Annotated in this window: 35 protein-coding genes; 16 read left to right on the top strand and 19 right to left on the bottom strand. The window is 58.9% G+C overall.

Annotated elements, in window-relative coordinates; all coding sequences use genetic code 11:
• The first annotated feature begins 412 nt into the window (after nt 1-412).
• The 6 genes from GBC55_RS24140 (at nt 413) to GBC55_RS24115 (ending at nt 10,503) form a co-directional block, all read left to right on the top strand.
• Nucleotides 413-1,039, top strand: a complete 627-nt coding sequence (locus tag GBC55_RS24140; protein WP_162440412.1) for a response regulator transcription factor — start codon at nt 413-415, stop codon at nt 1,037-1,039.
• Nucleotides 1,040-1,045: 6 nt separating this feature from the next.
• Entirely contained in the window at nt 1,046-4,663 is a 3,618-nt protein-coding gene (locus GBC55_RS24135) for a transporter substrate-binding domain-containing protein (RefSeq protein ID WP_247266987.1), read from the top strand.
• Between the two features lie 132 nt (nt 4,664-4,795).
• Nucleotides 4,796-6,001: an EAL domain-containing response regulator gene (locus GBC55_RS24130; RefSeq protein ID WP_162440410.1), complete on the top strand. Its 1,206-nt coding sequence runs from the start codon at nt 4,796-4,798 to the stop codon at nt 5,999-6,001.
• A 118-nt stretch (nt 6,002-6,119) separates the two neighbouring features.
• The gene (locus GBC55_RS24125; RefSeq protein WP_162440409.1) at nt 6,120-6,533 is read left to right on the top strand and encodes a response regulator; all 414 of its coding nucleotides are present in this window, start codon (nt 6,120-6,122) and stop codon (nt 6,531-6,533) included.
• Between the two features lie 106 nt (nt 6,534-6,639).
• A complete protein-coding gene (locus tag GBC55_RS24120; protein ID WP_162440408.1) occupies nt 6,640-7,266 on the top strand; it encodes a response regulator transcription factor in 627 nt (208 codons plus the stop codon).
• Nucleotides 7,267-10,503, top strand: coding sequence for a transporter substrate-binding domain-containing protein (locus GBC55_RS24115; protein WP_162440407.1), 3,237 nt, complete (start codon nt 7,267-7,269; stop codon nt 10,501-10,503).
• A 3-nt stretch (nt 10,504-10,506) separates the two neighbouring features.
• Here the strand turns inward: GBC55_RS24115 and dkgB are convergent, their stop codons facing one another.
• Together dkgB and GBC55_RS24105 are read right to left on the bottom strand one after the other, a co-directional pair.
• Entirely contained in the window at nt 10,507-11,310 is an 804-nt protein-coding gene (gene dkgB / locus GBC55_RS24110) for a 2,5-didehydrogluconate reductase DkgB (RefSeq protein WP_162440406.1), read from the bottom strand.
• A 218-nt stretch (nt 11,311-11,528) separates the two neighbouring features.
• A complete protein-coding gene (locus GBC55_RS24105; protein WP_162440405.1) occupies nt 11,529-12,437 on the bottom strand; it encodes a LysR family transcriptional regulator in 909 nt (302 codons plus the stop codon).
• Nucleotides 12,438-12,541: 104 nt separating this feature from the next.
• On the opposite strand from GBC55_RS24105, the gene GBC55_RS24100 reads away from it, so the two are divergent.
• The 4 genes from GBC55_RS24100 (at nt 12,542) to GBC55_RS24085 (ending at nt 16,499) form a co-directional block, all read left to right on the top strand.
• Nucleotides 12,542-13,408, top strand: a complete 867-nt coding sequence (locus GBC55_RS24100) for a pirin family protein (protein ID WP_162440404.1) — start codon at nt 12,542-12,544, stop codon at nt 13,406-13,408.
• A 127-nt stretch (nt 13,409-13,535) separates the two neighbouring features.
• Entirely contained in the window at nt 13,536-14,162 is a 627-nt protein-coding gene (gene ycaC, locus GBC55_RS24095; RefSeq protein ID WP_162440403.1) for an isochorismate family cysteine hydrolase YcaC, read from the top strand.
• A 183-nt stretch (nt 14,163-14,345) separates the two neighbouring features.
• Nucleotides 14,346-15,794 (top strand): mechanosensitive ion channel domain-containing protein, encoded by a 1,449-nt coding sequence (locus GBC55_RS24090; protein ID WP_162440402.1) that lies wholly within the window; start codon nt 14,346-14,348, stop codon nt 15,792-15,794.
• A gap of 264 nt (nt 15,795-16,058) precedes the next feature.
• Nucleotides 16,059-16,499 (top strand): carboxymuconolactone decarboxylase family protein, encoded by a 441-nt coding sequence (locus GBC55_RS24085; protein WP_162440401.1) that lies wholly within the window; start codon nt 16,059-16,061, stop codon nt 16,497-16,499.
• Here the strand turns inward: GBC55_RS24085 and GBC55_RS24080 are convergent, their stop codons facing one another.
• Together GBC55_RS24080 and GBC55_RS24075 are read right to left on the bottom strand one after the other, a co-directional pair.
• Nucleotides 16,500-18,092 (bottom strand): DHA2 family efflux MFS transporter permease subunit, encoded by a 1,593-nt coding sequence (locus GBC55_RS24080; protein WP_162440400.1) that lies wholly within the window; start codon nt 18,090-18,092, stop codon nt 16,500-16,502.
• A complete protein-coding gene (locus GBC55_RS24075) occupies nt 18,089-19,207 on the bottom strand; it encodes an HlyD family secretion protein (protein WP_162440399.1) in 1,119 nt (372 codons plus the stop codon). Before GBC55_RS24075 ends, GBC55_RS24080 begins: the two co-directional genes overlap by 4 nt.
• Before the next feature lie 1,071 nt (nt 19,208-20,278).
• Here GBC55_RS24075 and queC point away from each other — a divergent pair.
• On the top strand, nt 20,279-20,968 hold the full coding sequence (queC, locus tag GBC55_RS24070; protein WP_162440398.1) for a 7-cyano-7-deazaguanine synthase QueC: 690 nt from the start codon (nt 20,279-20,281) through the stop codon (nt 20,966-20,968).
• A gap of 49 nt (nt 20,969-21,017) precedes the next feature.
• Here the strand turns inward: queC and GBC55_RS24065 are convergent, their stop codons facing one another.
• Together GBC55_RS24065 and GBC55_RS24060 are read right to left on the bottom strand one after the other, a co-directional pair.
• Nucleotides 21,018-21,899 (bottom strand): queuosine precursor transporter, encoded by an 882-nt coding sequence (locus tag GBC55_RS24065; protein ID WP_162440397.1) that lies wholly within the window; start codon nt 21,897-21,899, stop codon nt 21,018-21,020.
• Nucleotides 21,886-22,485 (bottom strand): helix-turn-helix transcriptional regulator, encoded by a 600-nt coding sequence (locus GBC55_RS24060; protein WP_162440396.1) that lies wholly within the window; start codon nt 22,483-22,485, stop codon nt 21,886-21,888. The genes GBC55_RS24065 and GBC55_RS24060 overlap by 14 nt, the downstream gene beginning before the upstream one ends.
• A 438-nt stretch (nt 22,486-22,923) precedes the next feature.
• Here GBC55_RS24060 and GBC55_RS24055 point away from each other — a divergent pair, with 438 nt between their 5' ends.
• Nucleotides 22,924-23,301, top strand: coding sequence for a DUF6124 family protein (locus GBC55_RS24055; protein WP_178114341.1), 378 nt, complete (start codon nt 22,924-22,926; stop codon nt 23,299-23,301).
• A gap of 37 nt (nt 23,302-23,338) precedes the next feature.
• Nucleotides 23,339-23,587, top strand: a complete 249-nt coding sequence (locus GBC55_RS24050) for a hypothetical protein (RefSeq protein WP_162440395.1) — start codon at nt 23,339-23,341, stop codon at nt 23,585-23,587.
• A 269-nt stretch (nt 23,588-23,856) separates the two neighbouring features.
• On the opposite strand, the gene GBC55_RS24045 is transcribed toward GBC55_RS24050, so the two are convergent.
• Nucleotides 23,857-25,038: an acetyl-CoA C-acyltransferase family protein gene (locus GBC55_RS24045; RefSeq protein ID WP_162440394.1), complete on the bottom strand. Its 1,182-nt coding sequence runs from the start codon at nt 25,036-25,038 to the stop codon at nt 23,857-23,859.
• Nucleotides 25,035-25,817, bottom strand: a complete 783-nt coding sequence (locus GBC55_RS24040) for an enoyl-CoA hydratase (RefSeq protein ID WP_162440393.1) — start codon at nt 25,815-25,817, stop codon at nt 25,035-25,037. The genes GBC55_RS24045 and GBC55_RS24040 overlap by 4 nt, the downstream gene beginning before the upstream one ends.
• A gap of 218 nt (nt 25,818-26,035) precedes the next feature.
• Between GBC55_RS24040 and GBC55_RS24035 the strand changes: the two genes are divergently transcribed.
• The 3 genes from GBC55_RS24035 to GBC55_RS24025 are packed head-to-tail and all read left to right on the top strand — an operon-like array spanning nt 26,036 to nt 29,493.
• Nucleotides 26,036-27,139 carry a polyamine ABC transporter substrate-binding protein gene (locus tag GBC55_RS24035; protein ID WP_162440392.1) on the top strand — a complete coding sequence of 368 codons (1,104 nt, stop codon included), beginning with the start codon at nt 26,036-26,038 and terminating at the stop codon, nt 27,137-27,139.
• Nucleotides 27,140-27,169: 30 nt separating this feature from the next.
• Complete coding sequence (locus GBC55_RS24030) at nt 27,170-28,588, top strand: aminotransferase (RefSeq protein ID WP_162440391.1); 1,419 nt, start codon at nt 27,170-27,172, stop codon at nt 28,586-28,588.
• Complete coding sequence (locus tag GBC55_RS24025; protein WP_162440390.1) at nt 28,585-29,493, top strand: helix-turn-helix transcriptional regulator; 909 nt, start codon at nt 28,585-28,587, stop codon at nt 29,491-29,493. The genes GBC55_RS24030 and GBC55_RS24025 overlap by 4 nt, the downstream gene beginning before the upstream one ends.
• Before the next feature lie 158 nt (nt 29,494-29,651).
• Here the strand turns inward: GBC55_RS24025 and paaZ are convergent, their stop codons facing one another.
• From paaZ to GBC55_RS23970, 11 genes are all read right to left on the bottom strand, one after another.
• Nucleotides 29,652-31,721: a phenylacetic acid degradation bifunctional protein PaaZ gene (gene paaZ, locus GBC55_RS24020; protein WP_247266986.1), complete on the bottom strand. Its 2,070-nt coding sequence runs from the start codon at nt 31,719-31,721 to the stop codon at nt 29,652-29,654.
• 61 nt (nt 31,722-31,782) lie between these two features.
• Entirely contained in the window at nt 31,783-33,036 is a 1,254-nt protein-coding gene (locus GBC55_RS24015; RefSeq protein WP_162440986.1) for an OprD family porin, read from the bottom strand.
• A 31-nt stretch (nt 33,037-33,067) separates the two neighbouring features.
• On the bottom strand, nt 33,068-34,714 hold the full coding sequence (locus tag GBC55_RS24010) for a cation acetate symporter (protein WP_162440987.1): 1,647 nt from the start codon (nt 34,712-34,714) through the stop codon (nt 33,068-33,070).
• Complete coding sequence (locus tag GBC55_RS24005) at nt 34,711-35,019, bottom strand: DUF485 domain-containing protein (RefSeq protein ID WP_162440988.1); 309 nt, start codon at nt 35,017-35,019, stop codon at nt 34,711-34,713. Before GBC55_RS24005 ends, GBC55_RS24010 begins: the two co-directional genes overlap by 4 nt.
• A gap of 179 nt (nt 35,020-35,198) precedes the next feature.
• Nucleotides 35,199-36,275: a 1,2-phenylacetyl-CoA epoxidase subunit PaaE gene (gene paaE, locus GBC55_RS24000; protein ID WP_162440989.1), complete on the bottom strand. Its 1,077-nt coding sequence runs from the start codon at nt 36,273-36,275 to the stop codon at nt 35,199-35,201.
• A 33-nt stretch (nt 36,276-36,308) separates the two neighbouring features.
• On the bottom strand, nt 36,309-36,842 hold the full coding sequence (paaD, locus tag GBC55_RS23995; RefSeq protein WP_162440990.1) for a 1,2-phenylacetyl-CoA epoxidase subunit PaaD: 534 nt from the start codon (nt 36,840-36,842) through the stop codon (nt 36,309-36,311).
• The gene (gene paaC / locus GBC55_RS23990; protein ID WP_162440991.1) at nt 36,829-37,590 is read right to left on the bottom strand and encodes a 1,2-phenylacetyl-CoA epoxidase subunit PaaC; all 762 of its coding nucleotides are present in this window, start codon (nt 37,588-37,590) and stop codon (nt 36,829-36,831) included. Before paaC ends, paaD begins: the two co-directional genes overlap by 14 nt.
• A gap of 8 nt (nt 37,591-37,598) precedes the next feature.
• Entirely contained in the window at nt 37,599-37,880 is a 282-nt protein-coding gene (paaB, locus tag GBC55_RS23985; RefSeq protein ID WP_003208899.1) for a 1,2-phenylacetyl-CoA epoxidase subunit PaaB, read from the bottom strand.
• Between the two features lie 28 nt (nt 37,881-37,908).
• Nucleotides 37,909-38,898 (bottom strand): 1,2-phenylacetyl-CoA epoxidase subunit PaaA, encoded by a 990-nt coding sequence (gene paaA / locus GBC55_RS23980; RefSeq protein ID WP_162440992.1) that lies wholly within the window; start codon nt 38,896-38,898, stop codon nt 37,909-37,911.
• 1,427 nt (nt 38,899-40,325) lie between these two features.
• Nucleotides 40,326-41,651 (bottom strand): phenylacetate--CoA ligase PaaK, encoded by a 1,326-nt coding sequence (gene paaK, locus GBC55_RS23975; RefSeq protein ID WP_162440993.1) that lies wholly within the window; start codon nt 41,649-41,651, stop codon nt 40,326-40,328.
• 99 nt (nt 41,652-41,750) lie between these two features.
• Nucleotides 41,751-42,355: acetyl-CoA C-acyltransferase (locus GBC55_RS23970; protein WP_247266985.1), on the bottom strand; the 605-nt coding region annotated here is incomplete at its 5' end.

Genomic DNA, 42,355 nt, shown 5'->3' with positions numbered 1-42,355 from the left:
AGGGATGGCCGATCGCGGCGGGCCCACGGAGCAGGACCGGAGCGAGGGTATGCCGAGCCCAGGCGAGGCACCGGACGAAAGGGGCAAGAGCCTTTGGTTACTTGGGGCTTTTCCAAGTGACTCGCTGTAAAAGCGAAACCAATAGCCGCCGTGACCGCAGGAATGGATATGTACACCAGCAACAGTCTCACCGCCAATGAAGCCGCCATCGCGAGCAGGCTCACTCCTACAGTTTGATCCGGTTGCATCAGGGAAATACTCGTCGGCTGGCAGGGCGCCATCGCGAGCAAGCGTTGCTCCTGCAATTGATCTGAGGCCTCCCCACCAATCATCGCGTCACAGCCCAAGAACGCCACGCGCCGGCAGGAAGTCGCCCTTGCTACAATGCCCGCCATGTCTTGCAGAGGTTCCTATGGTCAAAGCGATGGTGGTAGACGATCACCCGTTCATTCGGGCATCGGTCAAGATGCTCCTGCAACAGGAAAACATCGAGGTTGTCGCCGAGGCGGACAACGGTGCTGATGCTGTGCAAATGGCGCGCGAACACACACCGGACTTGATCATGCTGGACATCGCCATGCCCAGGCTTGACGGGCTCGAAGTCATCAGCCGGATCATGACACTGAAAAAGCACACCAGGATCATCGTACTCACCTCGCAGCCGGCGATTTTCTACGCCATGCGCTGCATGAAAGCCGGAGCCGCCGGCTATGTCTCCAAAACCGATGACCTCAACGAACTGGTCAAGGCGATCAAGGCCGTGATGACCGGCTATACCTTTTTTCCCTACCTGCCAGCCAGTTCCGTGCGCAGCAGTGATACCCGGGCCACTGACGTGGAACTGATCCAGAGCCTGTCCGACCGGGAGCTGATGATCTTGCAGCAACTGTCCAACGGCATGAGTAACAAGGAAATCAGCGAGGCCATGTTCCTGAGTACTAAAACCATCAGCACCTACAAGACGCGCCTGATCGAAAAACTCAACGTGAAGTCCGTGGTCTACCTCGCCGATTTTGCCAAACGCAACCAGTTGATCTGAATGCACATGACCTTTGGAAAATGGCTGGTCGTGCTTCTGCTGTCTGGCGCGTTGAATGCGGTGGCGAACGCGACCATGCCAGCGCAAACGTTGCAGGTACTGGGGCGGTCGCAGGTCGATGGTTACAGCGTGGTGCTCGACGAGGGCGACAGGGAGTGGTTGCGCGCCAAGGGCACGTTGCTGTTGGGCGCGTCGGCGCCGGATTACCCGCCGTTTGGCATCACGGGCACCGGGCGGGACTATGAAGGCCTGACCGCCGATTACGCCGCGTTGCTGGCCGGGTTACTGCAGGTACGCGTCGAGGTCCGTCGCTACGATTCGCGCGCTGATGTGGTTCGTGCAACCAAGCTCGGTGAAGTGGACTTGCTCGGCACGTCCAACGATTTCGAGGCGGCCGACCCTGAGCTGATGATGTCCAGCGCCTACGCCGACGACCAGCCGACGCTGGTGACCCGGACAGAGGACAACCAGACGCTGACACCTGACCTGGCTGGCAAGCAGGTGGCGATGCTGTATCACTACCTGCCGCCTGAAGCCGTCAAGGCGCACTTCCCCCATGCCCGTTTGCAACTGTACCCCTCGACCTTGAGCGCGATTGGCGCCGTGGCCTTCGGCACGGCCGATGTCTATCTGGGCGACTCCATCAGTGCCAACTACCTGATCAACAAAAACTACCTGAACAACGTCCAACTGGCGGGCTTTCTCGATACGCAGGTGCACGATTTCGCTTTCTCCATGCACCGGGACAACCAGCGTCTGCTGCGGATCGTCAATGCCGCCCTGGCGGTTATTCCGGCCAGTGAACACTTGACCATCCTGCGTCGCTGGAGCGCTGGCGGTGCGGACATGACTGGCCTCCATGCGTTGAAATTCAGTACCGCCGAACAGCGTTGGATGGACCAGCATCCGCGCATCAGAGTGGCCATCGATGAAAGTTTCCTGCCCCTGTCGTTCTACGGCCAGGATGGCAAGTTTCGCGGTCTCGGCGCCGATGTCCTGGCGAAGGTGTCGCTGCGCACCGGGCTGAAATTCGATATCCAGCGGCTGCAGACGGTCCCTGAGCTGATCAAGCAGGTCGAGACCGGTCAGGCCGACCTGTTGATCAGCCTGACCCCCAGTGCCGAGCGCGAGAAGTCGCTGCGGTTTACTCGCCCCTACCTAAGCACGCCCCATGTGCTGGTCACCCGCATGGGCACTGGCAGTCCCGCGACGCTCGACGAGATGAACGGCAAACGCCTGGCGGTGATTCGCGGCACACCGGTACGAAGCCTGTTGATGGAGCAGTATCCGGCGATCCGGTTGATCGATGCCGACAACGCCGAGCAGGCCATGACCATGGTCGCCAACGATAAGGCGGATGGCGCAGTCAATGCGCTGATCACCGCGCGCTACATGATTTCCCGGCAGTTTCGCGATCGGCTGCACGTCACCAGCACGGTCGGCACCGGTTCGGCCCGCATCGGTTTCGCCATGGCCCGCAATGCCCCTGAGCTGTACTCGATTCTCGACAAGACGCTGCTGAGCATTCCCCCGGAGGAGCTGGACGAGCTGTCCAATCGCTGGCGCAGCGAGGTGGTGGTCGATGACAGTTATTGGCTGCGTCACCGCGCAGCAATCATTCAGGGCTTTGCGTTGGCGGCCGTGTTGCTGTTGTTGGCGCTGGGCTGGATTGCTTACCTGCGACAGCTGATCGCCAAGCGTCGACAGGCAGAAGTCGCACTCAGCGATCAGCTGGAATTCATGCGCGTCCTGATCGACGGTACGCCCCATCCGATTTATGTGCGGGATCGTGAAGGTCGGTTGTTGATCTGCAATACGGGCTATCTGGAGGTGTTCGGGATCGAGCGGGATGTCGTCGTTGGCAAGACCGTTATCGAGGGCATGTTCAAAAGCGTGCAAGAGGCTGCGGTTTATCACGAGGACTATCTGCAGGTCATGAAGGACGGCCTGCCTCGGGTACAGGACCGCCAGCTGACCTTGGGCGCAAACGTGCTGACCATCTACCACTGGATGCTGCCGTATCGCGCCAGCAATGGCGAAGTGAGCGGGTTGATCGGCGGCTGGATTGACATCAGTGAACGTCAGCGCCTGGTGCAGGCGCTGCATGAAGCCAAGGATGAGGCCGATGATGCCAATCGCGCGAAGACCACGTTCCTGGCGACCATGAGCCATGAAATCCGCACGCCGATGAATGCAGTGATCGGCATGCTTGAGCTGGCGATGAAAAAGGCTGACGAAGGTGTGACGGACCGCTTTGCAATTGAAGTCGCGTCTGGCGCGGCGCGGAGTTTGCTCGATCTGATTGGCGATATTCTTGACGTGTCGCGCATCGAGTCCGACCATCTGTCCCTGACACCCGAGCGCGCCAACCTGGGTGAGCTGGTGACTTCGGTGGCGCGTATTTTCGAAGGACTGGCGCGGCAAAAACAGTTGCGTCTGATACTTGAACTGGACCTCGGGGCCCATCGCGATGTGCTGATCGATCCGCTGCGGTTCAAGCAGATTGTCTCCAACCTGTTAAGCAACGCCATCAAGTTTACCGAGCGAGGCGAGGTCCGGCTGCGGGTCAAGGTTCAAACCGGGGCGGACGCGCAGCGCCTGACCGTGTGCCTGCAAGTCGCCGACACCGGCATCGGCATTTCCGACGACGATCAGCAACGCTTGTTCAGCCCGTTCACCCAGGCCAGCAACAATCCTCAATCGGCCCGCAGCGGCTCCGGACTGGGACTGGTCATCAGTCGCACGCTGTGCGAGATGATGGGTGGCCAATTGACCCTGTCGAGCGTGGTGGGGCAGGGGACGCAGGTCGACATTGTGCTCGACGTACCGATGCTGATGCCCTCGAATGAGCCCGCGGCGGCGCCGGTCGAGCCCGCAACGTCCAGCCGTGCGCTGCACATCCTGGTGGTCGACGATTACCCGGCCAATCGGTTGGTGCTGTCCCAGCAATTGAGTTACCTCGGCCATCGGGTCAGGGACGCCGAAGACGGTGTCCAGGGATTGCGCGCCTGGCGCAGTGAATCCTTCGACGTGGTCATCACCGATTGCAACATGCCGATCATGAGCGGGTATGAGCTGACCCGGACAATCCGTGCCGAAGAAGTTGCACGCGGCCTGGCGCCGGGTTTGATTCTCGGCTTTACCGCCAATGCGCAACCCGAGGAAAAGCAGCGCTGCCAGTTGGCGGGAATGGATGACTGCCTGTTCAAGCCAATCAGTCTGGAAGACCTCAGGGATCGGCTGGCCAGCCTGATCCCGATCAATACCGGTGCGTCCATCGGGACCGCGTCCTGCGAGCTGTCGGATGAAATTGACCTGAGTGGTCTTCATCAGCTGACCCGGGGTGACGATGCGTCGATCAAGCGCCTGCTGGATGACTTGTCTGCCAGCAACGACGAGGACATGGCGCGGTTGATGCGACTGTTCACCCAGCACGATGTGCCGGGTCTGGCGAATCTGGCCCATCGGGTCAAAGGCGGGGCGCGGATCATCAAGGCTCATGCCTTGATTGACGCCTGCGAATCCCTGGAGGCCGCTTGCGACGGGGTGAACCCCGGGCAATTGACTGAAGCGGTTGACGCGTTGCATCAGGCGATGGACCGATTGGCCCAGCGCCTGGCGTGATCGCAAGGCATCTGAAGAATGTTCACTCCTGTAATTTAGGAAATTTCCTACACGATTTGGGATATTTCCTAAATAACGCCTTCGTTCATTTCCGGATAATCGTCGCTCCCTCCCAAGACGAGCCGAGATGTCATGACCCGCCTGCCCCTCCGTGTTCTGGTACTCGAAGACCATAGCTTTCAGCGCTCCGTGGCGGTGAACATGCTCAAGCAAGCTGGCTGTCGCGAGGTCTTCGAGGCCAGCGATGGAGCCCAGGCGCTGGCTGTTTTAAAGGACGTCGGCCCAGTGGACATTGCCCTGTGCGATCTGCAGTTGGAGGGCATGGACGGTTTGGAGTTCTTTCGGCGGCTGGGGGCGTCGGGACAGGTCAAGTCGATCATCATCAGCAGTTCGCTGTCGGCAGACTTGCGCCGTGCCGTGCACCAGATCGTTTCCCTCCTGGGTTTGAAACTGCTCGGGGACGTTGGCAAACCCCTGCATCCGCACTTGTTGGAGCAGTTGCTGAACAAGCACCTGGGGAGCCCGATGGTCGAGCCAGTCCCGGTAAGTCTTGTGCAATCGGCCAGCGAAGAGGAGGTGTGCGCCGCGCTTGCGGAGGGTCAGATTCAGTCCTGGTACCAGCCAAAATTTAATCTGCACACGGGGCAGGTGTGTGGGGTTGAGGTGCTCAGTCGATGGTTGCATCCGGTTCGCGGTGTGCTGTCACCGGCAGTGTTTTTGCCGATTCTGGAGGGGCAGGGGCTGATGGATTCGCTGCTGTTTACCCAACTGGACCAGGCGCTGAGCCTTCAGAAAGAAGCGGCAAGTCGGGGCTTCTGTTTGAACATGGCCTTCAATCTTCAGGCCGCACAACTGGCCCGCAGCGAGCTGACCGCCAGCATTCGCGAGATTCTGGCCAGGCATTCGGCGTTTGGCTCCGGACTGACCTTCGAACTGACCGAGAGCGGTCTGCTGGCGGCGCCCGCTATCAGCATGGAAAATCTGGTACGGCTGCGCATGATGGGCTGTCGTTTGTCCATTGACGACTTCGGCGCCGGGTTTTCCTCGTTGCAACGGCTGTGTCAGCTGCCCTTCAGCGAGATCAAGCTCGATGCCGAGTTCGTCCGCACGCTGGACCTGGAACCCCGATGCCGGGCGGTCATCAGCAGCACCCTGGCCCTGGGGGAAACCCTGGGCATGTCGGTGGTGATCGAGGGCATCGAGACCGACGCGCAACGCCTGCAATTGATGTCGTTGGGATGCACCCAAGGACAAGGCTACTGGTACGCAAAGCCGATGAGTGGCGAAGCGTTGCTTGGATGGCTGCAGTTGCACGGCGAATCACCGATGCGTCGTTGATCTCCTACCTATGGCCGGATAAATGGAGGGGCCATTTAGGAAAAATCCTACATCAAGGACTTGCGCTCATGCGTAGCCTTGCGCCATCTCGAATCTGACACCCTGCTGGGGGCCCACGTTGTCCAACAAAGCCTTACGTATCCTGATTGCCGACGCGCAGCATTTTCAGCGGATGAGAATCGAGCGACTGTTAAATCAACTCAATTACTACTGCATCGCGCCGGTGCATGACCTCGAGGAATTGCTGACGCTGATCGAATACGGCTGCGAGCCTTTCGATCTGGTCGTGATCAATGCCTCACTGGCCAATGGCGCGCTGAATCTGCTCGATTTCTTCCGCGACAACCCTCAGGTTCGTCACGCCTTCATCTATGACGGCCAGCGTGCGGCGTTGCCGCCGATCCCGGCGCGCGATCAACAAAAAATCCAGGTCAGCCTGGCGGTATTGCCTGATCTTTCGTCGATCCAGCGATGCATGGCACTCGTAGATCCACGCTTACCGTCCGTCGGAACTGTCATTTCTGTCAGGTAGTTTCGTTGCCTTGCACATGCCAGAATTTTCGCGCAGCTGTTGCGTTGATCCGGGACCTGCTTCGTGGACATTCATTGCATATCGTCATTTATTACAGGGAGACGCCATGAAGTCAGTGCTGATTGTGGACGATCATCCGGTGGTTCGCGCCGCAGTCAAACTTGTGCTTCGCCAGGAGGGCTTTCAAAGCATCCACGAGGCAAGCAGCGGTAACGAAGTCATGCCGATGATCCGTGAACACCAACCGGAGCTGGTGGTTCTAGATCTTTCAATGCCTTCGCTCGATGGTCTGGAAGTACTGCGGCGCATCCATGACGGTGCGGAGCGATGCCGGGTGCTGGTCTTTACGTCCCAGGAACCGACGTTTTTTCAGGACCGCTGTATTCACGCCGGTGCTTCGGCGTACGTTGCCAAGTCAAACGACTTGCAGCATTTGCACAAAGCCGTGCACGCGGTGATGGCCGGCTACAGCTATTTCGCCCAGTTGCCGTCCAATACGGTGGCGTTGAGCGCGTTGCAACGCAGTGAAAAGGAGCGCATCGATCAGCTCTCGGATCGTGAGATGACGATTTTCCTGCACCTGGCCCAAGGGACCACCAACAAGGCGATTGCCGAGGCAATGCACCTGAGCCACAAGACCGTCAGCACCTACAAAACGCGTTTGATTGAAAAACTCAATGTGGATTCGCTGGTCCACCTGAGGGATTTCGCCCAGCGCAATCATCTGATCTGAATGAAGACCTTCCTGAGCCGCTGCCTGACCGCGTTACTGCTGCTGAGCCAGTGCCTCTGGATCACGGTCGCCCAGGCGCAGCCACAAGCACTGACCTTGCTGTGCCGATCAAGCGTCGCTGGCTATAGTGCGATGCTGTTGGCAAGAGATGCTCAATGGCTGGGAAAAAAAGGCCGTCTGGTGCTCGCCGTTTCGGCGCCGGATTACCCGCCTTTCGATATCACCACCACCGGTACGGCATTCGAGGGCCTGACGGCAGACTATGCCGGGTTGCTCAAGCAACTGTTAAACGTGGAGATTGAGGTTCAACGTTACCCTTCCCGCGAAGAAGCGCTGGCCGCCATCAAGCAAGGCACGGCGGACTTGCTGGGAACATCCAATCGTTTTGAAGCCCAGGACCCGCAGTTACTGATGTCCAGTGCCTATGCCGTCGATCAACCGGTACTGGTGACGCAGGCCGGTTCGTCGCAGCCGCTGGACCCTGAGCTGGCCGGCAAACGGCTGGCGATGCTCTATCACTATTTGCCACGGCAGGAAGTAGAGGCTTTCTATCCACAAGCGCGGGTCGAGTTATTCCCTTCAACGTTGGGAGGCGTGGGGGCCGTGGCGTTTCGTCAGGCAGATGTGTATCTGGGCGATGCCATCAGTACCCATTATCTGATCAGCAAAAACTACATCAACAATGTACAACTGGCGGATTTTTCGCGGATGGAGTCCGGTCGTTTTGCGTTTGCGATGAGCAGCGATAACGGGCAATTACAGCGCATCGTCAATCGGGCGCTGGCGGTGATTCCGATTGATGAGCGCTTGAATATCCTGCGTCGCTGGGGCGCTGGCGGACCGAGCATTGCGGGAAATCTACCGCTCAATTTCAGCGTGGCGGAACAGCGCTGGCTCGATGAACATCCGCGCTTGAACGTAGCGATCAACGAAAACATCATGCCGATTTCCTTCATCGACGGCGAAGGAACGTTCCGGGGTATCAGTGCGGATGTACTCGCAAAAATCAGTGTGCGCACCGGGCTCAAGTTCGACGTCAAGCCCTTGAAGTCGGTGGTCGAAATGATCGACCAGATCAAGTCCGGCCAGGTCGACCTGATTGCGGGCATGAGCCCCAGCACTGAGCGCGAAGCCGATCTGCTGTTCACCCGGCCTTTCCTGACCAGCCCCAACGTGCTGGTCGTTCGAGCAGCCCCTCAGAGCCCCTCGACCCTGGACGAAATGGCCGGAAAAACCCTGGCCGTGACCCAAGGCAACAGTACGGCGCAATACCTTCGCCAGCATCACCCGCAGATCAAGCTGATCGCCGCGCCGTTGACGGCACAAGCCATGGAAATGGTCGACCGGGGCGAGGCGCAGGGAGCCATCAATTCGTTGATCGGCGCTCGCTACATGATTCCCCGCCAGTTCCAGGGACGTCTGAAAGTCACCAGCACCGTGGGCACAGACCCGGCCCGTAGCACCCTGGCGACAGGTCTGGGTTCACCGGAGCTGCATTCGATACTCGACAAGGCACTGCTGAGTATTTCACCCGAAGAAATCGATGAAATGACCCAATACTGGCGCAACGACCTGATGGTCGAACCCAGCTATTGGCTGCGGCATCGACAAGACATTCTCCGGGCCTTTGCCGCCGCCGGGGCGCTGTTGTTACTTGCCCTGGCGTGGATCGTCTGGCAGCGTCGCCAGATTCGTCAGCGCCAGGTGCTGCTGCAGCAATTGCAGGAAGCCAAGGACGCCGCCGACGATGCCAATCGCGCGAAAACAACCTTTCTGGCGACCATGAGCCATGAAATCCGCACGCCGATGAACGCTATGATCGGCATGCTCGAACTGGCGCTCAAGCAGGCTGAGCAGGGCATTCCAGACCACTCGGCGATCGAGGTGGCTTCCAGTTCGGCACAGCAACTTCTGGCGCTGATCGGCGACATCCTGGACATCGCGCGCATCGAGTCCGGGCATCTGTCGCTGGCACCCGAGCGGGCGAACCTGCGCAAGTTGGTGGAGTCGGTCTGCCGGATTTTCGAAGGGTTGGCACGCCAGAAAAATCTCTATTGGCGCGTGGAGCTGGATGCACAAAGCGATTGCGATGTGATGATCGATCCCACGCGTTTCAAGCAGGTGCTGTCCAATCTGCTGAGCAACGCCGTGAAGTTCACAGAGGTCGGGGAAGTCAGCCTGACGTTGCGGGTTGAGCCGAAACGGGCCAGTCATCTGGCGGTGAGTGTGCTGATAAACGACAACGGTATTGGCATCAGCGAGTTCGATCAGAAGCGTCTGTTCAGTCCGTTCGTTCAGGCCGGCAATAACCCGCAGTCGGGGCGTCAGGGTTCCGGGTTGGGGCTGGTGATCAGCCGTACCTTGTGCGAGATGATGGGCGGGCGATTGCAGCTCGACAGCGCCTTGGGGCAGGGCACGAAGATCGACGTTCAGCTTGATCTGATGGTATTGCCACCGTTGTCGTCAAGTGAGGTCCACGTGACTGACGTTGCCCCGTTAAACGTGCGCTCGCTGACGATTCTGGTGGTCGACGATTACCCGGCCAATCGCTTGCTGCTTTCGCGGCAATTAAGCTTTCTGGGGCATCACGTGCGGGTGGCCGAGGATGGCGCACAAGGATTACTGCAATGGCGTGAACACGAATTCGATGTGCTGATTACTGACTGCAACATGCCGGTGCTCAGTGGTTACGAACTGGCAGGGGCGATACGTGATGAAGAGCGTGCCAATGGTTTGCAGCCCACCCTGATCCTGGGGTTTACCGCCAATGCGCAGCCCGAGGAAAAGGCGCGTTGTCTGGAAGCCGGTATGGATGACTGCCTGTTCAAGCCCATTCGGTTGGCAGACTTGAACCAATGGCTGGCATTGAAGTTCAGTGCAGCGGTTGCCGACAGCGACGCGCCCGCCAATACCGAAATCGACTTGAGTGGACTGGAACAGTTTGTGGGGGCGGACCGCGAGTTGATTGATCAGTTGCTGCGCGATGTGGCCGTGACCAATCGCAGCGATCGGGCAGAACTGCTCCAGGCCCATGCCCGTGGCGATCATCACGCCTTGAAAGTGCTGTCGCACCGGATCAAGGGCGGGGCGTTGATGGTCCGTGCGGGCAGTCTGGTGGAGTGTTGCGAACGTCTTGAACGAGCCTGCGGCGAGGGCGACAAGGCACTGATCGACGCATCCGTCGATCAGTTGCAACAGGCCATGGCGCGACTGGAGCTTAGCCTTGAGCAGGATTGACGCTTAGTCCCACTGCGGCGCAATGCCCTTGGGACTGGTCAGCCGGTGACCACGATCCAGACCCGCAATCAAGGCCATGTCGGCGTCGCTCAGGGTCAGGTTGCAGGCCAGCAGGTTGCTTTCCAGGTTGGCGCGCTGGGTCGACGAGGGAATGACCGCGTAACCCAGCTGCATCGCCCAGGCCAGGGTGACTTGTGCCGGCGTGGCCTGCAGGCGTTCGGCGATCTGCTGGATCACCGGGTCCTTGAGCACTTCCCCGTAGGCCAGGGTCATGTACGAAGTAATCCCGATCCCCTGACTTTTCGCGAACCCGGCAACGGCGCGGTTTTGCAGGTATGGGTGGAGTTCGATCTGGTTGGTGGCGATGTGTTCGGCACCGATTGCGGCAATGGCCTGTTTCATCAGGTCGACGGTGAAGTTGGAAACACCGATCTGTCGGGTGAGGCCAAGGTGTTTGGCTTCCAGCAAAGCGCTCATGAATTCTTCCACAGGCACCTGATCTTCAGGCGATGGCCAATGGATCAGAGTCAGGTCCAGATAGTCGGTCTGCAGTTTGCTCAGGCTCTCTTTGAGGCTGTCGATCAGACGGTCTTTGGCAAAGTTTGCGACCCAGATCTTGCTGGTAATGAACAGCTCTTCACGGGCAATGCCGCTGGCCGCGATGGCCTCGCCGACTTCGGCTTCATTTTCGTAGATTTGCGCAGTATCGATTGCCCGATAACCCAGTTCCAGACCAGTGCGCACCGAGTTGATGACCACCTGACCTTGCAGGCGAAACGTACCAAGACCGAATGCGGGAATAGACATCAAATGACTCCAGGGTTGCAGTGGGTATGGGCATCAGTATCCGCGTGTGCATCCCAGGGAAAAACCGCTGGTGGGACAAAGCAGTGTTGACTGCAAGTCATGAATCCCAAAAAAAAGCTGTGAAAAGAGCAGCGTAGGTACGGTGTAGGAGCTGTCGAGTGAAACGAGGCTGCGATCTTTTGATCTTCAACAACTACCCACCCAGTCCGAAACAACATCTACGCAATGTCGGCGTGACTGAATTCCTCGCCCAAAAAGTCGATCAACGCTCGCACCGAGGGCAACAGTCCGCGACGTGAGGGGAAGATCGCATGGACGATCCCGCATTTCGGCGCCCATCCCGGCACCAACTCCACCAATCGGCCGGCGGCGATGTCCTCACGCACCACCACGGTTGGCAGATGCGCGATGCCGATCCCCTCAAGCACCGCGTGGCGCAGGGCTAACAGATCATCGGTCACCATGCGCGGCGAGTGGCGGATCACCGCGCTGGCGCCGTCTGCACCCAAAAGCTCCCACTGATATTCCCGTTGCGCCGCGCCCCAATGCAGGCTGGGCAGACCGCTGAGGTCGGCCGGGGAGGCCGGCGTCGACAGGTGTTCGACAAACGCCGGGCTGCCCACCAGGCATTGGGTGCTGTTGGCCAGCACCTTCATGACCATGTCGGTGTTTTCCAGCGGCGGAAAACGCACACGCAGGGCGATGTCGAACCCCTCATGAATCAGGTCGACCCGGCGGTTGGTGCTCTCGATGAACAACTCCACCAGCGGGTACTTGAGCATGTACCGGCTCAGCATCGGTCCGACCCAGGAATTGAGCAGCGCAGTCGGGCAGCTGATGCGCACCAGGCCCTGGGGTTCGGAGCGATTGCGTTCGATCAGTTCCGCGGCGCTTTCCGCTTCGACCCGCATGGCCAGGCAACGCTGGTAATAGGCCTGGCCGATCTCGGTCAGCGAACACTGGCGGCTGGTGCGATGGAGCAGGCGTACGCCCAGGCGTTCCTCCAGCTCGGCAATGCGTCGGCTGAGCTTGGATTTGGGCATGTCCAGTGCGCGTCCGGCCGCGGCGAAACCACCGTGTTCGACCACCTGGGTGAAGTAATAGAGGGTGTTGAGGTCTTCCACCATCGTTCTCCAAATAGAACGCTATGAGTGATTTTTGCAGTCTAGCGCATCAAAGGGTTCGGTTTTAAGCTTTGTCCATCGCTTCAAACCCCATTTTCGGAGGCACCATGAAAAACATCATTGGTATCTACACCAGTCCACGCAGCCATTGGGTCGGCGATGGTTTCCCGGTTCGTACGTTGTTTTCCTACGACAACCTGGGCAAACACATCAGCCCGTTTCTGCTGCTCGATCACGCCGGTCCCGCTGAATTCACTCCGACCACGGCACGTCGCGGCGTTGGTGAGCATCCGCACCGCGGGTTCGAAACAGTGACTATCGTTTACAAGGGCGAAGTGGAGCACCGCGACTCCACCGGCAGCGGCGGCAAGATTGGTCCGGGTGACGTGCAATGGATGACCGCCGCCTCGGGAATCCTGCACGAAGAGTTTCACTCTGAAGCCTTCGCCAAAAGCGGCGGCACCCTGGAAATGGTGCAGCTGTGGGTCAACCTCCCGGCCAAGGACAAAATGGCCGACGCCGGTTACCAGACGATTCTCGACAGCGACATCCCGAGCATCCCGCTCAAGGACAACGCCGGCAGCCTGCGCTTGATCGCCGGCGAGTTCGACGGTCACACCGGTCCGTCCCGTACGTTCACCCCGATTGACGTCTGGGACCTGCGACTCAACGGCGGCAAGCTGTTGACGCTGGATCTGCACGAAGGCCGTAACACTGCGCTCGTAGTCTTGCGTGGCACGGTGCAGGTCAACGGCCTGGAACTGGTCCGCGAAGGGCAACTGGCGTTGTTCGAACGCAATGGCCATCAGCTCACCCTGGAAGCCAACAACGACGCCGTGGTGTTGCTGCTCAGCGGCGAGCCGATCGACGAACCGATCGTCGGCCACGGCCCGTTCGTGATGAACAGCGAGCAAGAGATCCAGCAGGCGTTCACCGACTTCCAGTCGGGTCGTTTTGGCCGGATGAGCGGTTGAATGGATTGCAGTAACGCAGTTGTGTGACGGGCCTGGATAACTACGCTTGTCAGGCCCCGGTTGAACGAGAAAACGAAAACCTTACCGCCGGCCTGGTCGGCATCGATAAAATAGCGAGGATTACCCCATGACTACTTCTTACAAACGTCTCGACAAGGATAACGCCGCCGTTCTGTTGGTAGATCACCAGGCGGGCCTGCTGTCGCTGGTGCGCGACATCGAACCGGATCGTTTCAAGAACAACGTGCTGGCGCTGGCCGACCTGGCCAAGTACTTCAAGCTGCCGACCATCCTGACCACCAGCTTCGAAACCGGCCCGAACGGCCCGCTGGTGCCTGAGCTCAAGGCCCTGTTTCCCGATGCGCCGTACATTGCCCGTCCTGGCCAGATCAACGCCTGGGACAACGAAGATTTCGTCAAGGCCATCAAGGCCACCGGCAAGAAACAGCTGATCATCGCGGGCGTCGTAACAGAAGTCTGCGTGGCCTTCCCGGCACTGTCGGCCCTGGCTGAAGGTTTCGATGTGTTCGTGGTGACCGATGCCTCCGGCACGTTCAACGAATTGACCCGTCAATCCGCCTGGGACCGCATGTCGTCTTCTGGCGCACAGTTGATGACCTGGTTCGGCCTGGCCTGTGAACTGCATCGCGACTGGCGCAACGATGTGGAAGGCCTGGGTACTCTGTTCTCCAACCACATCCCGGACTACCGCAACCTGTTCACCAGCTACAACGCGCTGACTGAAGGCAAGTAATTCAGGCTGATGCAGTGACCCTGTGGGAGCGAGCCTGCTCGCGATGGCTGGATAACATTCAACGGCTATGTTGACTGTTACACCGCTATCGCGAGCAGGCTCGCTCCCACAGGGTTTTGTGTTGTTCTGACATTCCCAATTGCTCCTACACTGTGCCCATCCGTACATTGCTGGAGCCGCTAGATGCCGTCATTGCTCGCCGATCATCCGTTGCTCTGCGCGCTGGTCCTGATCCTCATCGATCTGGGGCTTTGGCGCTTGATCAGTGCCAACGGCAGTAACTGGAAGCTGGTGGTGCGACTGGTGATTTTTTCGCTGTTCAGCTTTCTGCTGTTCAACGAGGGATTGAACCCGCTGGAACCGGCGCCGTGGGCCGACGATGTGCCGCTGCACCTGGCCGCGACCGGTTTGCAAATCGGCTGGTGGCTGTTCGGCGCGCGGACCCTGACGGTGCTGATTGGCGCGGTGATGATGCAGCGGGTCGGGCATACCGGACGGTTGCTGCAAGACCTGTTGGGCGCAGTCATCTTCCTCATCGCCATTATTGCCGCCCTGGCTTACGTGCTCGACCTGCCGGTCAAGGGCGTGCTGGCGACCTCCGGCGCGCTGGCGATCATCGTCGGCCTGGCGTTGCAAAGCACCTTGAGCGACGTGTTCTCCGGGATCGTCCTGAATACGACCAAACCCTATCAACTGGATGACTGGATCTCCATCGACGGCACCGAAGGTCGGGTCACCGACATCGACTGGCGCGCCACGCGCCTGCAAACGGCCCAGGGCAGCATGGCGGTGATTCCCAACTCGCTGGCGGCTAAAGCCAAGATCATCAACTTCAGCCGACCGAGCGACATTTTCGGCGTCTCCATCAGCCTGCAACTGAGCCCCCACGCGCGGCCGCAAACAGTGATCGATGCACTGGAGAGGGCGATGCAGGGTTGCCGCTATCTGTTGATCAAACCGGCGCCCTGTGTGGCCTTGAAAGGCTCCAGCGCCACCGGTGTGGAGTACGAAATCAGCGGGTTCGTAGCGTCGATGGATCAGAAACGCATGGTGCGTAATCAGTTGTTTGACCTGGCGTACCGGCACTTGCAGGCGTGCGGTGTGAGTCTGTTGTCGAACGTCGAATCCAATGCGCCCGCCGGCCTGTCACGGCCACTGGCGCTGCTGGACAGCTCGACCATCTTCTCCACCCTGCGCCAGGAAGAGAAAGAGACGTTCAGCCAGCACATGACCCTGCAAAGCTTCCGCGCCGGCGAAATGATTCTGCCGGCGGGGGAGGTCAGCGATCATTTGTTCATCATTGAGTCCGGTGTGGTGTCGGTGGAATTGAGTCGCGGCGGGGTCAAGTTCGAGTCCGGGCGCATGGGGCCGGGCGAGGTGATCGGCGAGGGCGGGATCCTGTCGGATACGGCGTTGCCGGCGGACTTCAGCGCCAAGACTTCCTGCAGTTTGTACCGGATCGAAAAGGACTACCTGAAACCGTGCCTGGACGCACGGCATGACATCGGCGAAGCGATGAAGACATTGCTGGATTTCCGTTTGAACAAAGCACAAACCCTGACCCAGGAAGCGCCGAAGGTGGTGCCAAAGAAAGGGTTTTTGCAATGGTTGCGGGGGCGTGGCCAGGGGTAGGGAGATTGCGTTGGCTTTGCCGGCCCAATCGCGAGCAGGCTCACTCCTACCTTTCTAACCGCATTCCCATAAGAGTACTCGGTCCACTGTAGGCGTGAGCCTGCTCGCGATTGGGCCGGCAAAGTCACCTCAGCCCTTGGATTGAGAATGCTGAGTGGCTATCCCCCACCCAGTGGCCTACCCAACTTCTGAAATATTGGCTATTTGTCAGCGCCACCGACGGGATTATTTTAGCTCCACACCCACTTGTACCCGGAGCCTGACATGAAACCTCGCATCGACTTCTACACCGCTTCCCCTGACGCGCTCAAAGCCATGATCGCGCTGGAAACCGCCGTCTCCAAACTGCCGCTGGAAAAAAACCTGATCGAACTGGTCAAGCTGCGCACTTCACAAATCAACGGCTGCGCCTTCTGTCTTGATATGCACAGCGCCGATGCCCGCAAGGGCGGTGAGGCGGAGCGTCGTCTGTACACCTTGTCGGCCTGGCGCGAAACGCCGTTCTTCACCGCCCGTGAGCGTGCGGCCCTGGCCTGGACCGAGTCCCTGACCCTGCTGAGCCAGACCCACGCACCGGACGAAGACTATGAACAACTGGCGGCCGAATTCAGCCCCAAGGAAATGGTCGACCTGACCGTGGCGATCACCACCATCAACAGCTGGAATCGCCTGGCGGTCGGCTTCCGCAAAATGCCTCAAGACTGATCAGTGAGCATCCGCTGACGGCGCGGCCGGTGGTTGCACCTTGCGCATCAAGGGCACCATCGCCGTGGCAATGATGAAGCAGACCATGATCATCAGAAACGCATCGCCGTAGGTTTGCGTCTGCGCCTCGCGGTAGGTCAGCAGCCACAACTGGTGCAGGCTGGCCGTCACACGGGTGTCGCCGCTCTGGCCCAGGGTGGCGAAGTTGTTGCCGACCTGGGACAGCCACTGATTCAACGCTTCGTTGGTGCTGTTGAGATTTTCCGCCAACCGGGTGAAGTGCAGGTTGGTGCGATCGTTGAGGATGGTCGCGCAAGCGGCAATACCAATGGCGCCGCCCAGGTTTCGCATCAGATTGAACAAGCCGGAAGCATGTTTGAGCCGCGCCGGTGCCAGTCCACCGAGGGTCAGCGTGACGGCGGGCGGTACGGCCAGTTGCTGGGCGATCCCGCGCAGAGCTTGCGGCAGCATCAATTCCTTGCCTCCCCAGTCATGGGTGATCGGGCTGAAATCCCACATCGACAACGCGAACAGCCCAAGGCCGGTCATCATGATCCAGCGCAAGTCGACGCGGTTGGCCAGAAAGGCGTACAGCGGAATCGCCATGATCTGGAACACCCCGGTGGAGAAAACCGCCAGACCAATGTCCAGCGCACCGTAACCACGCACTCGGCCGAGGAACAGCGGTGTCAGGTAGATGGTGGCGAACAGACCGATGCCGGTGACGAACGAAAAGAAGCAACCGAGGGCAAAGTTACGGTCCTTGAGGGCGCGCAGATCGACGATAGGATTGGCCACGTGCAAGGTGCGGCCGATGAACGCCAGGCCGGCCAGGCCGCTGATCCAGGCCGTGGTGAGGATGGTGCTGTCGCTGAACCAGTTCCAGCGCGGGCCTTCTTCGAGGGTGTATTCCAGGCAGCCGAGAAACAGCGCCAGGAACACCATGCTCAGGTAGTCGGCGCCCTTGAGCAGTGACAGTTCCGGCTGGTCGATCTTCACCAGCATCGGCACGGCCACGGCGACGAAAATGCCCGGCACCAGATTGATATAGAACAGCCAGTGCCAGGATGAAATGTCAGTGATAAATCCACCGATCACCGGCCCCAAAGTCGGCGCAAGGGAAGCCACCGCACCGATCGTCGCCGCCGCGATCACCCGTTGTTTGCCGGTGAAGAAAAAGAACGCGGTGGTGAACACCAAAGGGATCATCGAGCCGCCGAGAAACCCTTGCAGGGCACGGAACGCGATCATGCTCTGGATATTCCACGCGGCGCCGCACAGCAGACTGGCCAGGGTAAAACCCACCGCCGATGCGCAGAACAACCAGCGGGTCGAGAACACTCGGGATAGCCAGCCGGACAGCGGTATCACGATGATCTCGGCGATCAAATAGCTGGTCTGCACCCAGGCCGTTTCGTCGGTGCCGGCCGAGAGCCCGCCGCCAATGTCACGCAACGAAGCGGAGACGATCTGGATATCCAGCAGCGCAATGAACATGCCGATGCACATGCTGGCGAAGGCGAAGACCTTGGTCGCCGTGGCCATGTCGGCGGCATTGAACGGCTGCGCCGGGGCGGCGAGGGCGCGGCTCATGGTGCGCTGGCCACGGCTGGGGTTTTGGTCTCCTCGCGAGTGTCCACTTCTGCCGTGACCGACAGGCCGGGACGCAGGTGACCCAGTACGCCATCCGCGGGATCCAGCAGGATGCGCACAGGCACCCGTTGCACGATCTTGGTGAAGTTACCGGTGGCGTTTTCTGGTGGCAGCACGCTGAACTGCGAACCACTGGCCGGTGCCAGGCTGTCCAGATGCCCATGGAATTCGCGCCCCGAGAGCACGTCCGCATGGATGATCACGCGCTGACCCGACGTCATGTGCGCGAGCTGGTCTTCTTTGAAATTGGCATCTACCCACAGCCCGCTCGACGGCACCACCGACAACAGTTGCGAACCGGCCTGAGCGTAAGCGCCAACCCGCGCCCGACGATTGCCGACGACGCCGTCCACCGGCGCTTTCAAATCGGTGTAGCCCACGTTCAATTGCGCGAGATCACGCTCGGCACGGGCCTGCATCAAGGCGGCGCGGGCTTGCTGTTTCTGGGTTTCGATCACGTTCAACTGACGTTGTGCGGCCAACAATTCCGCTTGGGCCCGGGCACTGAGGGCTTGCGCGGTTTTGAACGTGGCGTCCACGCGTTGGGCGCTTTCTACCGAGACCGCGTTGCTGCCGACCAGCCGTTTGTAGCGCACGTTGTCATCCCTTGAGCGGGAGGCTTCGGCGTTGGCGGCATCGATACCGGCGCGGGCCTGGCCGATGACCGCGTGTTGCAGTTGTTCGGTGGCATCGAGGTTGGCGAGCAGCGCTTCTTCGGCGGCGACCGCGCCTTCGGCTTTGGCCAGGTTGGCGCGGTAATCGCGGGAGTCGAGGCGGATCAGCACGTCGCCGGCCTTGACCTTCTGGTTGTCGGTGACCAGCACGTCGTCGATATAGCCCGCGACTTTCGGCCCGATCACCGTTACGTCACCGCCGATGTAGGCGTCGTCGGTGGTTTCGATAAAGCGGCCGGCTTTCCACCAGTGGGTTGCATAGAGGCCGGCGAATATCAGCGCGGCGATGAGGGCGATCAGCAGGAGCAGGCGTTTGAGCAGGGGAGGCCTGGATTTCACCGGGACGGCGAGCTCGGGTTCAAGGCTGGGCATGCTGGTCATGGTGGGTTTACCTGTGGAGGGCGGTATTTATTACGGATGTAATATGACGTATGTAATATTTAGTGGCAATTGGTTTTTGGTGCCGGTCGTCAGGTGGGGGTGGGAGGCGTGCATTGCGCTGTAAATGAAGAGCGAAGCGTGTTCGCGATGGCGGTCTCATAACCGATGAATTGCTCGGAATTACCAGGATCAAATTGTGGGAGCTGGCTTGCCAGCGATGTCGCCCTGACAGCCAAATAAGTATTCCCTGATGTACCCGGATCAAACTGTAGGAGTGAGCCTGCTCGCGATAGCGGCGTGACAGCCGACGCATCTTTCCCTGTTGCCCCCGGATCAAACTGTGGGAGCTGGCCTGCCGGCGATGGCGGTCTGACAGCCTATGAGTATTTCCCTGATGCACCCGGTTCAAACTGTGGGAGTGAGCCTGCTCGCGATGGCGGTCTGATCGGCGACGGATTTTTTGCTGGTGTACATATCCATTCCTGCGGTTACGGCTTCTATTGGTTTCGCCCTTACGGCGAGTCACTTTGAAAAGCGCAAAGTAACCAAACGCTCTTGCCCCTTTCGTCCGGTGCCTCGCTTGAGCTCGGCATACCCTCACTCCGGTCCCGCTCCGTGGGCCCGCCGCCATCGGCCATCCATGGCCGGGGGCGGCTAACCCGGCATCCATGCCGGGTTGCCCACTGCGCAGAACCTGCGCTCGGCCTGCCGAGGGGGCAAGAAAATCAAAAGCAGATCAAAAGCCAAAGCGAGGCGGCCTGCCAGCCGACCTGACTTTCGAAGCGCACGCGGTCACCTGTGGGAGCCGAGCTTGCTCGCGATGACGGCCTCACAGCCGACCGACATCTTCCTGATGCACCCTGATCAAGCACTGGAAGCAAGCCTTATCGGCGGGGAGTGTCTTGCTGGTGTACATATCCATTCATGCGGTCAAAACTTCTGTTGGTTCAGGCTTACAACCGGAAATAGGCGACAGTCATTTAGGAAACTTCCCACAGCCACAATGTGAGCTTCCCGGTAGGGTCAACGGCCCCCAGCAGCCTGCCGGGACACCCCAAGGAAGAAGGAACCATGACCAGAAAGGCCGTTATTGTTTTCAGCGGTGGGCAAGATTCGACCACCTGCTTGATCCATGCATTGCCGCAGTACGATGAAATTCACTGTATTACGTTTGATTATGGCCAGCGCCACCGTGCGGAAATCGATGTGGCGCAACAGTTGTCAAAACAGTTTGGCGTGAAGGTGCACAAGGTGTTGGACACAACCTTGCTAAACGAACTGGCCATCAGCAGTTTGACGAGTAACAACATTCCCATTGTTAGAAGTACGGATAACGGAGTGCCTGACACGTTTGTCCCAGGGCGGAATATTCTGTTTTTAACCCTGGCTTCCATTTATGCCTATCAAGTGGGTGCTGACACCGTCATTACAGGTATTAGCGAGGCTGAGAGCTCTGGTTATCCGGATTGTGGTGACGAGTTCGTCAAGGTTTTGAACAGTGCCCTTCACTTGGGGATGGACTATAAGCTACGAATTGAAACGCCGCTTATGCGGTTGAATAAAGCAGAGACATGGGCTTTGGCCGATTATTACGGGCAGATAGATTTGATTAGCTATCACACATTGACTTGCTATAACGGCATAAAAGGAAGTGGGTGTGCCGATTGTGATGCCTGTGCGCTGCGTGCGAAAGGGTTGAGTGAGTTTTTGAAGGATCGGGTCGGCGTTGAGAGCAGCCTTAAGTTAAAATTAGGGCTATAGAGGAAGTGACTAATGGGGAGTTAAGTAATGCCAGGTAACTCCCCATTTTTTATGCGGTTTTGCCTCCGGCAATGTATCGTTTAAATAACGATCTTGCTCCATATGCTGGAAAAACGTTAATCACAGCGAAGCACATCTTGATAGCTATTTGAGCGTATACCATATTTAGAATGTCACTATTCTGCATTGATCCGTAAAAGGCAATATAACAAAAAAGGATACTGTCTACTATTACTGCGAAAAACGTGCTGAAAAATACACGTAAAAATAAAAATCTAGAGTTTGTTAGCTCTTTTATTTTGCAAAGTAGATATGAATTTATATATTCTGAAAAAAGAAATGATATTGATGATGCTATTAGCACTGATGATACGTGTGTAACGACTTCAGTATATGGCAAATCAAGTTTCCATCCGGGTAGCCCAGGGAGGTATACCACTCCGTTCAAGAGTAAAACGATTAGAGCGTTACTCGAAAATGCAAAGAGCAGGGCTTTTCTCGCTAACCTCAGCCCATAGGTTTCGTTTAGCAGGTCAACGACTAAGAATGTTAGTGGGTATAGAAATACGGCGGGAGGAATAACCAGGTCAAACCATTTCAGATAAACAAGTTTAGTCGCTGCGATATTGGTGAAGATGTATAGTGAAAGCAGGAGCACGTTCAATGCGACATAAATCATCCACGATCTTTCATGACGATCATTCATTTCGTAGGTGGTGGTAGAGGCAGTACCCCCTGAATAGTATTTTCGGTATATCTCCTTAATTTCCGCCTTATTTAAATTGTCAAAAATTTCGCTTTTCAAAACCTCAGCAGTCTTTATTTTTACTATTTTCCCAGTAGAGATAACCATAATCACAACCAGATTATTTTTTTTCTCAAATCCTAGTAATTTATATTTGCTGTTCTCAGATTTATTATTGTTTTCCATAGAATCTTTCCTCAATTACAACTCCGATAGTAGTGATGCTGTCCTTGTCAGGATCGTTGGTGGTGATGGCCAGTTTTTTTGTGATTGTGTCGTACACCAGTTTGTCTCCGTCGCCATTCGATAATCCTTTCTTCACTATTAAAAGATCACCAGCCTCATTCACTCCACAAATATCATTCTCAAGAAGCACTCCTATCAAATTACAAGCCGTGCCGAAGTAATACGTCAGCGGATGAGAAATCGCCAACTCACCTATCCGCTTATCAAGACTTTGAATCAGAAACCTTTCTCGAATCACAGGCACCGCTGCCGGATTCATATTTCCGTCAGGTGTGGCGCTACTTTCTATTATTTCTTTTTCTTCAAAATCAACTGTTTCTATCTCTTTATAAGAAACACCAAAAAAATCGGATATTTTTCGAATGGTCGATTGTTGTACATTTACGACCCGTCCTTCCAAAATGTTGTAGATGGTTGTTCTGGTCAGTCCACTTGCATTGCACAAGGACAATCGAGTCTCTCCGCGACTCTTAATCAGGTACTTGATATTGCTTTTTAGTTTTTCTGTTTTTTCTTTCTTGTGCATTCGATATTTACCACGGCCTTGTTGTTGCGACAAACCACACGTACGCGGGTGGTTCTCTTTGGTTGCGGCATCCTACACACTTGGTACCTGAACGAAAAAGATAATTTTCTTAAGAGATCGTATGACCATGGAATGGCCTTTTATGTCTCGAATGAGTACCGCATGCGAGTGTAAGACGCTGCCTACTTTGTTTAAGGAAACGTCTTACAGTAAATTGGAAGTGCGTGAGAATTTACCGGGGGAGATGTATTCGTAGTAAGGAATGAATGGTCTAATGATTGCTCGGGCGAGAATCATTTAATTACACAGATGTTCATTTAATTGATTAATAAAAATGAATTTTCTGGTAATAAATCTACCGGTCCGCCACGTACAGCCATCAATCCATTCAATTGAAAGCAACTAACTGGCGATTCTCAATTTGCAAGGAGCTCCGAAATGAAAAAACCCACCCCCACCACAACCCCAGCGTCAGACATTCAATCCGCCCCCGTTTCACCCACACGCCCCAAACCCTCAGAACGTCGCATCAACATTCCCCTACGCCATCAAGTCACTCCCGAAACCTCCAACTGTTTCTTCGCGGTGGTGCCCGATGTCGACATCGAAGCCATGCTGTGTCACGCCTCTGAAACCTTGTCCTCTCTCAGCGTGATGTCCGCCGACCTGGCCCGCGAACTGGAAGGCCCGCGCCGACAGGTGATTCTGGCCATCCAACAACTGGCTGCGCTGAGCGAACTGCTGGTCAATCGGGCGCTGGACAATCTGGAAGTGCCTCGGGAATCGGCAGACGTGTCGTCCAATCGTCAACGTTGAGGCGGTGTGTTCTTTTAACCATTGGAGGTTCTACGTCATGGATCGATACATGCCTGTCACCGGTATCGACTGCAGCGTTCCATCTTTACTGATCGACACCGAGGCACCGATTGAGGTGTTGCATGAAACGGCGGCTTATCGCATTCGTACGGCAACGCAGCTTCTTGAGAGTTTTGCGTTTGGCGAGGGTGTTCACAGTGAACTGGCGCGGGTGTTGGTGACTTCGCTTCGCGACGGCTGTGATTTGATGGATGTCGTCGGGCGACGATTGCAGGGGCGGGTTTGATCTTGGAAAGAAAAGTGGCTTTCGGGGAAATTTGAGGCAGTCAGGCCATCAAACAATCTGTAGCAGCTGACGAAACTTGTGGTGAGGGGATTTATCCCCGTTCGGCTGCGTAGCAGTCGTAAAGATTTTGGGGTCGCTGCGTAACCCAGCGGGGATAAATCCCCTCACCACAAGTTCCGCCAGCTGTGACAGGTAATCGGCGGCACATATAACGGTGCCAGGCACGGAATCAATCGAGTGGTTACCTTGATCCCGTGCCCGGCCAACCATCAAACCCGCTCAAAAATCGCCGCAATCCCCTGACCGCCACCAATGCACATCGTCACCAACGCATACCGCCCGTTGGTACGGTGCAGTTCATGAATCGCCTTGGTTGCAATGATCGCGCCGGTCGCGCCCACCGGGTGACCCAGGGCAATGCCCGAGCCGTTCGGGTTGACCTTGGCCGGGTCCAGGTCCAGCTCCTGGCTCACTGCGCACGCTTGGGCCGCAAAGGCGATGTTGGCTTCAACGACATCCATATCCTGCACGGTCAGTCCGGCGCGTTTGAGGGCCAGGCGTGTGGCGGGGATGGGGCCCAGGCCCATCAGTTCTGGCTCTACACCGGCGTGGGCATAGCTGACCAGTCGGGCCAGGGGGCGCAAATTGCCGCGCTTGACCGCATCGCCCGTGGCCATGACCAGTGCGGCGGCACCGTCGTTCAGACCGGAAGCATTACCCGCCGTCACCGAACCGTCCTTCTTGAACGCCGGTTTCATTTGCGCCAGCTGTTCCATGGAAGTGACGCGAGGGTGTTCATCGACGTTGAACAACGTCGTTTCCTTGCGCGTCTGGATTTCCACGGCGGCGATTTGCTCACTGAAGTACCCGTTGGCGATGGCAAACGCCGCGCGCTTCTGATCTTCAAAGGCGAGGGCGTCCTGCATTTCGCGGGTGATGCCGTTGCGTGCGGCCACGTTCTCGGCGGTGATGCCCATGTGAATGCCGTGGAACGGGTCATGCAGGATGCCCAGCATGTAGTCGATTGCCTGGACGTTGCCCATGCGTGAGCCCCAGCGGGCGGATGGCAGCAGGTACGGTCCGCGGCTCATGGACTCGGCGCCGGCGCCAATGGCGATGTCGGCGTCGCCGAGCAATAGGGTCTGGGCCGCACTGATGATGGCTTGCAGGCCGGAACCGCACAGGCGGTTGACGTTGTAGGCCGGTGTCTCTTTCGGGATGCCGGCGTTCATCGCGGCAACCCGGGAAATGTAGGCGTCACGGGTTTCGGTGGGGATCACGCTGCCCATCACCAGGTGGCCGACTTGCGCCGGGTCCACGCCAGAGCGTTCCAGCGCCGCCTTGACCGCGGTGGTTGCCAGATCGGCCGGCGGGACGTCCTTGAGGGCGCCACCAAAGGTGCCGATGGCGGTACGAGCGGCGCTGACTACAAAAACTTCTGGGGTGTTCATGACGGTGTTCCTTTAGACGGGTTCTTTTCGGTACTGCGATTGAGGAGGGCGTTCAGCGCCGTTTGCGCTTCCTGAGTGTTCAGGCGCTCGATGAACATCAGGTTTTCCTGGCGAATCGTGGCTTGCAGTTCGGCCATCGACGCTTGCTTGAGCAATTGCCGGGTCTGGCGCAAGGCACCTTGTGGCAAGGCGAGCAGACGCTGGGCCATTTGCTGTGCGGCAGCGAGGCACTGCGGGCCATCGTCGAACAGTTCGTTGGCCAGGCCCCACGCGACGGCACTGGCACCGTCGAGGGTTTCTCCCAGCAGGAGCAAGCGCGCAGCGCGGGCATGGCCGAGTTGACGTGGTAGCAGCAAGCTCGCACCGAACTCAGGGCACAGGCCCAGGTTGACGAACGGCACACGCAGCCGGGCATTGCGGCTGACCAGCACCTGATCGCAATGCAGCAGCAGGGTGGTGCCGATACCGATCGCCGCCCCGCACACCGCCGCGATCAATGGCGTTTGCAGGTGCGTGACAACTTTCATCAGGCGGAAAGCCGGGCTGTCGAGATGAGTTGGGGGATGCTGCAGGAAATCCGCCAGGTCATTCCCGGCGGTAAAACACGTCGCACCACCGGTAAGAATGATGGCGCCGACACTCTCGTCTTCATCCGCGGCCAACAAGCAGTCGGCCAGTTGCGTGTACATCGCATTGTTCAGCGCGTTCAGCTTGTCGAGGCGGTCAAAAGTGAGCGTCAGTACGCCGGCACTGTGTTCCTGTTTGATCAGATCGTTCATGAGCGGCTCTGGTTGATCGGTGCATCGGTCACTCTAAGCGTGGGGCTGTGCCGGATCTATGACAAAACCGTTCAACGAATCTGCTTCTTTTTGCCATGTTGCATCGCCGCGATCCGGTCCACACACCCATTCGGGGTATGGTGCGGTGCGCTGAATCGCTCGATAGTGGACTCATCCGGTCATTCAGAACGGAACCTGCCTGGTAAGGTGAATTTGCTATGCGTAAGGCATTCAAGTTGATTTTCAGTGTGTTCCTCGTTCCTTTGTCACTCAGCGTCCACGGCGCCGACGTCAATGAAGCCAATACCCTGCGGCTGTACAACTGGGCGGATTACATTGGCGAGAAAACCATTTCGAATTTCGAAAAAGCCACCGGCATCCGAGTGATCTACGACACCTTCGATGCCTACGAAACGGTCCAGGCAAAGTTGCTCACCGGTCATTCCGGGTATGACCTGGTGGTGCTGAATGCGTCCCTCGCGCCCCCCTTGATCACGGCCAAGGTCTTCCAGCCGCTGGATAAAAACCTGCTGCCGAGCTGGGCCAACCTCGATCCGAAAGTCTTGCAGGACTTGCAGGGTTTCGATGCCGGCACGCAGTACTCCGCGCCTTATACCTGGGGCAGTAACGGCATCACTTATAACGTCGACAAGATCAAAGAACGCATGCCGGATGCGCCGATCGGTTCGCTGGCGATGATCTTCGATCCGAAGATCGTCTCGCGTTTCGCCGATTGCGGCGTGACTCTGGTCGATGCGCCCACCGAGGTCATTCCGTTGGCCCTGAAGTACCTGGGACGAGACCCGCGAAGCGCCGCGCCGGCAGACCTGAAAGCCGCGCAGGAACTGCTGTTGTCAGTACGCCCCTACATCCGCAAGTTCGACTCGGTGAATTACTTGACCAGCCTACCCAATGGCGATGTGTGCATGGCCATGACCTGGTCCGGCGACTACGCCACAGCCATGGCCCGCGCCGAAGAAGCCAAGCTCAACATCAAGCTGTCCTATTTCATTCCCAAGGAAGGTTCGCTGATCTGGTTTGACAACATGTACATCCCGGCGGATGCCCCGCATGTCGCCAACGCCCACAAGTTCCTCGACTACTTGATGCAGCCGCAAGTGATCGCCGACGTCACCGATTACATCCATTACGCCAACAGCAACGCGGCCGCCACGCCCCTGGTGAATGCCGAAGTGCGCAACAACCTGGCGATTTATCCCGATGACGCCACCCGTGAGCGCCTGTTTCCACAGAAGACCCAGGACGCCAAAGCCATGCGCGCCATGACGCGGGTCTGGAGCACGGTAAAAAGCGGGATCTGATCGTTCAATTATTCAGTTTGAGGTTTTCGTATGGCCACTCCAACCCAGCACATTTTGTCCGCCGCCGAAGAGGCCCGCCTGGTCAAGGCAGACAAGGCTCATTACATGCACGGCTATCACATGTTCGACGAGCACGCCGAGCAGGGGTCGCTGAACATTGTTTCCGGCGACGGCGCCTACATTTTCGACACCCAGGGCAATCGTTTTCTCGACGCCGTAGGCGGTATGTGGTGCACCAATATCGGTTTGGGGCGTGAAGAAATGGCCCTGGCCATTGCCGATCAGGTCCGCCAGCTCGCTTATTCGAATCCGTTCTGCGACATGTCCAACAGCGTGGCCATTCAACTTTGCGAAAAACTCGCCAGCCTGGCGCCCGGTGACCTTGATCACGTATTCCTGACCACCGGCGGCTCGACGGCGGTGGACACTGCCTACCGGCTGATTCAGTACTATCAGAACTGCCGCGGCAAGCCGGAAAAGAAGCACATCATTGCCCGTTACAACGCCTATCACGGCTCGACAACGCTGACGATGTCGATCGGCAACAAGGCCGCCGACCGTGTCCCGGAATTCGACTACGCCCACGACCGTATCCACCATGTCTCAAACCCCAATCCATACCGCGCACCGGATGGCATGGACGAGGCGCAGTTCCTGGAGTTTCTGGTCAAGGAGTTCGAAGACAAGATCCTGGCCATCGGCGCGGACAAGGTCGCGGGCTTCTTCGCCGAGCCGATCATGGGCTCGGGCGGGGTGATCATTCCGCCCAAGGGCTACCTGAAACGTATGTGGGAAGTCTGCCAGCGCTACGACATCCTGTTCGTCGCCGATGAGGTGGTCACTTCCTTCGGGCGACTGGGCAAATTCTTTGCGTCCTACGACCTGTTCGATGTGCAGCCCGACATCATCACCACGGCCAAGGGCCTGACGTCCGCCTATCTGCCGCTGGGCGCCTGCATCTTTTCCGATCGCATCTGGAAGGTCATCGCCGAACCGGGCAAGGGCCGCTGCTTCAGCCACGGCTTCACCTACAGCGGGCACCCGGTGTGCTGCACGGCGGCGCTGAAAAACATCGAAATCATCGAGCGCGAACAGCTGCTGGAACACGTCGATGTCGTCGGCGCTTATCTGGAAGAACGCCTGGCGACACTCAGCGATTTGCCGTTGGTGGGCGATGTACGCTGCCAGAAATTCATGGCCTGCGTGGAATTTGTCGCCGACAAACGCACCAAGGCGTTGTTTGCCGACGAGATCAACATCGGCGAGCGGATTCACTCCCGGGCACAGGCCAAAGGGTTGCTGGTGCGGCCGATCATGCACCTCAACGTGATGTCGCCGCCGCTGATCCTGACGTGCGCCCAGGTCGATGAGATCGTCGAGACCCTGCGCGTGTGCATTCTTGAAGTGGCCGCCGAACTTCAGGAAAGCGGCCAGTACCAGGGCCAATGACTTCGTCAGCCAGGCTTTTACCGGGGGCCGGCTCACCCGCTAGACTGCGGGGTATGAGCAAACCAAACGACGATACGTTGATCGCCTTGCCCTTCGGGGCACTGCATAAATGGCACGGGCAAATGCGCGAGGCATTTGCCCGTGTCGATGAGCCCGACGCGCTGCACTACCTGGCGTCAGCGTTCGAGCACCTGGTCGGCATCGAATCGGTGATGATCAGCCTGGAACACAAGGACCGCCCACCCCAGTTGCTGTATCAACGCGGTATTGCCGAGCAGTATCAGGTGTCGATCATCGAGCGCTATTTTTCCGGGGGGTATCTGCTTGATCCGTTCTGCCTGGCGGTGGAACAGGATTTGGCCCAAGGCTTTTACCACCTGGAGGAAATCGCCCCGGATGACTTCTTCGACAGTGAGTATTACCGCACCTATTACTTGAAGGCGGGGTGTTCGGAGGACAGCTATTACATCGTCAACACGGGCAACGAGACGAAGATTTCGGTGAGCCTGTTTCAAGGTTTCAGCAATGAAAGCCTGCGGGTCGATCAACTGAACCTGCTGCGCGCCGTCGAACCCCTGGTAAGCGAATTCATCGGCGCATTCAGCCAGCGCGGCATGCAGCGCATTGCCGAGATTCAGTGCGTTCAAGCGGTGGGTGAAGGGGATGATCTCAAGCAACGGGTGCAGTGGGCTTTCGAGCATTTCGGCAGCGATTTGCTGACCGACCGCGAGCGGGAAGTCGCGCACATGGTGCTCAGGGGGCACTCGGTGAAATCCACCGCCAGCCAGTTGGGCATATCGCCAGAAACCGTACGCATGCACCGCAAGAACCTGTACCTGAAGCTGGAGGTGGGTTCGCAGTCGGAGTTGTTTGCGTTGTTTATCGAGTGGTTGCGTAAGCATTGAGAAGGGTGGTCGAGCACAGCCCAATGTAGGAGTGAGCCTGCTCGCGATGGCGGTGTGTCAGCTACCTTGATGTCGACTGACACACCATCGCGAGCAGGCTCACTCCCACATTTGATCTGCGGTTGACCACAACATCTATGGTCAACCAGAAGCGCTGATCAATCCTCGCGCTTAACCACCAACGTCAAAATGTCATAACTGGCCACCAGCTCACCCAACTGATTGGTCACCTCGACATCCCAGGCCACCACCCCTTGCGGGATACCCTGCGGGCTCTTCTTGCCCTGGTCGATCTTGCGTTTGCAGGTCAGGCGCGCCTGGATCGTGTCGCCGATCCCCACCGGATTGATGAAGCGCAGCGTGTCCAGGCCGTAGTTGGCCAGCACCGGGCCGACACCAGGGGATACGAACAGGCCTGCCGCCGCCGACAGCACGAAGTAACCGTGGGCGATGCGTTTGCCGAATTGCGATTCTTTCGCCGCGATATCGTCGAAGTGCATGTAGAAGTGATCACCGGACAGGCAGCCGAAGTTCACCAGATCGGCTTCGGTCACGGTGCGACGATGGGTCAGCAGCGACTCGCCAATCTGCAGGTCCTGGAAGTGCCGACGGAACGGATGCACTTCGGTTTCGATGACCTTGGCGCCCCGCACGTACTCACCGGTCACAGCCGCCAGCATGGTGGGCGAACCTTGCACGGCTGCACGTTGCAGGTAGTGCTTCACCGCGCGCAGACCACCCAGTTCTTCACCGCCACCGGCACGACCCGGACCGCCATGCTTGAGTTGTGGCAGCGGCGAGCCGTGGCCGGTGGATTCGGCGGCGGACTCGCGGTCGAGCACCAGCAAGCGACCGTGCCACGCCGCAGCGACGGGGATGGCCTTGGCGGCAATCTGTGGGTCCCTGGTGATCAGACTGGCCACCAGGCTGCCTTTGCCGCGAGCCGCCAGCACCAGCGCTTCATCCAGATCGTCATAGGCCATCAGCGTGCTGACGGGGCCGAATGCTTCGATGTCGTGGGCGCCCCCTTCGGCGTGCGGGTCGCGGGCTTGCAGCAATGTCGGCGCGAAGAATGCGCCTTGGTTGACGTTCTCACCCCGGGGTTCAAACCCGTCGCGGGCGCCGAACAGCATGTTGCTGCTTTGCAGCAGGCTTTCCAGGCGCTCAGCGACGTCTTTCTGTTGATCGTGGGAGGCCAGTGCACCCATGCGCACGCCTTCCACCGACGGGTCGCCGACCACGACTTTCTTCAGGCGATCGCGCAAACGGGTCGCGACCGCATCGATGTGTTTGGCCGGCACGATGGCGCGGCGAATGGCGGTGCATTTCTGCCCGGCCTTGGTGGTCATCTCCCGGGCGACTTCCTTGATGAACAGCTCGAACTCTTCGTCATCCGGGGTCACGTCCGGGGCGAGGATCGCGCAGTTCAAAGAGTCAGCTTCGGCATTGAACGGTACCGAGTTACGGATCAGGTTCGGGTTGACCCGCAGCTTGGCGGCGGTGTCGGCGGAACCGGTGAAGGTCACCACGTCCTGGCCTTGCAGGCGATCGAGCAAGTCCCCCGTGCCGCCGATGATCAATTGCAGGCTGCCGGCCGGAAGCAGGCCGGATTCGTCCATCAGGCGTACCACGGCTTCGGTCAGGTAGCTGGTGGCGCTGGCCGGTTTGACGATGCACGGCATGCCGGCGAGGAAGCTCGGGGCGAATTTTTCCAGCATGCCCCAGATCGGGAAGTTGAAGGCATTGATGTGCACCGCCAGGCCACCACGGGGCACCAGAATGTGCGTGCCGGCGAAGGTGCCCAGCTTGCTCAGTTGCAGCACAGGACCTTCGTGGACGATGTTGCCCGATGGCAATTCCCGGGAGCCAAGGCTGGCGTAGGTGAACAGCGTGCTGTTGCCGCCTTCGATGTCGATCCAGCTGTCGGCGCGGGTGGCGCCGCTGTGATGGGAGATCGCGTAGAGCTGTTCCTTGCGCTCGCTCAGGTACAAGGCCAGTGCCTTGAGACGCTGGGCTCGCTGTTGGAAATCCAGCGCCATCAGACCGCTGACGCCCTGGCGGCGACAGTGCTCGACGGCTTCGGCGAAGTCCGGACGCTCTTCGTGGGTGCGTGCGATTTCGTGGCCATCGATGGCACTGCGCAGCACCTGGGCACCGTGTTGGCCGATCCAGCGACCGGCGATGAAACTTTGCAGAGTAGGGGCGTGCAGTGTAGGTGAAAAGGACATCACGATTGCTCCAGATGATGTTGAAAAGGTCTGGCGCAGCCGCAGCCGCGCCATTCAGGAATTACCAGAGCGCCACGGTGTAACCGACGATCAGCCGGTTCTCATCGAGGGCGGTCGCCAAGCCATTGCCGGAACGAAAGGTCACGTTGCGCCAGCGCAGGCTCACGTCCTTGAACATGCCGCTCTGGATGACGTAGCTGATGTCGGTGTCGCGCTCCCGTTCGCGGCCGTTGTCGACGGTGCCTGCCTTGACGTTGCGACCATCGGTGTAGCGGGTCATGAAGGTCAGGCCGGGGATGCCCTGGGCGGCGAAGTCATAGTCGTAACGCAGCTGCCAGGAGTCTTCGTCGGCGCGGGTGTAGGTGTTGTAGGTCACCAGGTTGACCACGTACGGGTCGCCGCCGTTGAGGAACGGGAACGCACTGTCGCCGGACAACTGCTGGTAGGTCGCACTGACTTTGTGGGCACCGTGGGACACGGTGAACATGCTGTTGAAGTTGCGGTTATCGATGCGCCCGGCCCGCTCGGCACCGTCGCCGCGGCTGTCGAAATAACGCACGTCGCTGCGCAGATTGAAACCGTTGCCCAGCGGCTGGGTGTGCACCAGTCCGACGAATTGCTGGCGATAGATCTGTTCGAGCTTGCCGTAGTAGTAACTCAGATTCAGTTGCGGGCTGAAGGCGTAAGTGCCGCCCGCGAAGTCGAAGTGATCGCTGCTGGCGGCGCCATAACCGATGTCATCGTTGCTGGAGGAATCGCGCAGGTTGGCCTTGGTCAGGCGCCCGGCGTTAACTGTCAGGCCACTGATTTCCTGGCTGGTCAGCAAGCCGCCTTCAAAGGTCGAACCCAACAGGCGGGTGTCGTTGTAAGTCGCCACCGGCAGCAAGGGTTGCAGGGTGCCGAGCTTCAATACGCTCTTGGACACGCGCACTTTGCCGGTCAGGCCCAGCTCGCTGAACTCGTCCGCAGGTTCATGGCTGTTCGGGCCAAATGGCAGCAGGCCGGTGCCCCGTCGATCCGGGCTGGAGTCGAGTTTCAGCCCCAACTCCCCCAACGCATCGAGACCGAACCCCAAGGTCCCATCGGTGAACCCGGACTCGATGCGCGCAGTGAATCCCTGCGCCCATTCTTCAGCCTTGGATTGGGGCGCATTCTCCTGACGGAAATCGCGGTTGATGTAGTGGTTGCGCATCTCGATACGGGCCTTGCTGTCGCTGACGAAGTCGGCCATGGCGCTCGGTGCGACCATGGGCAGACTCAATGCAGCGGCTAACGAAAACAGTGATTCATAAGGAGCAGTACGTGCGGGCTTCATTGTTTTTATTCCCTGCCGTCAATCGTCGTTATTAGTGCTTGCTGGCGCCGGAGGCACCGATCCCGGTCATGGAGCGAATGAACTGCGCCAGGTAACGGCCGCGTTCAAGGGCTGCACGGGGTGAGGTGTCGGTGACGGAAAACAGCCAGGCGCTCAGGAAGGCCAGGCTCATGGAGAACAGTGCCGGGTTGGAGTACGGGAACAGGGCTTTTTCGTAGTGCAGGACGTTGACCCACACTGCCGGGCTCAGCACCAGCAGGACAATGGCCGAGATCAACCCTGCCAGGCTGCCGGTCACCGCGCCGCGAGTGGTCAGACCTTTCCAGTACATCGAAAGGAACAGCACCGGGAAATTCACCGAGGCGGCAATGGCCAGCACCAGGCCGGACAGGAACGCGATGTTTTGCGACTCGAACAGCAGGCCAAGGATGATTGCCAGAACGCCGATGCACAGGGTGGCGATGCGCGAAACGCGGATTTCCTGCTGCTCGGTGGCCTGGCCCTTGCGGATCACGCAGGCATACAGGTCGTGGGACACCGCCGACGCGCCGGACAAGGCCAACCCGGCAACCACCGCCAGAATGGTGGCGAACGCGACCGCAGAAATGAAGCCCAGGAACAGGTTGCCGCCGACGGCTTGCGCCAGGTGCACGGCAATCATGTTGCCGCCGCCGATGATCGCGCCGTTGGCATCACGGAACGTCGGATCGGTGCCGACCATGACGATCGCGCCGAAGCCGACGATGATCAGCAGCAGGTAGAAGTAGCCGATGAAACCGGTGGCATAGAACACGCTTTTGCGCGCTTCCTTGGCGTCGCTGACGGTAAAGAATCGCATCAGGATATGCGGCAGGCCGGCGGTGCCGAACATCATGCCCAACCCCAGCGAGATCGCATCGATCGGGTTCGACAGCAGCCCGCCCGGCGCCATGATCGCGGTGCCTTTGGCGTGCACGGCAGTGGCGCTGGCGAACATCGCCTCGGTACTGAAACCGAAATGCTTGAGCACCATGAAGGCCATGAACGTGGTGCCGAACAACAGCATCACGGCCTTGATGATCTGTACCCAGGTGGTGGCGAGCATGCCGCCGAAGGTCACGTAGAACACCATCAATACACCGACCAGCATGACCGCGTAGAGGTAATCGATGCCGAACAGCAGTTCGATCAACTTGCCGGCGCCGACCATCTGCGCCACCAGGTACATCAGGGCCACGGTGAGGGTGCCGAAAGCTGACGTCAGGCGCACCGGGGTTTGTTCCAGGCGATAGGAGACCACGTCGGCGAAGGTGTATTTGCCAAGGTTGCGCAGGCGTTCGGCGATCAGGAAAAGAATGATCGGCCAGCCCGCCAATACGCCGAGGGCGTAGAGCAAACCGTCGTAGCCGTTGAGAAACATCATGGCGGAAATGCCCAGGAAGGACGCTGCCGAGATCATGTCGCCGGCAATGGCCAATCCGTTCTGGAACCCGGTCATGCCACCGCCCGCGGTGTAGAAATCGCTGGCGGAACGGGTGCGCAACGCTGCCCAGCGCGTCACGCCGAGGGTGAACAGCACGAACACCAGGAACATGCCGATGGCGTTCCAGTTCAACGGGCGGGACGCGCCGTCAGCGGCAACCGCCAGGTCGGTGACCACTGCCAATGGCAGCAGGAACAAGGCCATAAGACGGCTCATTGCGCGCACTCCTGCTTGAGTTTTTCGTTGAGCGGGTCGATGACGTTGTTGGCGCGATAGACGTAGAAACCGGTCAGGGCGAACGCCATCAAAACGATGACCACGCCTACCAGCATGCCGACGGTGGTCACGCCCCCGCTCAGGGATTGGCCGAGGGTGGCGGGGGAGAAAGCCACCAACAGGACAAAGCCGAAATAAATCACCAGCATGATCAGCGACAGCGACCAATACAGGTTCTGTTTTCGTCGGACCAGCTGGATGAAGTCGGGATGCTGGCGAATGAGTTCTACGTCTTGTGGAGTCATGGCGCGCTCTCTGTTGTTGTTTTTGTTGTGGGGTGAAGCAGTAAATCGGGGTTAATCACATGACAAATTGTGGGAGCGAGCCTGCTCGCGATAAGGCCATCACCTTCAACATCGCGGGTGGCTGAACCACCGCTATCGCGAGCAGGCTCACTCCTACAGGGTTCCGAACGCTTGCGGAATCAAAGCTGATCGAAATCCAGCACCACTTTGTCGCTGATCGGAAAGGCCTGGCACGACAGGACATAACCGGCCGCTACTTCGTAGTCTTCCAGGGCGTGGTTGCTGTCCATTTCCACCTCGCCTTCGATGACCTTGCACTTGCAGGTCGAGCACACGCCGGCCTTGCAGGAGTAGGGCAGTTCGGCACCTTGGGCGTTGCCGGCATCGAGAATGCTTTGGCTGTTGCGCGGGAGGTCGAAGGCCAGGGCGCGACCGTCGCTGATCACCGTGATCTGGCTGACTGCGGCGTCCACCTGATGCGCTGCCTCCCGGGCTTCGCGTTTCTGCTGGCTGCCAGCGGCGGCGAACAATTCGAAGTGGATACGCTCCGGCGCCATGCCTTTGGCTTTGAGGCTGTCGCGTACGGTCTCGGTCATTTCCTGCGGACCGCAAATAAAGGCGGCATCCAGGGCTTTGACGTCGAGCCAGCGGGAGAACAGTTGCTCGCATTTCTCGGCGTTGATCCGGCCGTTGTACAGGTCGACATCCTGCTGCTCGCGGCTGAACACGAAGATCAGGTTCAAGCGTTGCAGGTAGCGGTTTTTCAGGTCTTCGAGCTGTTCACGAAACAAGGCGCCGGAGCTGGAACGGTTGCCGTACAGCAAGGTCACTCGGCTGTGCGGTTCGGTCTGCAGAGTGGTCTTGATGATCGACAGAATCGGCGTGATGCCACTGCCGGCGGCGACAGCCAGGTAGTTGCCATGGCGCGTCGGGTCGAGTTCGACGTGGAAGTGTCCGGCCGGTGGCATCACTTCCAGGCAGTGCCCGGCTTTGAGGTGTTCGTTGGCAAATGCCGAGAAGCGCCCGCCGACCACACGCTTGATGGCAATGCGCAGTTCACCGTCATTGACACCCGTGCAGATCGAGTAGGAGCGGCGTACTTCTTCGCCATCCATCTGGGTGCGCATCACCAGGTGCTGGCCCTGAGTGAAGTGAAAACTGTCCTGCAGGTGCTGCGGAATCTCGAACGCGATGGACACCGCGTCGCGGGTCTCGTTGCGCACGTCCTTGATGGTCAGGCTGTGAAATTTACTCATTATTGTTCTCCAGCTGGGACGGCCGATCGCCGCTCAGATGCACTTGAAATAGTCGAACGGTTCCAGGCAATCGCGGCAGCGGTACAGCGCCTTGCACGCGGTGGAGCCGAATTCACTGAGCACTTCGGTGTGCGTGCTACCGCATTGCGGGCAGGCGATCACCGGGCTGTCGCCGAGCAGGCTGCGTTTGCTTGTGCTGCCTTCGGGCGGCGCGATGCCGTAGGCGCGCAGGCGTTCACGACCGCTCTGGGTGATCCAGTCGGTGGTCCACGCCGGCGTCAATTTTCGCTCCAGCAGCGGCGCCTTGAAGCCGGCCAGTTCCAGCGCGTCGCGGATGTCGCTTTCGATCACTTCGGTGGCGGGGCAACCGGAGTAGGTCGGCGTGACCACCACGTGCAAGTGCCCGGCCTGCCAGTCGAGATCACGGACTATCCCCAGGTCGACCACGCTGACCACCGGCACTTCCGGGTCCATGACCTGGGCCAATGTCGCCCACGCAGCGGCCAGGTCACTCGGCTGAGCCGGCCGGGCGCCCTGGTCGCTGGCGATCAGCTCACCAGGTTGCATCGGGGTACGCTCGTGGCAGGAACTGCATCTCGGCCAGCAGGATGCCGAGGTGTTCGGAGTGCAGACCCTTGCGTGCATCCAGATAGAAATAGCTGGGCGCCGGGGGCACGGGCAGGGTGGCGCGGGCAAAGGTTTCGCTGACGGTTTTTTGCCAGGCGGCGGCGACTTCTGCGGTGGCCGGGATGATGCCGGCTTCGCACAGGCGGTGTTCGCTGTCGTCGGCGCTGGTCAGCTCGACCGTGAAGCGCCACACCTCGGGGATGGCCGCGAGCATGCGCGCGTGGCTCTCTTCGGTGCCGTCACCCAGGCGCTCGACCCACTCACCGGAGCGACGCAAGTGATAGGTCACTTCCTTCACGGCTTTGGCGGCGATCCCGGCAATGCGTTCGTCGCTGGACAGGGCAAGGCCGGTGAGCACTTGCAGGTGCCATGCGTCGTAAAGGAATTGCTTGAGAATGGTGACGGCGTAATCGCCGTTGGGTTGCTCCACCAGCAACAGGTTGCGGTACGCGCGCTCGTCTCGACGGAACGCCAGGTGATCGGCATCGCGACCGTCGTTCAGCAATTCGGCGGCGTATTCCAGCCAGTTGCGGGCCTGGCCGACGAGGTCGAGGCCGACATTCATCAACGCCAGTTCCTCTTCCAGCGCCGGGGCCTTGCCGCACCATTGGCACAGGCGCTGGCCCTGAATCAGAGCGCTGTCGCCGAGGCGCAGCAGGTATTCGATCAGATCAGTCTGGTTATTCATGGTCGACCTCACATGTGCCCGACTTCGGCCGGCAACTCGTAGAAGCTGGCGTGGCGATAGACCTTGTCGTCCGCTGGGTCGAACAGCGGGTCTTTTTCATCCGGCGAGGACGCGGTGATCAGCGCCGACGGCACGACCCACAGACTCACGCCTTCGCTGCGGCGGGTGTACAACTCCCGCGCGTTCTCGATGGCCATGGTGGTGTCGGCGGCATGCACGCTGCCGACATGCTTGTGGTTGAGGCCGTGCTTGCTGCGCACGAAGACTTCAAAAAGGGTCCATTCGGACATGACGGTGTCTCCAGATCAGGTGGCCGAATCAGGCGGCGTTCTTGTTTTGTTTTTTGCGAGCGTGGGCGACCGCGGCTTCACGAACCCAGGCGCCGTCTTCGATGGCTTTGCGGCGGGTGGACACGCGCTCCTGGTTGCATGGGCCGTTGCCCTTGAGCACTTCGTAGAACTCGCTCCACTGGATCTCGCCGAAGTCGTAGTGGCCGCGCTCGGCGTTCCACTTCAGGTCCGGGTCGGGGCAGGTGCAGCCCAGCAGTTCCAGCTGCGGGATGGTCTGGTCGATAAAGCGCTGGCGCAGTTCGTCGTTGCTCTGGCGCTTGATTTTCCAGGCCATGGATTGGGCGCTGTTGGGCGAGTGCTCGTCACTTGGACCGAACATCATCAGCGACGGCCACCACAGGCGGTTGATCGCGTCCTGAACCATGTCTTTTTGCGCCTGATTACCGTGACGCATCATGGTCAGGAGAATTTCGTAGCCCTGGCGCTGGTGGAAACTTTCTTCCTTGCAGATGCGCACCATGGCTCGGGAATACGGGCCGTAGGACGTGCGTTGCAACACCACCTGATTGACGATCGCGGCGCCATCCACCAACCAGCCCACGGCGCCCATGTCGGCCCAGTTCAGCGTCGGGTAATTGAAGATGCTGGAGTACTTGGCCTTGCCGCTGTGCAGCTTGGCGATTTCTTCGTCGCGGTCAGCGCCGAGGGTCTCCATGGCGCTGTAGAGGTAGAGGCCGTGACCGGCTTCGTCCTGAATCTTGGCCATCAGCTGCAGTTTGCGTTTGAGCGTAGGGGCACGGGTGACCCAGTTGCCTTCGGGCAGCATGCCGACGATTTCGGAGTGAGCGTGTTGGGAAATCTGCCGGATCAGGGTCTGGCGATAGGCATCAGGCATCCAGTTTTTAGCTTCGATCTTGATTTCTGAATCGATTTTTTCCTGGAAAGCACGTTCCTGTTCGGACATTTCCGACAGGTCCTTGATGCGCTTGACGCCTGTTTCTACGAGCTGTGCGTACATGGGGGGTCTCCCGCCGTGAATCTGTTTGTTGGCATGGAGAACTTTATAAGCGATACAGAAATTAATATCAAACAGAAAATAACGTGTCGTGTTTGTTTTTTGTATCGCTTTGGGGTGTAGGGTCTTGGGTTGGGGTGTTTTCGTAGGAGAAAAACCTGCTCGCGATGACGGCCTGATAGACGATGAGTATTCCCCTGATGCACCCGGATCAAATGGTGGGAGCTGGCTTGCCGGCGATGGCGGCCTGCCAGCCGACCTGACTTTCGAAGCGCACGCGTTCACCTGTGGGAGCCAAGCTTGCTCGCGAAGGCGGCCTCATAGCCGACAGGTTTCTTCCAGATGTCCCCGGATCAAACTGTAGGAGTGAGCCTGCTCGCGATGGCGGCCTGATCAGCGGTGAGATTCTTGCTGGAGTACATATCCATTCCTGCGGTCACGGCGGCTATTGGTTTCACCCTTACGGCGAGTCACTTGGAAGAGCGCCAAGTAACCAAACGCTCTTGCCCCTTTCGTCCGGTGCCTCGCTTCGGTCCTGCTCTGTGGGCCCGCCGCGATCGGCCATCCCTGGCCGTGCGCGGCTAACCCGGCATCCATGCCGGGTTGCCCACTGCGCAGAACCTGCGTTCGGCCTTCCCATGGGGCAAGAAGATCAAAATCAAAAGCAGATCAGAAGCCAAAGCGAGGCGGCCTGACAGCCGACCTGACGTTCAGGCGTTCCGCCGCTTAGCGTTGATCCTGGTTTTAAAAGGCAAGATCAAAAGATCGCAGCCTCGTTTCACTCGACAGCTCCTACATAGCGGCGTTTTCCCAATGACATTGCGTCATCGTTAACGTCCATCGCGAGCAAGCTCAGCTCCCACAGGGAAATGCGCGGGCCTCACCTATCAGGTCGGCTCTCGGGCCGCCTCGCTTTGCTTTTGATTTTGATCTCAGGCGCCCCGTTAAACCACGCTGGCCGAACGCAGGTATTGCGCAGCGGGTAAACCGGCAAGGATGCCGGTTTAGCCGCGCTGGGCCAGGGATGGCCCATCGCGGCGACCCGCGGAGCAATGCCGGAGTGAGGGCACACCGAGCCCAGGCGAGGTGCCAAGTGGTGGGGCAAGAGCGTTTGGGTTACTTTTGACTGGGCCGGCATTCCGGCTTTTCAAAAGTGACTCGCTGTAAAAGCGAAACCCATAGCGGCCCTGACCGCAGAAATGGATATGTACACCATCAAGAATCTCACCGCCAATCAGGTAGCCATCGCCGGCAGGCCAGCTCCCACAGTTTGATCCGGGTTCATCAGGGAAATACTTATCCGCTCTAAGGCCGCCATCGCTGGCAAGCCAGCTCCCACAGGGAAATCATTCGTTAAAAGGACCGAGCCAATAGCCGCCGCGCCCGCAAAAAAAAGCCCCGCAAGAGCGGGGCCGTAAAGGGTGCAGCAGTCATGCTTTAGGGCGTTTGTCCATCACGTGGCACGCTTTGCCCTCGGAGCGCTTGATCGAATGCAGAGGCTGCAAGACGATCCGCGAACTGATCCCGATGTACGTCTTGATATGCCGACTCAGCTCGCCACAGACGGCCTTCTGCTGATCGTCACTCAAATGCTGGTGCTCAGCCTTCAACTCCACATGCACATCAACGCTGTCCAGGTTGCCGTTGCGATACAGATGAATCTCATAACACTCTGAAAGCTGTTTGATTTTCAGCACCTGTTCTTCGATCTGCGTTGGAAACACGTTAACTCCGCGAATGATCAGCATGTCATCGCTACGCCCGGTGATCTTGTCGATTCGGCGCATCGGTCGTGCCGTCCCCGGCAGCAGGCGCGTGAGGTCGCGGGTGCGGTAGCGGATCATCGGCAGGGCTTCTTTGCTGAGGGAGGTGAACACCAGCTCGCCCATTTGTCCGTCAGGCAGCACTTCACCGGTGATCGGATCGATGATTTCCGGGTAGAAGTGGTCTTCCCAGATCGTCGGCCCGTCCTTGGTTTCCGCGCATTCCATGGCGACGCCCGGCCCCATGATTTCCGACAGGCCGTAGATGTCCAGCGCAGTGATGCCCAGACGGTTCTCGATGGCGCTGCGCAGTTCGCCGGTCCAGGGCTCGGCGCCGAAGATGCCGAGGCGCAGGGCCAGTTTGTGCGGGTCGATGCCCTGGCGCTCGATTTCATCGGCGATGTTGAGCATGTAGGACGGCGTGACCATGATGATGTCCGGCTGGAAATCCTTGATCAGTTGCACCTGTTTCTCGGTCTGGCCGCCGGACATCGGGATGACCGTGCAACCCAGGCGTTCGGCGCCGTAGTGGGCGCCCAGACCGCCGGTGAACAGGCCATAGCCATAGGAAATATGCACCTTGTCGCCGCGTCGGCCACCGGCTGCGCGGATCGAACGGGCGACGACGTTGGCCCAGGTATCGATGTCGTTCTGGGTGTAACCCACAACCGTCGGTTTGCCGGTGGTGCCACTCGATGCGTGCAGGCGGACGACGTCGTGCATCGGTACTGCAAACATGCCGTACGGGTAGTTATCGCGCAGGTCGGTCTTGGTGGTGAACGGAAACTTCGCCAGGTCTTCCAGGGATTTGATGTCGTCGGGATGAACGCCCAGGGCATCGAAACGCTGACGGTACAACGGCACATTGTTGTAGGCGTGGTTCAGGCTCCAGCGCAGGCGATCCAGCTGATGGTGACGCAGTTCGTCGACGCTGGCGGTTTCCAGCGGGTCCAGCATTGGATCAAGCACGGCTTTGGCAATTGGCATGTTCATGATTTCACTCGAATTGTTTTTGTGTTTCAGCCCTTTCGCAGAAGGGCTTTGAGTGCATGCCCCAAGGATACCTCTCGGCTCCTCGGGAATCGCGGTTCTTTAGTCGGACAAACGCTCGATGATCAGCGCGATGCCCTGGCCGACGCCGATGCACATGGTGCACAAGGCATAGCGACCGTTACGTTCTTCCAGCTCGTGCAGGGCGGTCGTCACCAGCCGCGCACCGCTCATGCCCAGTGGATGGCCGAGGGCAATCGCGCCGCCGTTGGGGTTGACCCGTGAATCGGTGTCGCTCAGGCCGAGTTCGCGCAGCACCGCCAGACCTTGTGCGGCAAAGGCTTCGTTGAGTTCGATCACGTCCATGTCGGCGAGGCTCAGGTTGGCCAGTTCCAGCACCTTGCGCGTCGCGGGTACCGGGCCGATGCCCATGATGCGCGGCTCGACACCCGCCGTGGCCATGGCCACCACGCGACCTCGGGCTTTGAGGCCATGACGCTTGGCGATTTCCGGGCTGGCGAGCAACAGGGCACAGGCACCGTCGTTGACCCCGGAGGCGTTGCCGGCGGTGATGCTGCCGCCTTCGCGAAACGGCGTGCCGAGTTTCTGCAGCTGCTCGAGGGTGGTGTCGCCACGGGGATGCTCGTCATGCTCGACGACCTTGGCCGGACCTTTGCGTTGCGGGATCTCTACCGCGACGATTTCCT

Source organism: Pseudomonas sp. TNT3, assembly GCF_010095445.2.
Taxonomy (GTDB): Bacteria; Pseudomonadota; Gammaproteobacteria; order Pseudomonadales; family Pseudomonadaceae; genus Aquipseudomonas.
Note: the sequence above shows the minus strand (reverse complement) of the source record. Positions and strands in the feature narration are given on the sequence as shown.

Excerpts from the sequence above, each read along its gene's own strand:
- GBC55_RS24140 (WP_162440412.1), top strand. The coding sequence starts at position 413 with ATGGTCAAAGCGATGGTGGTAGACGATCACCCGTTCATTCGGGCATCG.
- GBC55_RS24135 (WP_247266987.1), top strand. The coding sequence starts at position 1,046 with ATGACCTTTGGAAAATGGCTGGTCGTGCTTCTGCTGTCTGGCGCGTTG.
- GBC55_RS24130 (WP_162440410.1), top strand. The coding sequence starts at position 4,796 with ATGACCCGCCTGCCCCTCCGTGTTCTGGTACTCGAAGACCATAGCTTT.
- GBC55_RS24120 (WP_162440408.1), top strand. The coding sequence starts at position 6,640 with ATGAAGTCAGTGCTGATTGTGGACGATCATCCGGTGGTTCGCGCCGCA.
- GBC55_RS24115 (WP_162440407.1), top strand. The coding sequence starts at position 7,267 with ATGAAGACCTTCCTGAGCCGCTGCCTGACCGCGTTACTGCTGCTGAGC.
- dkgB (WP_162440406.1), bottom strand. The coding sequence starts at position 11,310 with ATGTCTATTCCCGCATTCGGTCTTGGTACGTTTCGCCTGCAAGGTCAG.
- GBC55_RS24105 (WP_162440405.1), bottom strand. The coding sequence starts at position 12,437 with ATGGTGGAAGACCTCAACACCCTCTATTACTTCACCCAGGTGGTCGAA.
- GBC55_RS24100 (WP_162440404.1), top strand. The coding sequence starts at position 12,542 with ATGAAAAACATCATTGGTATCTACACCAGTCCACGCAGCCATTGGGTC.
- ycaC (WP_162440403.1), top strand. The coding sequence starts at position 13,536 with ATGACTACTTCTTACAAACGTCTCGACAAGGATAACGCCGCCGTTCTG.
- GBC55_RS24090 (WP_162440402.1), top strand. The coding sequence starts at position 14,346 with ATGCCGTCATTGCTCGCCGATCATCCGTTGCTCTGCGCGCTGGTCCTG.
- GBC55_RS24085 (WP_162440401.1), top strand. The coding sequence starts at position 16,059 with ATGAAACCTCGCATCGACTTCTACACCGCTTCCCCTGACGCGCTCAAA.
- GBC55_RS24080 (WP_162440400.1), bottom strand. The coding sequence starts at position 18,092 with ATGAGCCGCGCCCTCGCCGCCCCGGCGCAGCCGTTCAATGCCGCCGAC.
- GBC55_RS24075 (WP_162440399.1), bottom strand. The coding sequence starts at position 19,207 with ATGACCAGCATGCCCAGCCTTGAACCCGAGCTCGCCGTCCCGGTGAAA.
- queC (WP_162440398.1), top strand. The coding sequence starts at position 20,279 with ATGACCAGAAAGGCCGTTATTGTTTTCAGCGGTGGGCAAGATTCGACC.
- GBC55_RS24065 (WP_162440397.1), bottom strand. The coding sequence starts at position 21,899 with ATGGAAAACAATAATAAATCTGAGAACAGCAAATATAAATTACTAGGA.
- GBC55_RS24060 (WP_162440396.1), bottom strand. The coding sequence starts at position 22,485 with ATGCACAAGAAAGAAAAAACAGAAAAACTAAAAAGCAATATCAAGTAC.
- GBC55_RS24055 (WP_178114341.1), top strand. The coding sequence starts at position 22,924 with ATGAAAAAACCCACCCCCACCACAACCCCAGCGTCAGACATTCAATCC.
- GBC55_RS24050 (WP_162440395.1), top strand. The coding sequence starts at position 23,339 with ATGGATCGATACATGCCTGTCACCGGTATCGACTGCAGCGTTCCATCT.
- GBC55_RS24045 (WP_162440394.1), bottom strand. The coding sequence starts at position 25,038 with ATGAACACCCCAGAAGTTTTTGTAGTCAGCGCCGCTCGTACCGCCATC.
- GBC55_RS24040 (WP_162440393.1), bottom strand. The coding sequence starts at position 25,817 with ATGAACGATCTGATCAAACAGGAACACAGTGCCGGCGTACTGACGCTC.
- GBC55_RS24035 (WP_162440392.1), top strand. The coding sequence starts at position 26,036 with ATGCGTAAGGCATTCAAGTTGATTTTCAGTGTGTTCCTCGTTCCTTTG.
- GBC55_RS24030 (WP_162440391.1), top strand. The coding sequence starts at position 27,170 with ATGGCCACTCCAACCCAGCACATTTTGTCCGCCGCCGAAGAGGCCCGC.
- GBC55_RS24025 (WP_162440390.1), top strand. The coding sequence starts at position 28,585 with ATGACTTCGTCAGCCAGGCTTTTACCGGGGGCCGGCTCACCCGCTAGA.
- paaZ (WP_247266986.1), bottom strand. The coding sequence starts at position 31,721 with ATGTCCTTTTCACCTACACTGCACGCCCCTACTCTGCAAAGTTTCATC.
- GBC55_RS24015 (WP_162440986.1), bottom strand. The coding sequence starts at position 33,036 with ATGAAGCCCGCACGTACTGCTCCTTATGAATCACTGTTTTCGTTAGCC.
- GBC55_RS24010 (WP_162440987.1), bottom strand. The coding sequence starts at position 34,714 with ATGAGCCGTCTTATGGCCTTGTTCCTGCTGCCATTGGCAGTGGTCACC.
- GBC55_RS24005 (WP_162440988.1), bottom strand. The coding sequence starts at position 35,019 with ATGACTCCACAAGACGTAGAACTCATTCGCCAGCATCCCGACTTCATC.
- paaE (WP_162440989.1), bottom strand. The coding sequence starts at position 36,275 with ATGAGTAAATTTCACAGCCTGACCATCAAGGACGTGCGCAACGAGACC.
- paaD (WP_162440990.1), bottom strand. The coding sequence starts at position 36,842 with ATGCAACCTGGTGAGCTGATCGCCAGCGACCAGGGCGCCCGGCCGGCT.
- paaC (WP_162440991.1), bottom strand. The coding sequence starts at position 37,590 with ATGAATAACCAGACTGATCTGATCGAATACCTGCTGCGCCTCGGCGAC.
- paaB (WP_003208899.1), bottom strand. The coding sequence starts at position 37,880 with ATGTCCGAATGGACCCTTTTTGAAGTCTTCGTGCGCAGCAAGCACGGC.
- paaA (WP_162440992.1), bottom strand. The coding sequence starts at position 38,898 with ATGTACGCACAGCTCGTAGAAACAGGCGTCAAGCGCATCAAGGACCTG.
- paaK (WP_162440993.1), bottom strand. The coding sequence starts at position 41,651 with ATGAACATGCCAATTGCCAAAGCCGTGCTTGATCCAATGCTGGACCCG.